The sequence below is a fragment of the Acrocarpospora corrugata genome, from assembly GCF_009687845.1.
Taxonomy (GTDB): domain Bacteria; phylum Actinomycetota; class Actinomycetes; order Streptosporangiales; family Streptosporangiaceae; genus Acrocarpospora; species Acrocarpospora corrugata.
In genome coordinates this window covers 320224-377527 of record NZ_BLAD01000035.1, presented here as the reverse complement: position 1 = coordinate 377527, position 57304 = coordinate 320224, and the positions used below count along the sequence as shown (strand labels likewise).

54 protein-coding genes and 1 pseudogene (2 of these 55 running past the window's edge) are annotated in these 57304 nt (G+C 70.1%); 22 read left to right on the top strand and 33 right to left on the bottom strand.

The window, feature by feature from the left end:
* The 10 genes from Acor_RS01730 to Acor_RS01685 all read right to left on the bottom strand — a co-directional run.
* Positions 1–81, bottom strand: partial view of a S1 family peptidase gene (locus Acor_RS01730; RefSeq protein WP_218034076.1) — the 5' portion only. 1191 nt of this gene lie to the left of the window's left edge; only the first 81 of its 1272 coding nucleotides appear in the window; it begins with the start codon at positions 79–81; its stop codon lies off the left edge, out of view.
* Between the two features lie 118 nt (positions 82–199).
* Positions 200–592, bottom strand: coding sequence for a YybH family protein (locus Acor_RS01725; RefSeq protein ID WP_218034075.1), 393 nt, complete (start codon positions 590–592; stop codon positions 200–202).
* Entirely contained in the window at positions 589–1827 is a 1239-nt protein-coding gene (locus tag Acor_RS01720; protein ID WP_155334681.1) for an amidohydrolase family protein, read from the bottom strand. Before Acor_RS01720 ends, Acor_RS01725 begins: the two co-directional genes overlap by 4 nt.
* Positions 1827–2825 (bottom strand): LLM class flavin-dependent oxidoreductase, encoded by a 999-nt coding sequence (locus Acor_RS01715; RefSeq protein ID WP_155334680.1) that lies wholly within the window; start codon positions 2823–2825, stop codon positions 1827–1829. The genes Acor_RS01720 and Acor_RS01715 overlap by 1 nt, the downstream gene beginning before the upstream one ends.
* Positions 2822–4840, bottom strand: coding sequence for a DUF885 family protein (locus Acor_RS01710; RefSeq protein WP_155334679.1), 2019 nt, complete (start codon positions 4838–4840; stop codon positions 2822–2824). Before Acor_RS01710 ends, Acor_RS01715 begins: the two co-directional genes overlap by 4 nt.
* Positions 4837–5823 carry an ABC transporter ATP-binding protein gene (locus Acor_RS01705; RefSeq protein WP_155334678.1) on the bottom strand — a complete coding sequence of 329 codons (987 nt, stop codon included), beginning with the start codon at positions 5821–5823 and terminating at the stop codon, positions 4837–4839. Before Acor_RS01705 ends, Acor_RS01710 begins: the two co-directional genes overlap by 4 nt.
* A complete protein-coding gene (locus Acor_RS01700; protein ID WP_155334677.1) occupies positions 5820–6794 on the bottom strand; it encodes an ABC transporter ATP-binding protein in 975 nt (324 codons plus the stop codon). Before Acor_RS01700 ends, Acor_RS01705 begins: the two co-directional genes overlap by 4 nt.
* A 2-nt stretch (positions 6795–6796) precedes the next feature.
* The gene (locus Acor_RS01695; protein ID WP_155334676.1) at positions 6797–7648 is read right to left on the bottom strand and encodes an ABC transporter permease; all 852 of its coding nucleotides are present in this window, start codon (positions 7646–7648) and stop codon (positions 6797–6799) included.
* The gene (locus Acor_RS01690; RefSeq protein WP_155334675.1) at positions 7645–8730 is read right to left on the bottom strand and encodes an ABC transporter permease; all 1086 of its coding nucleotides are present in this window, start codon (positions 8728–8730) and stop codon (positions 7645–7647) included. The genes Acor_RS01695 and Acor_RS01690 overlap by 4 nt, the downstream gene beginning before the upstream one ends.
* On the bottom strand, positions 8717–10297 hold the full coding sequence (locus tag Acor_RS01685) for an ABC transporter substrate-binding protein (protein WP_155334674.1): 1581 nt from the start codon (positions 10295–10297) through the stop codon (positions 8717–8719). Before Acor_RS01685 ends, Acor_RS01690 begins: the two co-directional genes overlap by 14 nt.
* A 268-nt stretch (positions 10298–10565) precedes the next feature.
* Here Acor_RS01685 and Acor_RS01680 point away from each other — a divergent pair, with 268 nt between their 5' ends.
* The 3 genes from Acor_RS01680 to Acor_RS01670 are packed head-to-tail and all read left to right on the top strand — an operon-like array spanning position 10566 to position 12501.
* The gene (locus tag Acor_RS01680; RefSeq protein WP_155334673.1) at positions 10566–11102 is read left to right on the top strand and encodes a cupin domain-containing protein; all 537 of its coding nucleotides are present in this window, start codon (positions 10566–10568) and stop codon (positions 11100–11102) included.
* A gap of 28 nt (positions 11103–11130) precedes the next feature.
* A complete protein-coding gene (locus tag Acor_RS01675) occupies positions 11131–11457 on the top strand; it encodes a TIGR04076 family protein (RefSeq protein ID WP_155334672.1) in 327 nt (108 codons plus the stop codon).
* Between the two features lie 21 nt (positions 11458–11478).
* Positions 11479–12501: an LLM class flavin-dependent oxidoreductase gene (locus Acor_RS01670; protein ID WP_218034074.1), complete on the top strand. Its 1023-nt coding sequence runs from the start codon at positions 11479–11481 to the stop codon at positions 12499–12501.
* On the opposite strand, the gene Acor_RS01665 is transcribed toward Acor_RS01670, so the two are convergent.
* Positions 12488–12934, bottom strand: a complete 447-nt coding sequence (locus Acor_RS01665; RefSeq protein ID WP_155334671.1) for an Lrp/AsnC family transcriptional regulator — start codon at positions 12932–12934, stop codon at positions 12488–12490. The genes Acor_RS01670 and Acor_RS01665 overlap by 14 nt on opposite strands.
* A 158-nt stretch (positions 12935–13092) precedes the next feature.
* Here Acor_RS01665 and Acor_RS01660 point away from each other — a divergent pair, with 158 nt between their 5' ends.
* The 13 genes from Acor_RS01660 to Acor_RS01600 all read left to right on the top strand — a co-directional run bounded on the left by Acor_RS01660 (position 13093) and on the right by Acor_RS01600 (position 25663).
* A complete protein-coding gene (locus Acor_RS01660; protein WP_155334670.1) occupies positions 13093–13986 on the top strand; it encodes a tryptophan 2,3-dioxygenase in 894 nt (297 codons plus the stop codon).
* An 11-nt stretch (positions 13987–13997) separates the two neighbouring features.
* Positions 13998–15275, top strand: a complete 1278-nt coding sequence (gene kynU, locus Acor_RS01655) for a kynureninase (protein WP_155334669.1) — start codon at positions 13998–14000, stop codon at positions 15273–15275.
* Positions 15272–16594, top strand: a complete 1323-nt coding sequence (locus Acor_RS01650; protein ID WP_155334668.1) for an FAD-dependent oxidoreductase — start codon at positions 15272–15274, stop codon at positions 16592–16594. The genes kynU and Acor_RS01650 overlap by 4 nt, the downstream gene beginning before the upstream one ends.
* Entirely contained in the window at positions 16591–18096 is a 1506-nt protein-coding gene (locus Acor_RS01645) for a 2-hydroxymuconic semialdehyde dehydrogenase (RefSeq protein WP_246238342.1), read from the top strand. Before Acor_RS01650 ends, Acor_RS01645 begins: the two co-directional genes overlap by 4 nt.
* On the top strand, positions 18093–18893 hold the full coding sequence (locus tag Acor_RS01640) for a 2-keto-4-pentenoate hydratase (RefSeq protein WP_155334667.1): 801 nt from the start codon (positions 18093–18095) through the stop codon (positions 18891–18893). The genes Acor_RS01645 and Acor_RS01640 overlap by 4 nt, the downstream gene beginning before the upstream one ends.
* Positions 18890–19801 carry an acetaldehyde dehydrogenase (acetylating) gene (locus Acor_RS01635; protein WP_155334666.1) on the top strand — a complete coding sequence of 304 codons (912 nt, stop codon included), beginning with the start codon at positions 18890–18892 and terminating at the stop codon, positions 19799–19801. The genes Acor_RS01640 and Acor_RS01635 overlap by 4 nt, the downstream gene beginning before the upstream one ends.
* Positions 19798–20811, top strand: a complete 1014-nt coding sequence (gene dmpG / locus Acor_RS01630; RefSeq protein ID WP_155334665.1) for a 4-hydroxy-2-oxovalerate aldolase — start codon at positions 19798–19800, stop codon at positions 20809–20811. The genes Acor_RS01635 and dmpG overlap by 4 nt, the downstream gene beginning before the upstream one ends.
* Before the next feature lie 201 nt (positions 20812–21012).
* Positions 21013–21798: a 2-keto-4-pentenoate hydratase gene (locus Acor_RS01625; protein ID WP_246238341.1), complete on the top strand. Its 786-nt coding sequence runs from the start codon at positions 21013–21015 to the stop codon at positions 21796–21798.
* Entirely contained in the window at positions 21795–22319 is a 525-nt protein-coding gene (locus Acor_RS01620; RefSeq protein ID WP_246238340.1) for a RidA family protein, read from the top strand. Before Acor_RS01625 ends, Acor_RS01620 begins: the two co-directional genes overlap by 4 nt.
* The gene (locus Acor_RS01615) at positions 22316–22840 is read left to right on the top strand and encodes a 3-hydroxyanthranilate 3,4-dioxygenase (protein ID WP_155334664.1); all 525 of its coding nucleotides are present in this window, start codon (positions 22316–22318) and stop codon (positions 22838–22840) included. Before Acor_RS01620 ends, Acor_RS01615 begins: the two co-directional genes overlap by 4 nt.
* Positions 22840–23850 (top strand): amidohydrolase family protein, encoded by a 1011-nt coding sequence (locus Acor_RS01610; protein ID WP_155334663.1) that lies wholly within the window; start codon positions 22840–22842, stop codon positions 23848–23850. The genes Acor_RS01615 and Acor_RS01610 overlap by 1 nt, the downstream gene beginning before the upstream one ends.
* Complete coding sequence (locus tag Acor_RS01605; protein WP_218034072.1) at positions 23847–25178, top strand: alpha/beta hydrolase; 1332 nt, start codon at positions 23847–23849, stop codon at positions 25176–25178. The genes Acor_RS01610 and Acor_RS01605 overlap by 4 nt, the downstream gene beginning before the upstream one ends.
* A 203-nt stretch (positions 25179–25381) precedes the next feature.
* Entirely contained in the window at positions 25382–25663 is a 282-nt protein-coding gene (locus Acor_RS01600; RefSeq protein ID WP_155334662.1) for a hypothetical protein, read from the top strand.
* Positions 25664–25790: 127 nt separating this feature from the next.
* On the opposite strand, the gene Acor_RS01595 is transcribed toward Acor_RS01600, so the two are convergent.
* Both Acor_RS01595 and Acor_RS01590 read right to left on the bottom strand, forming a co-directional pair.
* A complete protein-coding gene (locus Acor_RS01595) occupies positions 25791–26060 on the bottom strand; it encodes a hypothetical protein (protein ID WP_155334661.1) in 270 nt (89 codons plus the stop codon).
* A gap of 111 nt (positions 26061–26171) precedes the next feature.
* On the bottom strand, positions 26172–26696 hold the full coding sequence (locus tag Acor_RS01590) for a hypothetical protein (RefSeq protein WP_155334660.1): 525 nt from the start codon (positions 26694–26696) through the stop codon (positions 26172–26174).
* A gap of 427 nt (positions 26697–27123) precedes the next feature.
* Here Acor_RS01590 and Acor_RS46090 point away from each other — a divergent pair.
* Positions 27124–27379 (top strand): annotated as a pseudogene (locus Acor_RS46090) (IS701 family transposase); the annotation flags it as partial.
* Positions 27380–28003: 624 nt separating this feature from the next.
* Here the strand turns inward: Acor_RS46090 and Acor_RS01585 are convergent.
* From Acor_RS01585 to Acor_RS01540, 10 genes are all read right to left on the bottom strand, one after another.
* Positions 28004–28870: an ISAs1 family transposase gene (locus Acor_RS01585; RefSeq protein WP_170316752.1), complete on the bottom strand. Its 867-nt coding sequence runs from the start codon at positions 28868–28870 to the stop codon at positions 28004–28006.
* Entirely contained in the window at positions 28765–29205 is a 441-nt protein-coding gene (locus tag Acor_RS01580) for a transposase family protein (protein ID WP_246238350.1), read from the bottom strand. Before Acor_RS01580 ends, Acor_RS01585 begins: the two co-directional genes overlap by 106 nt.
* A 161-nt stretch (positions 29206–29366) precedes the next feature.
* Positions 29367–31268 carry a DNA helicase RecQ gene (recQ, locus tag Acor_RS01575; RefSeq protein WP_155334722.1) on the bottom strand — a complete coding sequence of 634 codons (1902 nt, stop codon included), beginning with the start codon at positions 31266–31268 and terminating at the stop codon, positions 29367–29369.
* Between the two features lie 330 nt (positions 31269–31598).
* Positions 31599–33614 (bottom strand): bifunctional aldolase/short-chain dehydrogenase, encoded by a 2016-nt coding sequence (locus Acor_RS01570; RefSeq protein WP_155334657.1) that lies wholly within the window; start codon positions 33612–33614, stop codon positions 31599–31601.
* 450 nt (positions 33615–34064) lie between these two features.
* Positions 34065–35213, bottom strand: coding sequence for an L-rhamnose isomerase (rhaI, locus tag Acor_RS01565; RefSeq protein ID WP_155334656.1), 1149 nt, complete (start codon positions 35211–35213; stop codon positions 34065–34067).
* Between the two features lie 13 nt (positions 35214–35226).
* The gene (locus Acor_RS01560; protein WP_155334655.1) at positions 35227–35544 is read right to left on the bottom strand and encodes an L-rhamnose mutarotase; all 318 of its coding nucleotides are present in this window, start codon (positions 35542–35544) and stop codon (positions 35227–35229) included.
* Positions 35545–35553: 9 nt separating this feature from the next.
* A complete protein-coding gene (gene rhaS / locus Acor_RS01555) occupies positions 35554–36621 on the bottom strand; it encodes a rhamnose ABC transporter substrate-binding protein (RefSeq protein WP_246238339.1) in 1068 nt (355 codons plus the stop codon).
* Between the two features lie 5 nt (positions 36622–36626).
* Positions 36627–37622 (bottom strand): ABC transporter permease, encoded by a 996-nt coding sequence (locus Acor_RS01550; RefSeq protein WP_155334653.1) that lies wholly within the window; start codon positions 37620–37622, stop codon positions 36627–36629.
* Entirely contained in the window at positions 37612–38652 is a 1041-nt protein-coding gene (locus Acor_RS01545) for an ABC transporter permease (protein ID WP_155334652.1), read from the bottom strand. Before Acor_RS01545 ends, Acor_RS01550 begins: the two co-directional genes overlap by 11 nt.
* Positions 38649–40160, bottom strand: a complete 1512-nt coding sequence (locus tag Acor_RS01540) for a sugar ABC transporter ATP-binding protein (RefSeq protein ID WP_155334651.1) — start codon at positions 40158–40160, stop codon at positions 38649–38651. The genes Acor_RS01545 and Acor_RS01540 overlap by 4 nt, the downstream gene beginning before the upstream one ends.
* Positions 40161–40334: 174 nt before the next feature.
* On the opposite strand from Acor_RS01540, the gene Acor_RS01535 reads away from it, so the two are divergent.
* Positions 40335–41318 carry a LacI family DNA-binding transcriptional regulator gene (locus tag Acor_RS01535; protein ID WP_308805616.1) on the top strand — a complete coding sequence of 328 codons (984 nt, stop codon included), beginning with the start codon at positions 40335–40337 and terminating at the stop codon, positions 41316–41318.
* 44 nt (positions 41319–41362) lie between these two features.
* Positions 41363–42718: a rhamnulokinase gene (locus tag Acor_RS01530; RefSeq protein WP_246238349.1), complete on the top strand. Its 1356-nt coding sequence runs from the start codon at positions 41363–41365 to the stop codon at positions 42716–42718.
* A 67-nt stretch (positions 42719–42785) separates the two neighbouring features.
* Here the strand turns inward: Acor_RS01530 and iolD are convergent, their stop codons facing one another.
* The 8 genes from iolD to Acor_RS01490 form a co-directional block, all read right to left on the bottom strand.
* The gene (iolD, locus tag Acor_RS01525; RefSeq protein WP_155334648.1) at positions 42786–44588 is read right to left on the bottom strand and encodes a 3D-(3,5/4)-trihydroxycyclohexane-1,2-dione acylhydrolase (decyclizing); all 1803 of its coding nucleotides are present in this window, start codon (positions 44586–44588) and stop codon (positions 42786–42788) included.
* A complete protein-coding gene (gene iolB, locus Acor_RS01520) occupies positions 44585–45397 on the bottom strand; it encodes a 5-deoxy-glucuronate isomerase (protein WP_155334647.1) in 813 nt (270 codons plus the stop codon). Before iolB ends, iolD begins: the two co-directional genes overlap by 4 nt.
* A complete protein-coding gene (locus tag Acor_RS01515) occupies positions 45394–46275 on the bottom strand; it encodes a Cgl0159 family (beta/alpha)8-fold protein (protein WP_155334646.1) in 882 nt (293 codons plus the stop codon). Before Acor_RS01515 ends, iolB begins: the two co-directional genes overlap by 4 nt.
* Positions 46268–47212, bottom strand: a complete 945-nt coding sequence (gene iolC, locus Acor_RS01510) for a 5-dehydro-2-deoxygluconokinase (RefSeq protein WP_218034070.1) — start codon at positions 47210–47212, stop codon at positions 46268–46270. The genes Acor_RS01515 and iolC overlap by 8 nt, the downstream gene beginning before the upstream one ends.
* 304 nt (positions 47213–47516) lie before the next feature.
* On the bottom strand, positions 47517–48344 hold the full coding sequence (locus Acor_RS01505) for a sugar phosphate isomerase/epimerase family protein (RefSeq protein ID WP_218034069.1): 828 nt from the start codon (positions 48342–48344) through the stop codon (positions 47517–47519).
* A gap of 64 nt (positions 48345–48408) precedes the next feature.
* Positions 48409–49380 (bottom strand): Gfo/Idh/MocA family protein, encoded by a 972-nt coding sequence (locus tag Acor_RS01500; RefSeq protein WP_155334645.1) that lies wholly within the window; start codon positions 49378–49380, stop codon positions 48409–48411.
* Between the two features lie 83 nt (positions 49381–49463).
* Positions 49464–50939 (bottom strand): RCC1 domain-containing protein, encoded by a 1476-nt coding sequence (locus tag Acor_RS01495; protein ID WP_155334644.1) that lies wholly within the window; start codon positions 50937–50939, stop codon positions 49464–49466.
* A gap of 202 nt (positions 50940–51141) precedes the next feature.
* Positions 51142–51747, bottom strand: a complete 606-nt coding sequence (locus Acor_RS01490) for an HAD family hydrolase (RefSeq protein ID WP_170316751.1) — start codon at positions 51745–51747, stop codon at positions 51142–51144.
* A gap of 167 nt (positions 51748–51914) precedes the next feature.
* On the opposite strand from Acor_RS01490, the gene Acor_RS01485 reads away from it, so the two are divergent.
* Positions 51915–52910 carry a hypothetical protein gene (locus Acor_RS01485; protein WP_155334642.1) on the top strand — a complete coding sequence of 332 codons (996 nt, stop codon included), beginning with the start codon at positions 51915–51917 and terminating at the stop codon, positions 52908–52910.
* An 11-nt stretch (positions 52911–52921) separates the two neighbouring features.
* Here Acor_RS01485 and Acor_RS01480 read toward each other — a convergent pair whose 3' ends face one another.
* Positions 52922–55153, bottom strand: coding sequence for a terpene synthase family protein (locus Acor_RS01480; protein WP_155334641.1), 2232 nt, complete (start codon positions 55151–55153; stop codon positions 52922–52924).
* A gap of 278 nt (positions 55154–55431) precedes the next feature.
* On the opposite strand from Acor_RS01480, the gene Acor_RS01475 reads away from it, so the two are divergent.
* Positions 55432–55965 carry a TIGR03086 family metal-binding protein gene (locus Acor_RS01475; RefSeq protein ID WP_246238338.1) on the top strand — a complete coding sequence of 178 codons (534 nt, stop codon included), beginning with the start codon at positions 55432–55434 and terminating at the stop codon, positions 55963–55965.
* Complete coding sequence (locus Acor_RS01470; RefSeq protein WP_155334639.1) at positions 55958–56953, top strand: protein kinase family protein; 996 nt, start codon at positions 55958–55960, stop codon at positions 56951–56953. Before Acor_RS01475 ends, Acor_RS01470 begins: the two co-directional genes overlap by 8 nt.
* 7 nt (positions 56954–56960) lie before the next feature.
* On the opposite strand, the gene Acor_RS01465 is transcribed toward Acor_RS01470, so the two are convergent.
* Positions 56961–57304, bottom strand: partial view of an RICIN domain-containing protein gene (locus Acor_RS01465; RefSeq protein WP_155334638.1) — the 3' portion only. 1819 nt of this gene lie beyond the right edge of the window; the window shows 344 of its 2163 coding nt (coding positions 1820–2163); the start codon falls outside the window, past its right edge; it ends in the stop codon at positions 56961–56963.

Below are 57304 nucleotides of genomic sequence, written 5' to 3'. Positions count from 1 at the left end.
GGACGCGGCCCGCGCGGTCGCCGAAGGCATGACGAACGCGACGGCGAGTGCCGCGGCGCTGGTCAACACGGTTAGTCTCACGACTGGTCCTCTGGGGGGTAGGGGACGGACGAGGCGTGAGAGCGCTCTCAGGAAAGAGACTTTGCATTTATGACAGGCGAAGTCAATACAGTCAGCCAACCCTTGTGAGGCCGGGCGGTCAGTCCTGGTCCCGCCGGAGTAGTTCGGCGTGGTGGTGGACGATGAGCCAGCCGTGCGCCGAACGCCGCAGCACGTCGGTGACGCGGGTGTGCTCGGGTTCGCCGCCTGGCGGGACGGCGACCAGGACGTAGCGGGCCACAGCGGTGTCGTCCCAGACGTCGACGCGCATTTCCCGGGCCGCCAGTGCGGCCAGGGCCGGGCGGGCGCCGGCGGCGTCCCGGCTCGCCCGGTAGGCGTCGAGGTCGGCGCGGCTGCGCAGCGGGCCCGGCAGGTGGGTCTCCCAGGTGGTCACGTCGGGGTGCAGGTGGCTGTCGAAACGGGGCTGGTCGCCGGCGAGGAAGGCGTCGTACAGGTCGTCGATGGCCGCCGCGACGGCCTCTCTGCCGGTCATGGCGCGTTCCATCCTGCCTGGTCGTCGCGGACGATCCGGCCGCCGGACATCACCCAGCGCACGCCCCGGAAGGCCGAGGCCGTCGCGAGGGGGTCGCCGTCCATGGCGATGAGGTCGGCGTACTTGCCGGGTTCGACGGTGCCCAGGTCGGCTTCCGCGCCGAGCCAGCGCACGGGGCCGAGGGTGCCGGCGTGGAGGGCGCGGGCCGGGCCGAGGCCCGACTCGGACATGTGCTCCAGTTCCCGCACCGAGGCGTTGGTGCCCTCGAACGGCCAGAACGGGGGCATGTCGCTCCCCAGCAGCACCTCCACCCCCGCGGCGAGGGCCATCGCGTAGCTCTCCAGGTGGCGCGGGCCCGCGCCGAGGGAGCGCCGCTGCATCCACTCCGGCACGCCCAGTTCGTCGAAGAACTCCTTGCAGCGGGTGACCAGCAGGGTCGGCACCAGCGCGGTGCCCCGCTCCGCCATCAGGGCGGTCACCTCGGGGGTGAGCTGGTAGCCGTGCTCGACGCAGTCCAGCCCCAGCTCGACGGCCTCGGCGATGACGGGCGCGGGCCCGGCGTGCGCGGTGACCTTGCGGCCCCAGGCGTGCGCGGTCTCGATCGCGGCGGCCAGTTCGTCGGCGAACAGCTGCCGGGTGTGGATCGACTCGTGCTCGCCGGCGATGCCGCCGGAGATCATCACCTTGATCAGGTCGGCTCCGGCCTTGACCTGGTCGCGCACGCCGCGCCGGAATCCGTCGGCGCCGTCGCATTCCAGGGTGTCCGTGCCCTCGTGGCCGTGGCCACCGGTGCAGACCAGCGCCCGCCCGGCGGTGAAGATCCGGGGGCCGGCGGCCTGCCCGGAGGTGATGGCGCGGCGCAGCGCGAAGTCTGCGTGGTCCTTCTCGGCGACGCAGCGGACGGTGGTCACGCCGCAGTGCAGGGTGCGCCGCGCGCCGTCGGCCATGTAGTGGGCCAGCTCGTACGGGCTCAGCCCCTTGACGGCGTCGCCGCCCCGGCCCGGCAGGGACAGGGACAGGTGGGTGTGCATGTTGACCAGCCCCGGCGTCAGGTACGCGCCGGCCAGGTCGACCTGCCGGCAGTCACCTGCCTCCGCGAGCACCTCGGCGGCGGGCCCCACCGCGGCGATGCGATCGCCGCGCACCCACACCGCCGCGCCGGGCAGCGGGGGAACACCCGCCAGGGCCCGGCCGTCGACCACCGTGCACCCGGTCAGCACGATCTCGGATTCCATCAGCGTGTCTCCCGTCCGGCCAGAGCCGGCAGCACCTCGGTGCCGAGCATGTCCACCGCCTCGCGCAGGTCCGGGCCGAGTGGCGGCCCGAACGAGAGGTGGGTGGCCCCCGCCGCCCGCAGCGACCGGCACCGCGCGACCACCTCGGTTACGCTGCCGGTGATGCCCAGCGCCAGCATCCGCTCGTCGACCAGCCTGGCGGCGGCGTCGAGGCCGTCGCGCTCCAGCACGGCGGTCACCGGCGCGAAGTCCTCGACCGCGAGCCCGGCCCTGGTCAGCAGGTACGGCGCGAAGGAAGGACCGTAGTAGGCGATCTTGGCGGCCATGGCCAGCCTGGCCTCGGCCACGTCGTCGCCCACCGACACCCAGAAGCAGGCCGGGATGTCGAGTTCGTCCGGCGAACGCCCGGCCTCCTCGGTGCCGCGCAGCACCTGCGCCCTGGCGGCGGTGAAGTGCTCGGGCGGGTAGAGCAGCGGCAGGACGCCGTCGGCCAGCCGTCCCGCCAGCGCCTGCATCTTCGGGCTCATGGCGCCGACGTACACGGGCACCGGCCGGACCGGCGGGACGCGGAGCTGCGACAGCGGCCCGAACCAGTCGGGCAGCGTGCCGCGGACGTCGCCGCCCAGCAGGGCGCGGGCCACGGTGACCGTCTCCGCCGTCTTGGCCAGCGGGCCTGGCCGGTCGATCCCGGCCCAGGCGAGGAACTCGGCGGAGCCGGCGGCGATCCCGAGCAGGAACCGGCCGCCGGTCGCCTCCTGCATGGTCGCCGCCATCATGGCGATCTCGGAGACGTGCATGGAGTACGGGTTCATGATCCCGACGCCGAGCTTGATCCGCTCAGTCTTGGCGGCGAGCACACCGAGCAGCACCGGGGCCGACCGCAGGAACAGGTCGTTGGACACCCACAGCTGGTCGAAGCCGTACCGTTCGGCCCGCTGGGCCACATCGACCAGGGTCGCGACGTCGAGGTCGTTGTTCACCCGCAGGGAGTACGTCATCCGCCGACCTCCTCGGAGACGGAGCCCTGCGCGGGGTCGGTGTACTCCTCGATCCGGACGACCCGGCCGTCCCTGACCTCTACTCGCATCATCGCGTCGACCGCCATTCCCGCGCCCGTGGCTCGCTCCCGGCCCCGGTAGACGCACCGCTGCACGTAGCCGTCGGGCAGCGGGTCGATCCGGACGTCGGTGGCGTGGAAGCCGTCGTAGTGCTCCCCGATGCGGCGGACGGCGTCGAGGCTCTCCGCCCTGTCCCGCGCCACGCCGTCGTAGTTGTGCCACACGCGGACGTCGTCGGCGTAGAGCAGGCCGAGCCGCGCCACGTCCCCTGAGGTGATGGCGTCCAGGAGTTCCGCGCCGAAGCGGCGCATGTCCACCCCGGCCCCCGCGAGTTCGTCGGCCCGCAGCAGGTCGCCCGGGTCGCCGAGCAGTTGCAGCCGCTGCACGGCCAGCGGCACGTTGCCGTCGGCCCACAGCGCGTCGTGGAAGGCCCGCAGGTCGAAGCCGTCCCGGTCGCGGCGCGCCGCGTCCGCCAGCAGGCGCAGCACCTGCGCCTTGCCGACCTGGTACGACAGGCCCTGCCCCGGCGCGGACGCGAAGAAGGCGGCTTCCTCCCTGGCGGTCTCCAGGTCGACGGGCACGAGTTCACGCAGCATCCGCGCGGCGCCGTCGATGTCGATCTCGCCGAGCGCCAGCCGGATGTCCACCTCGACCCGGATCGCGCGCAGCCGCATGAAGTTGTAGACGATGGCGCGGGTCAGCGGCGCGTCCGCGAACAGCCCGGCCTGGAGTGTCATCTCCTCGTTGTAGAAGGCGATGCCCTCGTTGGGCACCGAGTCGTAGAACTGCCGGTGCGCCGGATCCGGGTGCCGCCAGGTGAGCGCCAGCTGCTGGTAGTGCACGCCCTCGTGGATGATCCCGGCCCGGGGGTCGGCGGCGTTGGCCCGGTAGAAGTACGGCAGCTCCTGCCCCGGCGGGGGCACGTAGCTGATGCCGTCCTGGTCGAGCCGGTGCTCGTCGGTGAGGTCGTCGGTGACGCCCAGCCAGCGCAGCGGCTCCAGGTGGTCGGGCAGCGGCAGATTGCGGTAGTGCCGGAGCGTGTCCGGCTGGGAGAGCAGCCCGCGCTCCTCGTAGAACGCGCGCACCTCCAGTTCGGCCGCCCGCTCGGCGACGCTCTGGTCCTGCGCGGAAGCGGGCGGGGGCGGCCACTCGGGCGGCCCTGACCTGGCGGATTCGAAGAGCTCGAACGCCTCGGCGCGGTCGCGCTCCCTGGCGGACAGGGCGAGGAGTTCGGCGGTGGACCAGGGCAGCAGGGCGACCCGGTGGAGGAAGAAGGCGAACGCCTCCGGTCCGACCGGCCGGTGCGGGGCGAAGGTGGGCAGCCGGTCGGTCAGCCAGGACCGCCAGTCGGCGAGGGCCCGCGCCGCGTCGGCGGCGGCCGTCACCGCGGCTGTTCCCCAGTCCCCGTCGAGCAGCGGCGCGAGCCTGGCGATCGCGGTCTGGAGCTGTTCGGGGGCAGACACGCTGTCCCGCAGCGCGAGTTCGGCGAACTCGCGGGTGGCGGTGTCGGCGAGGTTGTCCCTGGCGGTATCCAGAGTCGCGGGAATCCAACTCAGCCGTCCGACCAGGTCCGCGCTGCGAGCCGGGCCGAAGGGGCCGGGCGGGAGCAGCGCGTCGAAGATGTGGCCGACGGTCTGGTCGAGGTAGAACCAGGGGTCGCGCCGCCAGCTGGCGACGATCTCCAGCTCCCACCGCACCCGGGCGGTGGCCGAGCCGAGCAGCCGGCGAGCGACCTCGACCTCGGTGCCCTGCGACGGGGCGACGGCGCGCAGCGCGTCCTCGACCCCGGCCAGGAAGCGCAGGTCGGCCGCGACGGCGGCGGCGTCCCAGGCCGGTCGCCAGCCGTCCGGGCGGGCCACCCTCGGGATGTCGTCGCGGGTGCGCGGGAGCGTGGCCAGCCGCCAGGTCCAGAACCGCTCGGTCAGCTCGGTGAGTACCGACTCGGCGTCGGTCATGTCGCGTCCTTCCGTCGAGTGGCCAGCGGCCGGACCGGCTCGCCGGGGGTCTGCAGCACGCACGCGACCGACCGGCCGCCGCGCAGGGCGACGAGCGGCGGGTCGTCGCGGGAACACTCAGGCAGGGCCAGCGGGCAGCGCGGGTGGAAGCGGCAGCCGCCCGGGGGCCGCGCCGGGTCGGGGACGTCGCCCGGCAGTTCGACCGGCAGCACGCCCGCGCCGTCGGCCCGGGGCACCGCCGAGATGAGCGCCCGCGTGTAGGGGTGGGCGGGCGAGGACCAGAGCTCCCGGGTGGGGCCGACCTCGACGACGCGGCCCAGGTACATGACCGCCGTCCGGTCGGCGATCTGCCGGACCACCGACAGGTCGTGCGAGATGAACACCAGGCCCATGTCGAGTTCGCGGACCAGATCCACCAGCAGGTTGGCGACGGACGCCTGCGCGGACGCGTCGAGGGCGCTGATCGGCTCGTCGGCGACGATGCAGCTCGGCTCGGCGGCGAGCGTGCGGGCGATGGCGATGCGCTGGCGCTGGCCGCCGCTGAACTCGTGCGGGTAGCGCCGGGCGGCGTCCGCCGGCAGGCCGACGCGTTCGAGCAGTTCACCGGCCTTGCGCAGGGCCTCCGGCCGGGAGGTTCCGCCGAGGAGGTAGCCGTCGCCGACCTGGTCGCCGACATACCTGCGCGGGTTGAGCGAGGCGTACGGGTCCTGGAAGACCATCTGCAGCCCGCGCATGCCGGGGTCACGGCGGCGGCGGCCCAGCGGGACCACCGGGCGGCCGTCGAAGCGGATCTCCCCCGCGGCGGGCTGCAACCCCACCACCGCGCGGCCCAGCGTGGACTTGCCGCAGCCGGACTCGCCGACCAGGCCGAGGATCTCGCCGCGCGCCAGGCTCAGGTCCGCGCCGTCCACGGCGCGCAGCGCGGGCGCGCCGCGCCGGTGGTAGTCCACCGAGACTCCGGTCGCCTCCAGCAGGGCGGTCATGCGTCACCTTCCAGCGGGTCGGGCGGGCAGGCCGCGGCGTGCCCGGGTCCGACGAGGACCGGGGCCGGGCGTCCGGTCCGGCAGTCCGGGACGGCGTACCCGCAGCGGGGGTGGAACGGGCAGCCGGCGGGCACCTCGCCGAGGGACGGCGGGCTGCCCGGGATCGGCCGGAGCGTCGCCGCCCCGCCCTCCGGGTGCGGCAGCGCGTCGAGCAGGCCCCGGGTGTACGGATGCCGGGGCCGGGTCAGGACGCGCTCGCGGGGGCCGACCTCCGCGGTGCGCCCGCCGTACATCACGCAGATGCGGTCGGCGACGGCGGACATCACGCCCAGATCGTGGGTGATCACGACGACGGCCAGGTCCCGCTCGGCCCGCAGCCGGTGCAGCAGCCGCAGGATGCCCGCCTGGACGGTGACGTCCAGCGCGGTCGTCGGCTCGTCGGCCAGCAGCAGGCGCGGCTCGCAGGCCAGCGCCACGGCGATCGCGATGCGCTGCCGCATGCCGCCGGAGAACTGGGCGGGATGCGCGCCCAGCGCCCGCTCGGGATCGGGGATCCGGACCGTGTCGAGCAGCTCGACCGCCCGGCCGCGGGCCGCCGACCGGCTCAGCCCGAGGTGGTGGCGCATGTGCTCGGTCAGCTGCGTCTCGATGCTGAGCATCGGGTGCAGGCTGGTCGACGGGTCCTGGGACACCATCGCGATCCGGCGCCCGCGCACGTCACGCAGCTGCCGGGGCCGCATCGCGAGCAGGTCGCGGCCCTCGAACATGGCCCGGCCGCTGGTCCTGGCGGCGTGCGGAAGCAGGCCGAGCAGCGCCATCGCGGTCATCGTCTTGCCGCTGCCGCTCTCCCCCGCGATGCCGAAGATCTCGCCGCTGTCCACCTGGAACGAGAGGCCGTCCACGGCCATCCGCGGACCGCGGCGGGTGGCCAGCCACACGGTGAGGTCCTCGACCTCCAGTAGCGCTCCCATGGTCACCCCCTGATGGCACGCGCGGTACGCGGATCGAGCGCGTCCCGCAGCGTGTCCCCGACGAAGTTGAAGGCCAGTACGACGGTCAGAATGCACAGCCCCGGGAACAGCCCGACCCACCAGCGGTCGAAGTTGGCCGCCCCGGCCGCCACCATGGCGCCCCACTCGGCGGTGGGCGGCTGCGCGCCGAGCCCCAGGAAGGACAGGCCGGACAGCAGCAGCACGGCGTTGCCGACGTCGAGCGCCGCCATCACCAGGACCGGCCCCGCGATGTTGGGCCGCAGGTCCACCAGCATGGTCCGGACCGACGACGAGCCGAGCAGGCGGCTGGCCGCCACGTACTCGGCGTTCCTGGCCGACAGCACCAGGCCGCGCACCAGCCGCGCGTAGGAGGGCCAGGACACCACGACCACCGCCAGGACGGCGTTGCGGAGCTGCGGTCCGAGCGCGGCGGCCACCGCCATCGCCAGGATGATGCCGGGGAAGGCGAACACCAGGTCGGCCAGGCGCATCAGCGCGCCGTCCACCCAGCCGCCGAAGAAGCCCGCGACGGCGCCGACGGCGCAGCCGAGCACCGCGGCGAACGCCACCAGCAGGAAGGCCAGCGGCAACGACACCCGGGAGCCGTAGATCACCCGGCTGAGCACGTCGCGGCCGAGTTCGTCGGTGCCGAACAGGTGCTGCGCGGAGGGTTCCAGCAGCTTCGGCGACAGCTGGTCGAGCGGCCCCTGGGGGGCGAGCAGCGGCGCCAGCAGCGCCACCAGCACCCAGAGCACGATGAAGGCGGCGCCCACCAGGGCGAGCGGCTGCCGCCACGGCGACCGGGCGGCGCGCGGGGAGTCCTTGCGGGTCATGTCAGCCTGATCCTCGGGTCGATGACCCCGTACAGGAGGTCCACGAGCAGGTTGATGAGGATGTAGACGGCGGCGACGACGATGCTGACGCCCATGATGCCGGGCAGGTCCAGGTTGACGGCGCTGCGGTAGGCGTACTGGCCGAGGCCCGGCCAGGAGAAGATGTTCTCCACCAGCACCGCGCCGGACAGCAGGCTGCCGAAGGCGACACCGGCCACCGTGATGATCGCGACCATCGCGGGGCGCAGCACGTGCCGCAGGATGACCACCCGCTCGGGCAGGCCCTTGGCCCTGGCCGCGCGGACGTAGTCGTTGCCGAGGATCTCCAGCACGGAGGCGCGGGTGAAGCGCATCAGCATCCCCACCGTGTAGACGGCCAGCACGAGGGAGGGCAGCACCAGATGCCCGGCCGCCGACGACAGCACGTCCCACTGACCGGCCAGCGCCGCGTCCAACGTGTAGAAGCCGGTGGCGTACGGCGGCGGGCTCATCCCCGGGTCCAGCCGGCCGCCCCCCGGCAGCAGGCCGAACTTGAAGAACAGCAGGTAGAACGCGACGAGCGCGACCCAGAAGGTCGGCATCGACACCCCGCCCAGGCTCACCACCCGGAGCACCTGGTCGGGCCAGCGGTCCCGGTTGACGGCGGCGACGACGCCGAGGGCGACGCCGACCAGCAGCGACAGCACGATCGCGAAGAGGGCGAGTTCGATGGTGGCGGGGACGTACTCGGCGAGGTCCTGCGCGACCGGGCGGTGGCTCTGCTGGGACAGCCCGAAGTTGCCCTGGAGCACGTTGCCGATATAGGTCAGGTACTGCACCGGGACCGGCTGGTCCAGGCCGTACTTGGCCCGGAACGCGGCCACCACCTCCGGGTCGCCGATGGCCCGCTGCCCGAGGTTGGCGGCGGCGGGGTCGCCGGGGACCAGCTGGGTCAGCACGAACGCGACCAGCGTGATCCCGACGCACAGCAGCGCCGCGGCCACCAGCCTGCGGCCGAGGAACCACAGCAGCGGCCCGCCGGGGCGGGCCGGACGACGCCGGCCCGCCCCGGTGGAACCGCGGGGCTGCTTAGCCGAGTTCACGGACGTTGACCAGCCAGAGGGCGTTGGACTGCACGTTCTGCACCGACTTGGCGGCGACCAGGATCTGGGCCGGCTGGATCAGCGGCATGATCGGTCCCGCCTCGTTCATCGAGTGCTGGATGTCCACGTACAGACCGGCCCGCTCGGCGTCGTCGACGGTCGTCGAGGCCTTGGTGCCGAGTTCCTCCAGCGCCGGGGCGGCTCCCTCGGCCCAGCCGGCGCGCAGGCCGACCAGCTGGCCCGGCAGGAAGTTGAGGTAGTTGCTGGGGTCGGGGAAGTCAGGGCCCCACTGCCACAGGCCCATCTCCTCGGTGCCGCCGCGGTAGGTCTCCAGCGCGGCCTGCACCGACGCGGGCGCCAGCTCCACGTTGATGCCGACCTCCTTCAGGTTGGCCTGCACGCGGGCCGCGAGGTCGCCGAAGTTGAGCCCGTTGACCTGGACGTCGCTCGGGTAGCTGAGCTTCACGGTCGGGTTCTGCAGGCCGGACTCGGCCAGCGCGGCCTTGGCCTTGGCGACGTCGCGGACGACCCCGTCGCTGCCCGGCAGGGCGCCGAGGAAGACCGAGGGGACGACGCCGGGCGCCTGGACGGCGCCTTCACCGGCGAGGTCGACGAGGCTCTGGTAGTCGATCCCGTAGCGGACGGCCTCCTGGAACTTCGGGTTCGAGGAGATCTTCGAGATCTCCGGGTTGTCGTTGGTGAACACGAAGAACACGTTCGGCGAGGCGCCGTTGACGGTCTGCAGCTGGTCCAGGCCCTTGGCCTGCTCGGGCGACAGGTCGACCGCGATCTGCGACTCGCCCTTCAGCACGTTGAGGCGCTGCACGTTGGCCTGCACATTGCGGACGACGACCTTGGCGTAGGCCGGCTTCTCGCCCCAGTACTTCTCGTTCACGGTCAGCACGACCTGGGAGGTGGTGCTGTAGCTGTCGAGGATGTACGGCCCGCTGCCCAGGGACTGGGAGTTGAGGAAGCTCTCCGCCGTGTCGGCCTTGTCGGCCCCTTCTGCGTCGCTGGCCCCGTTCTTTTTGGCCACGGCGGAGTTGAGGATGCCGAGCGCGGGGTTGGGCAGGATGAACGGAACGGCCGTGTTCGGCTTCTCGCTGGTGACGACCACGGTGGCCGGGTCAGGGGCGGCGACGGTGAGGCCGTCCATCAGGAAGGACGGGTTGCCCTTCACGTTCTTCACCCGGTTGAGCGAGAACACGACGTCGGCCGAGGTGACGGGCGTGCCGTCGGAGAACTTGGCGTCGGCGCGGAGCTTGAAGGTGAAGGTCTTGGCGTCGGGGGCCGCGGTGTAGGACTCGGCGAGCGCCGGGACCGGCTTGGTCACGTCGCTGCCATTGAAGGTGAGCAGCGTGTCGTAGATCGCCCGGTCGATGAGCAGGCCGGTCGGCTCGAACATGCGGGCGGGGTCGGTGGTCTTGAGCTGGAACGCGGTGTCGATGACGACGGTCTTCCCGCCCGGGGCGCCGGTCGCGGACGGGGTCGAGCCGCCACCGCCACACGCGGCGAGCAGGCTGGTCAGGGTCAGAGCGGCGAGCAAACCGGCAGACCGGATTCTCATGGGGGTCTCCAATGCCGGACTACGGACGTTCGGAACAGCGCGGTGATGTCATGACTCTCCTGTGGTGCGGCGGCGACGTGACCGCGACCCGGACGTGCAGTCTTACTGCACGTTTGACCGGGCACGCTAGGCCGTCGAGCGGGACCGCGTCAATACCCGGGTCGCGCTCGACCTGCTGGTTGACGGCGAACACGCGCACCCCTACGGTGCATGGCACGTGTGTAGTTAACCTGCACGTGACAGAGCGATGGTAGGAAGGACGGCGTGGGTGATCGGAGACCGCTTACACGAGCTGCGCACCGCGCGGGGCATGAGCCTGCGGGTGCTGGCCGAGCAGGCCGGGGTATCCGCGACGCTGCTCAGCCAGATCGAGCGCGGTGTCACCGAGCCCAGCCTGGCGACCCTGCGCCGGCTGGCCGGCGTCTTCGGCGAGTCCATCGCCTCCCTGTTCGAGGATCCGGCCGCCCCTTCGGTGTGGCTCAGCCGCCCCGGCGAGCGGACCACCCTCGGCGCGCCCAACGGGCAGATCCGCTACGAGCGGCTCACCCCCGGCAACGGGCAGCTGGAGGTGCTGCACGCGGTCCTCGCGCCCGGTGAGGTCTCCAGCGAGGAGCTGTGGAGCCACCCGTCGATGGAGTGCGTGTACGTGGTCGGCGGCACGCTGACCGTCGAGTTCGAGCGCGCCACCTACACGGTCGTCGCGGGCGAGAGCATCACCCTCGACTCGACCCGGCCGCACCGCTACCTGAACACCTCCGACGCGCCCGCGGAGATCGTCCTGGCCATCAACCCGCCGACGCCCTGAGCGCCGGTCGCGACGGAAGGAAATCGGCATGGTGGACGACCCCGGCGACATGGAGCTCTACGACCTGCGGGTCAGCGTCGACCGCATCGAGGGCCGGTCGGTCTGCGGAATGAGCACGGGCGACTACTTCGAGCTGACGAACAGCGCCCACCTGACCCTCCCCGAGGGGCAACATTTCTGTGTGTACGCGCTGGCGTCCGTGCTGCCGTTCCTGGCCGCCAAGCAGCGAGACCTGGCTTCGGGAGACTGGCTGGCCCAGGACTCCCACTTCGCCTGCCCCGACCCGGAGGAGCGGCTGATCATGCGGGTGGAACGCACCCGCCGACGCCGGCTCAACTCCGCCGACCTGACCTGACCCACCCGAGGAGAACCTGCCGTGACCGCCGTGGAGATCGGGCTCGGGCTACAGAGCGACAAGCGGCCCGGCGACTACGCGCGGCTGGCGCGCAGCGCCGAGGAACACGGCTTCGACGTGCTGACCGTGTTCGGCGACCTGATGTACCAGCCGCCGATCTTCCCCCTGCTGGAGATGGCCGCCGCCACCGAGCGGGTACGCCTGGGGGTGGCCTGCCTCAACCCGTACTCGATGGCGCCGTACGAGATCGCCGGGCAGGTGGCCGCGCTCGATCTGGCCTCGCGGGGCCGGGCGTACCTGGGACTGGCCAGGGGGACCTGGCTGGACGCGGTCGGCATCGACCAGCGGCAGCCGCTGACCACCCTGGAGGAGGCGGCCGGAGTCGTCTACCGGCTGCTCCGCGGCGACTCCGCGGGATTTCAGGGCAAGGTGTTCCGGCTGGCGCCGGGCACCGCCCTGCGCTACCCGGTGCACCGGCCCGACCCGCCGCTGCTGCTCGGCGCCTGGGGCGCGAAGGGGGCGGCCCTGGCCGGGCGGATCGCCGACGAGATCAAGGTGGGCGGCAGCGCCAACCCGGCCATGGTGGCGGTGATCAGGGACCGGGTGCGGCCGGGCGCGGAGGCCGCGGGCCGGGCCGCCGAGGAGGTCGGGATCGTGCTCGGCGCGGTCACCGTGGTCGACAGCGACGGCGCGGCGGCCAGGGACCGGGCCCGCGCCGAGGTCGCCATGTACCTCGCGGTCGTGGCCGGTCTCGATCCGACCGTCGAGATCCCCGCGGACCTGCTGGCCCGGGTGAAGGAACTGGTCGACGCGGGCCGGCACTCGGCGGCCGGGCGGCTGGTTCCCGACGACCTGCTCGACCTGTTCGCCTTCTCCGGGACGCCGGACCAGGTCGCCGCGCAGGCGCAGGCCCTCATCGACGCCGGGGTCCGCCGGGTCGAGTTCGGCACCCCGCACGGTCTCAGCGACCGGCGCGGAGTGGAACTGCTCGGGTCCGCGGTGCTGCCGGCGCTGCGCCGCGAACCCGCGGCTACGCGGGTGTGACCGGAGGGGTGACGGAGTGCCAGGCGAGCGGGGTGGACAGCACCATCGTGCTCGACGGCTGGCCGTAGGGGGCGAGCCGGTCGATGACGCGCTCGAAGGCGTCCATCGACTGGGCGGCGACCTTGAGGATGCAGCAGGCGTCGCCGGTGATCCGGTGGATCTCCAGCACCTCCGGCCAGTCGGCCACCGCGGGGTCGCGCAGCATGCAGCGGGGGCCGTAGCAGGACATCCGGATGATGGCCAGCACGGGCCAGCCGGTCCTGGGCAGGTCGACGCGGGCGTGGTAGCCGGTGATGACGCCGGTCTCCTCCAGCCGCCGGACCCGCTCGGCCACCGCGGGCGGCGACAGGTGCACCCGGCGGGACAGCTCGCTGTAGGAGAGGCGGGCGTCGTCCTGCAGCTCGCGCAGGAGCGCCCAGTCCAGATGGTCCATGGTTGCCTTCGGTTCGTTAAGTGGTTGGACGTTTTGGCCGCATAACCACAGGCTAATGGCGCATCGTACCGTTAAGTACTCATTCCGGGTCGGCGACCGATTCAGAGAGGATTGAGTCACTCAGGGAACAAACGTCACGCCCATTAGGGAGCCGACTCGTGGATAGCACCGACCGGGGCAGCATCGCGACGGTGCGGCCGTCCAGCGCGCGGGAGCGTGCGGTCAGGGTGGCCGCCAACGCCGGTGAACCCACGCTGGAGTTCGCCGACGGGCTGCCGTACGACGTGTACGTGCACGCCGGCACGCTGCACTCGCTGCAGCAGCCGGTGAGCGAGGACGCCGGCGAGATGTCCTTCCTGATGGTCAGCCAGATCATGGAGCTGTACTTCGGCCTGACCTGCTTCGAACTGCGCGAGGCGCAGCGGCTGCTGCGCGAGGACGACGTGTGGGGCGCGCTCAGCCCGCTGCGGCGCGCGGCGCTGCACGTCGAAGGGCTCAACGCGGCCTGGCGCGGGCTGCGCTGGATGACGCCGGCCGACTTCAACCGGTTCCGGGACCTGCTCGGCGAGGCCTCGGGCTTCCAGTCCGCCATGTACCGGCACCTGGAGTTCCTGCTGGGCCTCAGGAACGCGGCGCTGATCCGTCCCTTCCACCGGCAGCCGGAGGTCCAGGCGGAGCTGCTCGGCACGCTGCGCGCGCCCAGCCTGTGGGACGACGTGATCGCGGTGCTCGCCCGGCACGGCTTCGCCATCCCGCGCGCCGTACTCGTCCGCGACCCGGCCCAGGAGCACGAGCCGCACCCCGCGGTGGAGGCGGCCTGGGTGGAGATCTACCGGGACGACAGCCCCGGCAACCAGCTCAGGATGCTCGGCGAGGCGCTCACCGAGCTCGCCGAAGGGTTCGGCGACTGGCGCTACCAGCACCTCAAGGCGGTGCAGCGGGCCATGGGCGAGAAGCCGGGCAGCGGCGGCTCGGCCGGGGTGACCTGGCTGCGGCGCAGCATGGACCGGGTGGTCTTCCCCGAAATCTGGTCCGCCAGGACCTTCATCTGAGCGGGGCCACGATGACCTTCACCGAAGCCGGCGCGCGGCGGCGCGACGCGGCCGATCCCGGCCACCGCGCGCTCTTCCACATCCCACCGGCGGACGGCGGCCCGCACGACGAGGCCGCCTACCTGGCCGGGAACTCCCTGGGCCTGCAGCCGCGAGCCACCCGGGCCGACCTGCTCGGCGATCTGGACGCCTGGGCCAGGCTCGGCGTCGAGGGGCACCTGGAGGCGGACCGGCCCTGGCTGCCCTACCACGAGTCGCTGACCGGCGGCGCGGCCCGGCTGGTCGGCGCGCTGCCCGCCGAGGTCGTCGTGATGAACTCGCTGACGGTCAACCTGCACCTGCTCATGGTGTCGTTCTACCGGCCCGGGGGCGCGCGGACCCAGATCCTCATCGAGGATTCCGCCTTCCCGTCCGACAGCTACGCGGTGCGCAGCCAGGCGCGCTTCCACGGCCTGGACCCCGACGAGGCGGTGGTACGGCTGCGCCCCCGCCCCGGCGAGGACACGCTGCGCACCGAGGACGTCGTCGACCACCTCGCCCGGGAGGGCGACCGGGTCGCGCTGCTGCTGCTCGGCGGGGTCAACTACCTGACCGGCGAGCTCATGGACATCCCGGCCATCACCCGGGCCGGGCACGCCGCCGGAGCCCTGGTCGGCTGGGATCTCGCGCACGCCGCCGGCAACGTCCCGCTGGCGCTGCACGAGTGGGGGCCCGACTTCGCGGCCTGGTGCTCGTACAAGTACCTGAACTCGGGCCCGGGGGCGCTCGCGGGTGTGTTCGTGCACGAGCGGCACCTCGCCGATCCCGCGGTCCAGCGGTTCGAGGGCTGGTGGAGCACCGACCCGGCGACCCGCTTCGAGATGACGCCGGTCGCCCGTCCCCCGGCCAGCGCCGACGCGTGGCAGGTCTCCAACCCGCCGATCTACGCGATGGGCCCGGTGCGCACCTCGCTGGAGATCTTCGACAGGGTCGGGATGCCCGCGCTGCGGGCCCGCAGCGAACGCCTCACCGGCTACCTGGAACAGCTCCTGGACGAGGTAGTCCCGGCCCGGCCGATCACCGTGGTGACCCCGCGCGACCCGGCCAGGCGGGGCAGCCAGCTGTCGGTGCGGATCGGCACCGGCAGCGCGCACCGGCTGGCGAAGCGGCTGCGCCACGAGTACGGGGTGATCGCCGACGCCAGGGAGCCCGACATCGTGCGGGCCGCGCCGGTGCCGCTCTACTCCAGCTATCACGATTGCTGGCGTTTCGCCGACGCGCTCGCGCGCACCATCGAGGAGGTCCGATGAGTGACCCGGACGAAGTGGCGGTGGTCGGCGCCGGCCTGGCCGGCTGCCTGCTCGCCTGCTTCCTGGCCCGGCGCGGCCTGCCGGTGGCCCTGTACGAGCGCCGCCCCGACCCCCGGACCGGTACGGCGGAGCGGGGACGGTCGATCAACCTCGCCCTGTCCGAGCGCGGGCTCGACGCGCTCCGCCGGGTCGGCCTGGACCGGCAGGTCATGGCGGAGGCGCTGCCCATGCGCGGACGCGTCATCCACCCGGTCAAGGGCGAGCCGGACTTCCAGCCGTACAGCCACGACGGCGCCCGCGCGATCAACTCGATCAGCCGGGGAGCGCTCAACAACGCCCTGCTCGACGCGGCGGCGGCACTACCCGGTGTGCGGATCGCCTTCGGCCATCGGCTGACCGAACTCGATCCGAAGACCGGCGAGATGACGTTCGACACCGAGGGCGGCCCGGTCCGGGCGTGCGCGGCCGTCGTGATCGGCGCCGACGGGGCCGGCTCCGCGGTCCGCGCCCAGCTGCTGGCGCACGGCGGGCTGACCGAGAGCCTCGACGTGCTCGACTACGGCTACAAGGAGCTGACGATCCCGCCGCTGGACGGCGAGTTCGCGCTGGCCCCCGACGCGCTGCACATCTGGCCGAGGGGCACCTCCATGATGATCGCGCTGCCCAACCCGGACCGCTCGTTCACCTGCACACTGTTCTGGCCGACCAGCGGCACCGGCAGCTTCGCCTCGCTCGGCGACCCGGCCGCGATCGAGGGCCACTTCGCCGCCCACTACCCGGACCTGGGGCCGCTCGCCCCCACTCTCGTCGAGGACTACCGGCGCAACCCGGTGGGCACGCTCGGCACCGTACGCTGCCGGCCCTGGCAGGTGAACGGCACGGCGGGGCTGATCGGTGACGCCGCCCACGCGATCGTGCCGTTCTACGGGCAGGGCGCCAACTGCGCCTTCGAGGACGTGGTCGAGCTGGACCGCTGCCTGGCCGAGACCGGCGGCGACTGGACGGCCGCGCTGCCGCTGTTAGAGGCGCGGCGCGCGGACAACACCGAGGCGATCGCCCGGATGGCGCTGGCCAACTTCGTGGAGATGCGCGACAAGGTGGCCTCGCCGATGTTCCAGCTCGGCAAGAAGGCCGAGCACCTGCTGGAACGGGCCCTGCCCGGCCGGTACGTCTCCCGCTACGAGCTGGTCTCGTTCTCGACCGTGCCGTACGCGGAGGTGGCGCGCCGGGTGCGCCGCCAGCACCGGATGCTCGGCGCGGGAGCACTCGCCCTGGCCGTGAGCGCCGCCGCCTTCGTCCTCCTGAGGAGGAACCGATGACGTTGTGGCGGCCTGAGCTGATGGCCGGGCGGCCGGTCGGCGCGACTGGCCTGCTGAACAACTTCGTCGACGGCCGGTTCGTCCCCGGCGAGAAGACGTTCGCCAAGGTCAGCCCGGTCACCGGCGAGACGATCTTCGAAGTGGCCGAGGCGGGCCCCGGCACCGTGGACGCGGCGGTGGACGCCGCCCGCCGGGCGCTGCGCGGCCCCTGGGGCCGGATGAGCGAACAGGAGAGGGCCTCAGTGCTGCGCCGCGTCGCCGACGAGCTGGACCGGCGCTTCGACGACCTGGTGGCCGCCGAGGTGGCGGACACCGGCAAGCCGATCACTCAGGCCAGGACGCTGGACATCCCGCGCGGCGCGGCCAACTTCCGGACCTTCGCGGAGCTGGCCGCCACCGCCCCGACCGAGTCGTTCACCACGGCGACGGCGGGCGGCGGGCGGGCGCTCAACTACGCCGTGCGCAAACCGGTCGGCGTGGTCGCGGTCATCGTGCCGTGGAACCTGCCGCTGCTGCTGCTGACCTGGAAGGTCGCGCCGGCGCTGGCCTGCGGGAACACGGTCGTGGTCAAACCGTCGGAGGAGACCCCGGCGTCGGCGACGCTGCTCGCCGAGGTGATGGCCGCGGCCGGCGTGCCCGACGGGGTGTTCAACCTGGTGCACGGCTTCGGCCCCGGCTCGGCGGGCGAGTTCCTGACCCGGCACCCGGGCGTCGACGCGATCACCTTCACCGGCGAGTCGGCCACCGGCAGCGCGATCATGCGGGCCGCGGCCGACGGCGTCAAGGCGGTCTCGTTCGAGCTGGGCGGCAAGAACGCCGGCCTCGTCTTCGCCGACGCCGACCTGGACGCCGCCGTGGCGGGCTCGGTCCGGTCCGCCTTCACCAACGGCGGCCAGGTGTGCCTGTGCACCGAACGGCTGTACGTCCAGCGGCCGGTGTTCGAGGAGTTCGCCGCGCGGCTGGCGGAGCGGGCCGAGTCGATGGCCTTCGGCTGGCCGTCCGACCCGGCGACCGGCACCATGCCGCTGATCTCCCGGGCGCACCGCGACAAGGTGCTCGGCTACTACGACCTGGCCCGCGCCGAAGGGGCCACGGTGCTCGCCGGCGGCGATGCGCCGGTCTTCGGGGACGCCCGGGACGGCGGGGCGTACGTGCGGCCGACGGTGCTGACCGGTCTCGGGCCTGACGCCCGTACCAACCGGGAGGAGATCTTCGGCCCGGTCTGCCACCTCGCGCCGTTCGACGATGAGGAGGAGGCGTTCGCCCTCGCCAACGACAGCGATTACGGCCTGGCCGCGACGGTGTGGACGCGGGACGTCGGCCGGGCCCACCGGGCGGGGGCCGGGCTGGACGTCGGCATCGTCTGGGTCAACACCTGGTTCCTGCGTGACCTGCGCACCCCCTTCGGCGGCGTGAAAGCCTCCGGCGTCGGCCGCGAGGGCGGCGCGCACTCGCTCGCCTTCTACTCGGAGCTCACCAACGTATGTGTGGATCTGTCATGAACGCCGACATCGAGCGCGCGGCCGAGGTCCTGCGCCACGCCCGCGACACCGCGACTCCGTGCCCTCCCCTCCGCGGCGATCTGCTCCCCGAAGGGGACGTGGACTCCGCCTACGCCGTGCAGCTGGCACAGGTGCGGCGCTGGACGGCGGAGGGGCGGCGGCCGGTCGGCGCCAAGATCGGCCTGACCAACCCGGCCGTGCAGGGGTCCTTCGGCGTCTACCAGCCGGACTTCGGCGTCCTGTTCGCCGACATGGCGGTGAACGACGGCGCGGAGGTCGACCTCGGCCGGCTGCTGCAGCCGCGGGTGGAGGCGGAGATCGCGTTCGTGCTCGGCGCCGGCCTGGACCATGAGCAGGTGACGGTCGTGGACGTGATCCGCGCCACCGACTGCCTGCTGCCGGCGATCGAGATCGTCGACTCGCGGGTGGCCGGGTGGGACATCTCCATCGTGGACACGGTCGCCGACAACGCCTCCAGCGGCCTGTTCGTGCTCGGCACGACGCCCCGGCGGATCGCCGACGTCGACCTGCGGCTGTGCGGGGCGGTCCTCGAACACGCCGGCGAGCCGGTCTCGGTCGGCGCGGGCGCGGCCTGCCTCGGCAATCCGGCGCACGCCGTGGCCTGGCTGGCCGGGACCCTGGCCAGGGCCGGCCGTCCGCTGCGGGCCGGTGACGTGGTGCTGTCCGGGGCGCTCGGGCCGATGGTGCCGGTGACGCCGGGTGGCGCGTACGAGGCGCGCGTCTCCGGCCTCGGGTCGGTCCGGACCTGTTTCGGTACGCGGGAGGGGAAAGCGTGAGCGCCGGTGTGGCGGTGATCGGGTCGGGCAACATCGGCACCGATCTGATGATCAAAGTGTTGCGGCTGTCGAAGACGCTGCGGATGGTGGCCATGGCCGGCATCGATCCCGGCTCCGACGGCCTGGCGCGGGCCCGCCGGCTGGGCGTGGCCACCACGGACCAGGGCGTCGACGGGCTGATCGCGATGCCGGAGTTCGCCGGCGTCGAGGTGGTCTTCGACGCCACCTCGGCCGCCGCCCACCGGCGCAACGACGCGGCGCTGCGCGCCCACGGGAAGACCGTCATCGATCTCACCCCGGCCGCGATCGGGCCGTACGTGGTGCCGCCGGTCAATCTGGACCAGCACCTGGACGAGCCGAACCTCAACATGGTGACGTGCGGCGGGCAGGCCACCGTGCCGATCGTCGCGGCCGTCGGCCGCGTCACCCCGGTGGCGTACGGCGAGATCGTCGCCTCGATCGCCTCCAAGTCGGCGGGGCCGGGCACCCGGGCCAACATCGACGAGTTCACCGAGACCACGGCGCGGGCCATCGAGGTGGTCGGCGGCGCCGGGCGCGGGAAGGCGATCATCGTGCTCAACCCGGCGGATCCGCCGCTGCTCATGCGGGACACCGTCTACTGCCTGTGCCCCGACGCCGGCGCGGACCGGGCGGCCATCGCGCGGTCGGTGGCGGAGATGGCGGCGGCGGTGCGCGCGTACGTGCCCGGCTACCGCCTCAAACAGGAGGTGCAGTTCGACCAGGTCGCCAGCCACGTGCCCGCGCTGGGCGGGCCGTTCGCCGGGCTTCAGGTCTCCGTGTTCCTGGAGGTCTCCGGTGCCGGGCACTACCTGCCCGAGTACGCCGGCAACCTCGACATCATGACCTCGGCGGCGCTGCGCACGGCCGAACGCCTGGTGTCCCGATGAGCGGGCTCTACATCCAGGACGTGACGCTGCGCGACGGCATGCACGCCATCGCGCATCGGTACACCGTCGACCAGGTGAGCCGGATCGCCGCCGCGCTCGACGCCGCGGGCGTGGACGCCATCGAGGTCTCCCACGGCGACGGGCTGGCGGGCTCCAGCGTCAACTACGGGCACGGCGCGGCCGACGACGCGGCGTGGATCGCCGCCGCCGCGGCCGTGCTGACCAACGCGAGGCTGACCACGCTGCTGCTGCCCGGCATCGGCACCATCGCCGACCTCCGGGCCGCCCGCGATCTCGGCGTGACCAGCGTGCGGATCGCCACGCACTGCACCGAGGCCGACATCTCCGCCCAGCACATCTCCTGGGCCCGGGAGAACGGCATGGACGTGTCCGGGTTCCTGATGATGGCCCACATGAACGACCCCGCCGGCCTGGCCGGTCAGGCGAAGCTGATGGAGTCCTACGGCGCGCACTGCGTCTACGTCACCGACTCCGGCGGCAGGCTGCTCTCGCGCGAGGTCGCCGAACGGGTCGACGCCTACCGGCAGGTCCTCGACGAAGGCACCGAGGTCGGCATCCACGCCCACCACAACCTGTCACTCGGCGTCGCCAACAGTGTCACCGCCGTCGAGCACGGCGCCACCCGGGTCGACGCGTCCCTCGCCGGCCAGGGAGCCGGTGCGGGCAACGCCCCGCTGGAGGTCTTCGTCGCGGTCGCCGAACTGCACGGCTGGGAGCATGGCTGCGACGTCTTCGCCCTGATGGACGCCGCGGACGACCTCGTGCGACCACTGCAGGACCGGCCTGTGCGCGTGGACCGGGAGACGCTCTCCCTGGGCTACGCCGGCGTCTACTCCAGCTTCCTCCGCCACGCCGAACGCGCGGCGGCGAAGCACGGGGTGGACGTCCGCGCGATCCTGGTCGAACTGGGCCGCCGCCGAATGGTCGGCGGCCAGGAAGACATGATCGTCGACGTCGCCCTCGACCTCGCAGAAGGCAAGTCCCAATGACCGTAGACATTGCGCCCGACCTCCGACAGGCAATTCTCGGTGATCGTCGAGGTTGCGTCCGACCTCCGGAAGGCAAGTCCCGATCGACGTTGCGCCCGCCTCGTAGAAGGCAAGTCCCGATGAGCGTTGAAATCGCGCTCAACCTCGTAAGAGGCGAGTCCCGATGACCGTTGACGGCGCGCTCGTGGAAGGAAGGTCCCGGTGATCGGAGAAGTGCGGCTCCCCGACGTCGAGCAGCTGGCCGGCCGCCTTTTTGAGGCGGCCGAGGCGGCGACGGCCATCCCGCGGATCGCCGCGGCGGCCGGGCTCGATCCCGCCGCCGCGTACGCCGTCCAGGAGGCGCTCGTCGAACGGCGGCTCACTCGCGGGGAGCGGCTGGTGGGCCTGAAGATGGGGCTGACCAGCCGGGCCAAGATGGCGCAGGTCGGCGTGGACGAGGTGATCTGGGGACGGCTCACCGACGCGATGCGGTTCGACGACGGCGGCTCGGTGGACCTGAGCCGCTACATCCACCCTCGGGTCGAGCCCGAGATCGCCTTCCTGCTGTCCCGCAGCCCGGAGCCGGACGAGCCGGTCGGCGACTTCGCCTCGGCGGTGCGGGCGGTCGCCCCGGCGCTCGAACTGATCGACTCGCGCTACGAGGGTTTCGCGTTCTCGCTGCCCGACGTGATCGCCGACAACACCTCGGCGGCCGGTTTCGTCGTCGGCCCCTGGCGGCCGGTGCCGGCCGGGCTGGACAACCTCGGCGTGCTGCTGGAGGTAGGCGGCCGGGTGACGCAGACGGGCTCGACGGCGGCGATCCTCGGCGACCCGCGCCGCGCCCTCGACGCCGCGGTCCGGCTGGCCGGCCGGCGGGGAGCGCGGCTGGAGGAGGGCTGGGTCGTCCTGGCCGGCGCCGCGACCGCCGCGGTGCCCTTCCGGCCCGGAGATCACGTACGCGCGGTGGTCGAGGGACTCGGCACCGCGTCACTACGGGCACTCCCGTGAGCGAGCCGCAGAGCGTGACGGGTGCTCCCGTAAGTGAGTCGCGGATCGTGACAGGCGCTCCCGCAAGCGAATCGCAGAGCGTCACGGGCGCTTCCCTGAGCGAATCGCGGATTGTGGCGGGCAAGGCGGCTCCGCGCGGGCGTTTCCCGCATGTGAAGGTCGCCGGTGGCTTCGCCTTTGTCTCCGGGACGTCGAGTCGCCGGGCGGACAACACCATCGCGGGCGTGCAGGTCGACGCGCTGGGCACCACCGCGCTGGACATCCGGGTGCAGACCCGGGCGGTGATCGAGAACATCCGCGACATCCTCGCCGCGGTCGGGGCAGGTTTGCCCGACCTGGTGCAGGTGACCACGTATCTGGTGAACATGAATGACTTCGGCGGCTACAACGAGACCTACGCCGAGTATTTCGACGAGGACGGTCCCACCAGGACCACGGTCGCCGTGCACCAACTCCCCCATCCCCATCTGCTGATCGAAATACAGGCCGTGGCCTTGCTGCCGGAAGGAGTCAGGAAATGAGCGATACCGCGGAGCCGGTGAGCTTTCCCGGCTGGATCGAGGAGAACGGGCACCTGCTCAAGCCTCCGGTGAACAACAAGGAGATGTTCCCGGGCGGGGCCGACTTCATCGTCCAGGTGGTGGGCGGCCCCAACCAGCGCACCGACTTCCACGTCGACCCGTACGAGGAGTACTTCTACCAGGTCAAAGGGAATATGCACGTCAACCTGATGACGCCGGGCGGACCGCAGACCGTACACATCCGGGAGGGCCAGATGTGGGTGCTGCCCCGCGGTGTGCCGCACTCGCCGCAGCGGCCCGAGGCCGGCTCGATCGGGATGGTGCTCGAACGGATCCGCGAGGAGGGAACCCTGGAGAAGTTCCAGTGGTACTGCCTCAGCTGCGGCAACCTGCTCCACGAGGTGGAACTCCAGGTGCGGGACATCGTGACCGACCTGCCGCCGGTGTTCCAGGCGTTCTACGCCGACGAGAACGCCCGCACCTGCGCCGGCTGCGGCGCGCTCCACCCGGGCAAGGGCTGATGTCCACACCGGTCGTCGACGTGCACACCCACGTCGTGCCGAAGGGCTGGCCGGACCTGTCCGCCCGGTGCGGCGGCTCCGGCTGGCCCCGGCTGCGCGTGGACTCGGAACGCCACGCCATGATCATGGTCGGCGAGACCGAGTTCCGCCCGGTCGGCGCCGAATGCTGGGACGCCGACACCCGGCTGACCGACATGGACGCGGACGGCATCGACATCCAGGTGGTGTCCCCCACGCCGGTGTTCTTCTCCTACGAACGCCCGGCCGCCCAGGCGATCAAGGTGGCGCGCATCTTCAACGACCTCACCCTTGAGGTGACCGCGGGCGGCGGCGACCGGCTGGTGCCGTTCTGCCAGGTACCGCTGCAGGACCCCGACGCGGCCTGCGCCGAACTGGACCGATGCCTGGCCGCCGGCCACGCGGGCGTCGAAATCGGCAACCACGTCGGCGACCGCGATCTCGACGACGCGGGCATCGTGACGTTCCTCCAGCACTGCGCAGAAGTCGGCGCCCCGGTCTTCGTGCACCCATGGGACATGCCCGGCGGGCCTCGGCTGGACCGCTGGATGGCGCGCTGGCTGACCGGCATGCCGGCCGAGACCCACCTGTCCATCCTGGCGCTCATCCTCGGCGGCGTACTGGACCGCGTGCCGCTCTCACTGCGCCTGTGCTTCGCCCACGGCGGGGGCAGCTTCCCGTTCTGGCTCGGCCGCGCGGACAACGCCTGGCACCACCGCGGCGACCTGGTACGGGGCCGATCCTCCGCTCCCCCAAGCCACTACGTCGACCGCTTCTCCGTCGACACCGTGGTGTTCGACCCGGCGGCGCTGCGACTGCTGGTGAACACGATGGGCGAGGACCAGGTACTCCTCGGCAGCGACTACCCCTATCCGCTAGGCGAACGCCCCGCCGGACAGGTAGTACGCACGGCTGACTTCCTGACCCCCGCACAGCGCACCAAACTCCTGTCCGGCAACGCGCTCCGCTTCCTCGGCAGAGAGAACCGATGACACCGATGCCCACACCGCACGTCCCGGCGGCGACCAACTCCGCCCACGTCCCGGCGGTGGCCGACCCCGGCCTGGTAGCCGACCCCGCACACACCCCGTTGACCAGCTCCGCGCACATCCCGGTCGCGGCCGACCCCCGCCTGGCAACTGACCCCGCCCACGTCCCGCTCGCAGCCGACCCCCGCCTGGTAACCGACCCCGCACACATCCCGGCCGTGGCCGACCCGTTGACCAGCTCCGCGCACGTCCTGGTTGTGGCCGGCCCCGGGCTGGTAGCCGACCCCTCTCTCCTCCGGCAGGTCGGCGAGGCCGAATGGGAACAGCTGGGCGTTCCCGGCCGTCTGGTGACGGTCACCTGCGCGGGCGAGTTCGGCGAGGTGCTCCATGAGGCGGGCCGGGACCGGTCCTGCGCGATCGTGGCGTTGCCCGGGCCGGACGCGGGCGTCCGCGCGCTGTTGTCCCGTCCCGGCCCCCAGACCGTCTGGTATGACATGGCCGACGTCGGACCAGTCGCTTTCGCCGCGGGATCGTCGCATCTGTCCGGCCGGGGCCTCTGGGGATTGACCTGGGCGATCCGGCACGCCGTACACCGCCTGCGGCATCCCGCGCGCCGCATCGCTTACGGCCAGGACGCCGAACAGTGGGGCGAACTTCGACTGCCCCCGGACCACGACGGCCACGCGCTGCCGGTGGCGGTTCTGGTGCACGGCGGGTACTGGCGGTCGATCTGGGCGGCCGACCTGATGGACGCGCTCGCCATCGACCTGGCCCGCCGCGGTTACGCCGCGTGGAATCTCGAATACCGCCGCCCCGACCGGCACGGCTGGCAGGCCACCACCGAGGACGTCGCGGCCGGAATCGCCGCGCTGACGGCCGTCGCCGACGTCCCCCTCGACCTCGATCGGGTCGCGGTGATCGGCCACTCGGCCGGCGGCCAGCTCGCCCTGCGCGCCGCGGCCGACGGCCCCGGGATCGCGCTCGCCGTCTCGCTGGCCGGAGTCGTCGACCTCACCGAAGGAGAACGGCGGCGGGTCGGCACGGGCGCCGTCCCTCTCGCCCTCGGCGGCACCCGGGCCGACCTTCCCGAGGTGTACGCGTCCGCCGATCCGATGAGCAGGCTCCCGGCAGGCGTACCGCAGATCATCGTGCAGGGATGCGAGGACGATCTCGACCTGATCGACTTCAACCGGCGCTACGTCGCGAAGGCCCACCTGACCGGCGACGACGTGACCCACGTCGAACAGGCGGGAGACCATTTCGCGGTCATCGACCCAGCCTCGGACATCTGGCACGCCACCGCCGCCCAGCTGGATCGGCGGCTCCGCTGACCGGTTCTGCCGACGAAGCCGCCCGGCGACGCTCCTACAACCAGTCGATTGAATACCGCTTGCCCGATGCGCCCCAAGAGGCCGGATGGAGGCTGCCTGTGATCAGTGCCGCCCCGGGCCGTACGAGCCCTTGGGAGAGCGAACCATGAGCGAGCCCCGCGGTCCCGCCCGACGGCGAGGATCGGCCGACATGGTTTGCCCGATTGATCCGGATGCTGGAGACCTCGGCGGCGGTCGTCGCCGCGCTGGCGACGCTGGTCGCCGGGGGCAACGCGCTGCTCAAGGAGCTGGTGGGGGACGACCCGCGCGCGGCCACGGCCGCCACTGCCACCGAGCCCGATGACCGCCCCAACGGACGATTACCTCCGATGGATTTACCACTTGGCGTGCATGCGGAATCAAACACCGTCTGCTTGCGCGTTTCGGCAGCTGGCCACGCCGGACAAGACCCAACATTCTGGGCGAACCCACATATCAGACCATAAAAGTCATGGTTAGGTGCGGAGTCGCGCTCGGGCACGCGATCGCAGCCACGGTGCAGAATCGCGCTCAAGCGTGTGATCACAAGAAGCCGTGCCGGTACTACATTCGTAGATTCACGGGCGTGCCGTGTCAGCGCGCACAGGTCGCCCCAGATCTCTCGATGCCGTCCACGCCTACGGCGTACACCGCCGCGATGGTGAGCTCGGCGAGCGGCGCGACGACCACCGCGAAGAACGACGCGGTGACGCCGAGGCTGAGCACCGGGCGGAACCAGCCGGGCAGCCCGATCACCGCCAGTTCGTCCAGCGGGCTGCCACTGGTGCCGAGATCGCCGAGCGGCTTGTATCCAGCCACCTGGCTGTAGGCGGCGAAGACGTACAGAAGGCCGACGCCCGCCACGCTCCATGATCGCCCTCGGGACGGCCTTGAACGGGTGGGGACCGCCACTTCACGTTCTACGAGCTCGGGGATAGGCTCCATCGACCCCACGCGCCGCATTCAGGGCGTTGATCAGACCTTGGCGCACATCGCGTACGGCTGCGCAGCGACGTCGGTGGTATTGGGGTTGGTCACCTGCACTCTCCAGCCTTCCTGGGCGGTTGGTCGGGAGGTGTCGACGAAGAATGCCCCACCCTGCACCGAAACCCACCCACCACCCGTGACAACCTCCCCCGCCTGGCAGGAGGCGATTCCTGCGATGGTGGTCTTGGGCGCGACTGTGAAAGCCGGGCCACTTCGCTGGGTGATCTTGCCGAGGCCGTCGCTCCGCTCACCCTTATCACCCTTGGGGCCCCGGGGGCCTTCAGGGCCGCGCGGCCCCGACACGCCTGTCGCGTTTCCCTCGCGGTCCCATGCGATCGACTTCCAGCCCTTACGGCACTTGGCCCCGAGGGCCAGCCGTAACGCACCGTCCGACGGTCGGTAACACGCCTTGATCGTCGCGGGTGACGACGTGGACGACGCCTGCGCCGCGGTGGACACCAGAATCACCGCTCCTACGCCCGCCGCGGCCAGTACGATCCGCCTTGCGCTCATGTGTTCTTCTCCTTCAGGACCCGCCGGAATTCCGGCCAGCCATGCTGGCCGGGCGCGTCGCCCAAGCGGGTGGTGCCGACGACGTCGCATAGGTCGATGGTAAAAAACGCCCGGATTCCGCTGCTAGTACAAGATCTGTACTGACTTATGGCCCTGCTATTGAAGGGTGACCAGCCTGGTCGCACTAGTTTCTCGCATGGGCAGTTCTGCCTTGTCGCCAAGGCGTTTGGAACTGCTTGACGAGCGTTGGACGCTCCTCATCGTCCGCGAGTTGGCCACCGGAAGCTGGCACTTCAACGAGCTGCGCCGGAGTCCTGCGGTTGTCCCCTTCCCTGCTGTGCCGGGCGTGGGCGACCCTCATCTGGTCCCTCATCGACAGCCTCCGGCTCGTCGAGGCCGATCGCGCCCTCCGCGACGCGCTGGACTTACCGCGATCAGGGAACTGATCCGCATCGCCGGGATGCGCTGGAAGATCGAGGAGAACAACGAGCAGGGCAAAGACTGCTCGGCCCGACCCGGTACCAGGTCCGCGAGTGGACGCCGGGGCATCGCGATGTCACCACCGTGATGCTCGCGCTGGCCTTCTCGCTGTCACCCGCGCCCGTCTGACCGGCATTGACGCCCCCGCCGCGCGTGAGGACAAGCAGGGAAAAGGGATGGCGCTCCGGGTACCTTCGGGGTAAGTCCTCCCCGTCTTATCCATCCTTCTCTGGCCGAGATCCGCCGGGGTCCTGGCCCGGCTGTTCCTCCCTGCGGCATGTCTGGTCGAGCACGTCCTGACCTGGTCCAACTTCCTTAGGCAGCACCGGACACGAGCGCTGACCAGCCATTACCGAAGACCTGGAGACCCGCCGCCTTGCGATCTACGAAGGCCCGGGGTCGTGGCCGAGGGCAACCGCGTCGTGCACGATCAGGTCCTCCACCTGGTCCAAATGCCCGCGCACCTCGGCGTTGCTCTGCGCCAATGTAGTACCGGGTACCGGATTTTTGGGGTCCGATCTATTCGTCGAGGTATTCTCCACTCTTGCTTCCACCGCTTGATACCACCCGGGGGTCCTGGGCGAGCTTCGCTTACCATCCCACGACGTCGTCGCTTCACCCGTTGGGCGACTCCCCTGGAATGTGGGCCGTGAAATCCTACAGCCGGACAAAAGGAATTGCTCTGACCTGGATTCCACGAGATCGGACACACTTTTGGTCGCCACCGACAGGAGTCCAACCTAAACCGTGTGCTCTTCTCGGTAGCGCGTGGGGTGGTCTCGATTAGCAGGGCTGAATGCGTTCTCACATCGTGAGACCGAGGGCGATCAGTGAGTGTTCGAAGTTGTCGCGTGCCCAGCGGGTTCCGTCGGCGATGTTGGTGAAGTTGAGCAGGCGTAACGCGCCGATCGCGTAGCTGCGCATGGTCGACAGAATTGATGGGGCCGAGGCGGTGCGGACTCGGTAGTGATCCTCCCGGAACACCACGTCATGCACATAATGATCTCTGTTTCGATGGACCACTCGCCACGGATCAGTTGCGCGAGTCGCCGGGGACCGGCCAGGGCCGCGGGCAGGTTGGTGACACCCAGGACCGCCACGCTCGACAGAGGCTTCCAGGCCAGGTCATAGACGTGGCGTTCGACGAGGTAGACCTGCCTGACATGCGGGAACCGTGTCCCGGACGGGGCGGGCCCGACCTGGATGGTGCGGATTTCGATCCGGCCGTGGCCCCGGTCGTAGGTTGTCCAGCCGATCGGGATCTCGTGCCAGGCCAAGGCGTCGAGCTGGTCGAACAGGCCGGGCTGGTTGCCCCCGACGGGGAAGAGGTAGTAGGCGTCACGGCTGTGGAGGTAGCGGGCGTGAGCACGTTGCGTGTGCATCATGTCCGCGCCGATGACCATGCTGGTGAGGCTGGGAAGTTGGTCCAGCAACGGCCGGAAAGCCTTGATCTCGTTGGTTTTCGACCCGACGTCGAGGTGGGCGACGGTGAGGCCGTCCAGGGCGAGGTGAGCGCCGAGCCGATGCCGGGCCGCGGTGTCATGAGTGGCGGTGCCGCGCTGGGTCTTCCCGTCCACGATCAAGGGGATCAGCTCGTCGGGATCGTCGTAGAGGCCGGCCAGCTGGGCGGCTCGGTGAGCGGCGTAGGCGGCGTCGAGGTGTGCGGCCTTGACCTGCGCGATCGTGCGGCACACGGTGTCGGGACGCGGGGCTTGGCAGTGGCCGGTCCGCTGATCACGCCGGGCTCCGAGTTGTTCAGGACCGGTTGCGGTGCTTTCCGGATCCAGTGCCGGATCGCCGCGTAGGAGACGGCGCCGGACACGATCGCCGCTTGGACCAGCGCCAGGATGACGACCAGGGAGTGCCGTCGCCCACGCGGGTCACGGGGATCGGGGATCTGCGCCCAGACCTGGCGAAGATCGGTCAGATCCATCTTCGGCCCGTTGTCGGCAGCCGAGTCTTCATGCTGGTCGGCGTCACTGACGATGGTGGTGATGGCGGACAGGACGGGCGGCATGGCAGACTGCACGGACAACGAGACCCCGTTGATCGGATTTGGTGTGGTAACCGCCGTTCTATGGGGTCTTGTTGCATGTCAGGGCTGCGCCACGCCGTACGCGATCCACCTGTGACCCGCAGAACCGGCACTCACCGTCTCAACATCCGAGAATGCTGTCGGCCCTGTCTCGATTAGAGCTGGTCCGGTTCTGTGGGTTCGGTGTTTGGGTCGGATTGTTGAGGGTGGAGGACGTCGAGGACCTGCTGGCCGTATTTGGCGAGTTTGTTTTCGCCGATGCCGCTTATTTGGCCCAACTCGGATAGCGAGGCTGGGGTGCGGGTGGCGATTTCGCGGAGGGTGGCGTCGTGGAAAATGATGTAGGCGGGGAGGCCCTGTTCTTTGGCGATGGTGGCGCGCCAGGTCCGGAGGTCTTCGAAGGTGGCGCTCTCGGTCTCGGAGAGGTCGGTGGCCTGGAGGCGGGCGGCGGTGGCCTTCGGGTCGGACTTGGAGGTGGAGCGGGCGGGTTTGGTGCGTTCGGGTTCGCGGCGGAGGAGGACCTGATGGTTGCCGCGGAGGACGTCGGCGCTGGCGTCGGTGAGGACCAAGGTGCCGTAGTCTCCCTCGACGGTGAGGAGGCTCTGGGCCAGGAGCTGGCGGACTACGCCGCGCCATTCGGATTCGCGGAGTTCGGTGCCGATGCCGAAGACGGTGAGGGAGGCGTGGTCGTGCTGGAGGACCTTGTCGGTTTTGCGGCCCAGCAGGATGTCGACGATCTGGCCGGCGCCGAACTTCTGGCGGCGTTCGCGCTGGAGGCGCAGGACGGTGGAGAGGAGTTTCTGGGCGGGGATGGTGCCGTCCCAGGACTCGGGTGGGGTGATGCAGGTGTCGCAGTTGCCGCAGGGGGCGCTTTTCTGGCCGAAATAGTCGAGGAGGCGGACGCGGCGGCAGTCGATGGTCTCGCAGAGGGCGAGCATGGCTTCGAGGTGGGTGCCGAGACGGCGGCGGTGGGTGTCGTCGCCTTCGGAGGTTTCGATGAGGCGGCGCTGCTGGACCACGTCCTGAAGACCGTAGGCGAGCCAGGCGGTGGAGGGCTGGCCGTCACGGCCGGCGCGGCCGGTTTCCTGGTAGTAGCCCTCGACGGATTTGGGCAGGTCGAGGTGGGCGACGAAGCGGACGTCGGGTTTGTCGATGCCCATGCCGAAGGCGATCGTGGCGACCATGATCAGGCCGTCTTCACGGAGGAAGCGGGACTGGTTGGCGGCCCGGGTCCGGGCGTCCAGGCCCGCGTGGTACGGCAGCGCGGGGATGTCGTTCTGGGTGAGGAATTCGGCGATCTTGTCGACCGAGGCCCTGGACAGGCAGTAGATAATGCCCGCGTCTCCGGCGTGTTCGTTGCGCAGGAGGCTCAGGAGCTGGCGCCTGGGCTCGTTCTTCGGCGCGATGCGGTACTGAATGTTCGGGCGGTCGAAGCTCGCGACAAAGTGGCGGGCGTTCTCCAGGTTCAGGCGGGCGGCGATCTCGGCGTGGGTCGCGGGGGTGGCCGTGGCGGTCAGCGCGACCCGGGGCACGGTGGGCCAGCGTTCGTGCAGGGTGGACAGGGCCAGGTAATCGGGCCGGAAATCGTGCCCCCACTGGGCGACGCAGTGGGCTTCGTCGATGGCGAAAAGGGAGATCTTCCCGCGGTCGAGCAGCCGTAGCGTGGCGTCGACCCGGAGGCGTTCCGGCGCCAGGTAGAGCAGGTCGATCTCACCGGCGGCGAAGCAGGCTTCGACGGCCTGGCGCTCGTCGATCCCCTGGGTCGAGTTGAGGAACCCGGCTCGCACGCCGAGTGCCGTCAGCGCGTCGACCTGGTCCTGCATGAGCGCGATGAGAGGCGAGATCACCACTCCGACGCCGTCTCTGACCAGCGCCGGAATCTGGTAGCACAGGGACTTGCCGCCGCCGGTCGGCATCAGCACGAGGGCGTCCCCACCGGCTACGACATGCTCGATGATCTCCTGTTGTCCCTCCCGGAAGGAGTCGTAGCCGAAGATTTTTCGCAGCACATGGGTGGCGGCGCTCGCCGTGGGATCCGACGCCTCGGCGTCGTCCATCGGCCCGCCCTCGGGGGGAAGCACCCGCCCACCCTACGAGACCGCAACGCCACCCGGATCCAACCTGTGGATAACCATCGCACTGCTTTCTCGATCACCGGCGAGGCCGGCGACGCCAGGTGGACGCATCGCCGGGTTGATCACCGTTATCCGGCGCCGTTCACGCAGGTGATGGTTGGCGCCATACCGGCGCCAAGGAGGCGCGCTCCACATGGTTCCAGCCTCGCAGGCCGCGACGATGACGATGTCCGCGAGGGAGGCAGCGGAGGAATGCCACGGATCCTCCGGCCTGCGCCAGGAGATGAAGGACGTGGCGGCCGGCACAGGATCTCAACGGAGGAAGGCCGCGGCGATTCCGGCGTCTACGGGGATGTGGAGGCCGGTGGTGTGGGTGAGTTGGGTGAGGAGGTAGACGGCCTGGGCTACGTGTTCTGGGAGGACTTCCTTCTTGAGGAGGGTTCGCTGGGCGTAGTACTCGCCCAGGCGTTCTTCGGGGACGCCGTAGACGGCCGCGCGGTTGGCGCCCCAGCCGGCGGCGAAGATGCCGGAGCCGCGGACCACGCCGTCGGGGTTGACGCCGTTGACGCGGATGGAGTGTTCTCCGAGTTCGGCGGCGAGGAGGCGTACCTGGTGGGCCTGGTCGGCTTTGGCGGCGCCGTACGCGAGGTTGCTGGGGCCGGCGAACACGGCGTTCTTGGAGGAGATGTAGACGATGTCGCCGCCCATGGCTTGGGTGATCATGACGCGGGCGGTTTCGCGGGAGACGAGGAAGGAACCCCGGGGCATCACCCGGTGCTGGAGGTCCCAGTCGGCGGCGGTGGTGTCCAGGAGGGAGCTGGACAGGGAGAGGCCGGCGTTGTTGACCACCAGGTCGATGCCGCCGAAGGCGAGGACGGCCGTACTGACGGCGGTGCGGATCTGATCCTCCGAGGTCACGTCGACGGGGACGGCGACGGCGGATTCGCCGAGTTCGGCGGCGAGTTTCTCGGCGGCGGCCAGGTCGCGGTCGGCGATGACGACGCAGGCGCCCTCGGCGGAGAGGCGGCGGGCGGTGGCGGCGCCGATGCCGGAGCCGCCGCCGGTGACGAAGGCGATTCTGGTGGCGAGCGGCCGGGGCGGGGGTATCCGGCGGAGTTTGGCCTCTTCGAGGTCCCAGTATTCGATCCGGAACTTCTCCGACTCCTCGATCGGGGCGTAGGAGGAGACGGATTCGGCGCCGCGCATGACGTTGACGGCGTTGAGGTAGAACTCGCCGGCGACGCGGGCGGTCTGCTTGTCGCGGCCGAAGGAGAACATGCCGACGCCGGGGATCAGGACGATGGCGGGGTCCGCGCCGCGCATCGCCGGGGAGTCCGGGGTCGCGTAGCGGTGGTAGTAGGCGGCGTAGTCGTCCCGGTAGGAGGCGTGCAGCTCGCGCAGGCGGGCGATCGCGTCGTCGAGAGGTGCGTCGGGGGGCAGGTCCAGGACCAGGGGGGAGACCTTGGTCCGGAGGAAGTGGTCGGGGCAGGAGGTGCCCAGGGCGGCCAGGCGCGGGTGTTCCGCGCGGGACAGGAAGTCGAGGACCTCGGAACTGTCGGTGTAGTGGCCTACCATCGAGGCGTCGGTGCTGGCCAGGCCTCTGACCAGCGGGAACAACGCGGCCGCGCGTTCGCGTCTGGCCGCGTCGGGGAGGGGGTCGAAGAGCGTGGGACCGAAGGGTTCGGGTCTGCCGTGCTGGGTCAGATATGTGCTGGCGGTCTGGATGATCTCCAGGGAGTGGTTCTCGCACTCGGCGGACGTGTCGCCCCAGGCCGTGATGCCGTGGCCGCCGAGGATGACGCCGATAACCTCGGGGTTGTCGCGGCGTACGGCGGCGATGTCCAGCCCGAGCTGGAATCCGGGGCGTCGCCACGGCACCCAGACCACCCGGTTACCGAAGATCGCCCGAGTCAGGGCTGGGCCGTCGGCGGCGGCCGCGATGGCGATCCCCGCGTCGGGATGCAGGTGATCGATGTGCGCGGCGTCCACCAGCCCGTGCATCGCCGTGTCGATCGACGGGGCCGCCCCGCCGAGACCGTGCCGGCAGAAGTCGAAGGCGCCGACCATCTCGTCCTCACGCTCGACCCCGGGATACACCCCGGCCAGCGCCCGGAGCCGATCGAGCCGCAGCACGGCCAGCCCGGCTTCCGTCAGCGTCCCCAGGTCGCCCCCTGACCCTTTGACCCACATCAACTCGACGTCGCCGCCGGTGACGGGATCAACCGCCTCCCCCTTGGCGGAGACGTTCCCCCCGGCGTAGTTCGTATTGCGTGGGTCCGCCCCCAGCGCGTGGGCTCGTCCAAGCAATTCCTCGACGACAAGGTCCATCACATTTCCTCACTGCTCATCAAATAGATGACATCACGCACATGTCCGCCTGTGCGCAAATGAGTGGCACCGACCTGAGGGCCCGATCTCTTTTCGCGGTGTGCACCAGGTCCGCCTGTGCGCGGATGAGTGGCACCGACCCCACTCATCCGCGCACCGGAGGATCTGCTCGCCGATCTCCAGGCGCATCCCGCTCATCCACGCATGGCGTCCAGCCCCTCGGCGATGTGCTCCACCTCGGCGCGCCACCGGCGCGGCTCCGCGCGGGCCGCCGGGTGCAGAAGGCCCCTGTGCCTCTGCTCGCAGATCTCCCGGCACCCCCGCCCATCCGCGCGCAAGAAGATCAGGCACGCATGATCTACGCCTTTTCGTCCCACCCATCCGCGCGCAAGAAGATCAAGCACGCAAGATCTACGCCTTCCCGCGCTACCCAGACCGCGGGAAAGAGGGTCAGGCACCCCAGCCCGCCTGAGCTCCCCCCACCCGCTCCGCGACTATCTTCTCCGCGTAGCCGGAGGCCGCGTACGCCTTCATGGGGTCGGGGGCGAGGGACATCTCCTCCCGAAGTTCACCCAGAAGGGGACGGACATCTGTGTTGTAAGCGTCCATCAGGACGGCGTTGGCACCGAGCACGTCACCCGAGGACTGCGCGTCGCCGAGGGCGGCCCGGTCCACCAGGAGGGCCTTCGCGGTGGCTTCCTGGACGTTCATGACCGACCGGATCTGGCCGGGGATCTTGGGTTCGATGTTGTGGCACTGGTCGAGCATGAAGGCGACATCTGGCCCGTACCCGCCCCCGCGGATCACCTCGTACATGATCCGGAAGAGCTGGAACGGGTCGGCGGCGCCGACCATCAGGTCGTCGTCGGCGTAGAAGCGGGAGTTGAAGTCGAAGCCGCCCAGTTTCCCCTCGCGGAGCAAGAACGCGACGATGAACTCGATGTTGGTTCCGGGGGCGTGGTGCCCGGTGTCCACGACGACCTGGGCCTGCGGGCCGAGACGGAGGCAGTGGGCATAAGCGGTCCCCCAGTCGGGAACGTCGGTGACGTAGAAGGCGGGCTCGAAGAGCTTGTATTCGAGCAGGAACCGCTGCGACGGCCCAAGCCGCGCATACACCTCGGAAAGCGCGTCGGCGAGCCGATCCTGGCGGGCCCGGATGTCGTCCTGGCCGGGGTAGTTGATGCCGTCGGAGAACCACAGTTTGAGCGTGCCGGAGCCGGTCGCGTCCATGATGTCGACACATTCGAGCAGATGCCCGATCGCTTTGCGGCGGACCCCCGCGTCGGGGTGGGTGACGCTGCCGAGCATGTAGTCGTCGTCCTGGAACACGTTGGAGTTGATCGCGCCGATGCCCACGCCGACGTCGCGGGCGTGCCGCGCCAGGTCGGCGTAGTCGTCGACGCGATCCCACGGGATGTGCAGGGCGACCGTGGGCGCGACGCCGGTGAACCGGTGCACCTGCGCCGCGTCGGCAAGCTTCTCGTACGGATCGCGCGGCACCCCACGCTGGGCGAACACCTTGAACCGGGTGCCCGAATTCCCAAAAGCCCACGACGGCGTCTCAATGTGCTGAGCTCGCAGGAGAGCCTTAACGTCCACAGTCGTCCCCGATTCAGTCAAGGTGGAACACCTCGGTCAGTGGTCGCATGTCCTCGTCGGGCCGCCCGTCGAGTGCTTCGAAGTAGGGCGCCATCTCGGCCTGCCAGCGGGCGTTGACCTCGGTGGCCGCCATCCCCGCGCGGGCCCGCGCGAAGTCGTCGGTCTCCAGGTAGCCGACCAGCAGGCCGTCGTCGCGGAGGAAGAGCGAGTAGTTTCGCCAGCCGGTGGCCCGGAGCGCGTCGAGCATCTCGGGCCACACGGTGGCGTGGCGCCGCCGGTATTCGGCCAGCTGTTCCGGCCGCACCTTCAGCAGGAAGCAGACGCGTTCCATCGCCGGCCGTCAGAAGTCGAAGTCGTCGATGTTGTCCTTGGTGAACACGGTCGGTTTGCCGAGCAGGACTTCGCCCTTGGCGCCGACGGTGTATTCGCCGAGTTTGCCGGCCTTGAACGTGTCGCCTTCTGCGCCGGTGATCTGGCCGGAGGCGAGCGCGGCGGCGGCGTAGCAGGCGAGGTAGCCGAGGTCGCCTGGGCTCCACAGCTCGAAGCCGTCGATGGTGCCGTCCTTGACGAATTTGCGCAGCTGGTTGGGGGTGCCGAGGCCGGTCAGCTTGACCTTGCCCTTGAACTTGGAGTCGGACAGGTAGCGGGCGGCGGCGGCGATGCCGACGGTGGTCGGGGAGATGATGCCGGCCAGGTCGGGGTAGGCGCGGAGCAGTCCCTGCGTCTCGGTGAAGGACTTCTGGTCCTCGTCGTTGCCGTAGGCGACCTTGACCAGTTCCATGTCCTTGTATTCGGGTTTGGTCAGCTCGTCCTTCATGAACTCGATCCAGGTGTTCTGGTTGGTCGCGTTCGGGGTGGCCGACAGGATGGCGATCTTGCCCTTGTGGCCGATCTGCTCGGCGAGGAGCTGGACTTCGGTGCGGCCGAGGTCTTCGGCGCTCGCCTGGTTGACGAACAGGTCGCGGCCTTCCGGCGCGGTGTCGGAGTCGTAGCTGACGACCTTGATCCCGGCGTCCTTGGCCTGCTTGAGCGCGGGCACGACGGCGTTGGGGTCGTTGGCGGAGATGACGATGGCGTCCTGTTTCTGCTGGATCAGGGTGTTGATGTAGGAGACCTGGGAGGAGGCGCTGGCCTCGGACGGCCCGACTTCCTTGCCTTCGCCGCCGAACTCCTTGGCGGCTTCGATGCCGCCGGCGTCAGCGATCGTGAAATAGGGGTTGTTGACCTGCTTGGGAAGGAACGCGATCTTCAATCCGGCTTTGAGGGGGGCGTTCGGGTCCGCGGCCGCCGAGGAGGCGGGCGCGGCGGCCGACGCGGACGCCTGCTGGGCCACATCGTCCCTGGTTGTCCCGCCGCAGGCGCTGGCCAGCAGGGCGAGACCGGCGAAGAGCGCAATGGGACGCCACATCGTTGTCATAGTGCCGATTTCCCTTCGAGTGAACCTTCGAGTGGAGGTGAGGTACGGCGCCGCCAGACCGCCCCGAGATTCGGCGCCAGCACGGACGCGACGAGCAGCAGGCCCGTCACGAAATTGAGGACTTCGTTGGCCACGTCGGCCAGGATGAGCGCGTTGCGCACCACGCCGAGGAGCAGCACCGCCGCCAGCACGCCGGGCAGGGTGCCACGCCCGCCGAAGATCGACACGCCGCCGAGCAGGACGGCCGCGATCACGGCCAGTTCGAGGCCGCCGCCGTTGTCGGCCCGGGCGGAGGCGTACCGGAAGGTGAAGACGAGGGAGGCGAGCGCGGCCATCGCGCCGGAGGCGACGAACAGCCAGAACCGGATGCGTTTGACCCGGATTCCGGCGAAGTAGGCGGCTTCCTCGTTGGAGCCGAGGGCGACGATGGCGCGGCCGAGGGCGGTGGCGTGCAGGATCACCACGAACAGCACGGCGAGCACCGCGACCAGCAGGGTCACCACCGGGATCGGGCCGAGCGTGGCCGTGGCCAGGCTGGTGTAGGCGGGCGGCAGATCGGCCACGGCCTGGTCGCCGAGGATCACGTAGGCCAGGCCGCGATAGAGGGCGAAGGTGCCGATCGTGACGGCCAGCGACGGCAGGCCGAGCCTGGTCACCAGGAAGCCGTTGAGTGCGCCGCACAGCGCCCCGGCGACCAGGCAGATCGGCATGATCGCCTCGATCGGCAGCCCCGCGTTCCACAGCCACCCGAGCACCGCGCAGGACAGCCCGAGCGTGGAGGCCACCGACAGGTCGATCTCGGCGGCGACGATGACCAGGGTCATGGTGAGCGCCATCAGGGCGATCTCGGTCACGTCCAGCAGCAGGAACGACACGTTGGAGCTGTTGGCGAACCCGTCCACCCCGAGCGACGCCCAGGTCGTCACCGCGACGAGCAGGATCAGGATGAGGCCTTCCCACCGGCGCAGCAGGGAGAAACGGTCAGCGGGCATCGCGGTACCTCCTTCGGCGGAGCGCGGCGGCCACGCGCAGCGCGAGGAGCCGGTCCAGGACGATGGCGGCGATGATCAGCGCCCCGTTGATGGCGGTCTGGGCGAGTGCGTCCACCCGGAGCACGGCCAGCGCGCTGCTGATGCCGGTGAGCAGCAGGGCGCCGAGGGCCGCGCCGTACACGGTGCCGCTGCCGCCGAAGATGGCCACGCCCCCGACGACGACGGCGGCGATGACGTCGAGTTCCTTGCCGGTGGCCGCGGCGGCGTCGACGGTGCCGAATCTGGCCGCCCACATGGCGCCGGCCAGTCCGGCCAGGGCGCCGCTGGCGACGAAGGCGGTGATGACGCGTTTCCGTACCGGAATTCCGGCCAGTACGGCTGCCGCCGGGTTGGACCCGATCGCGTACAGTTCGCGGCCGGAGCGCAGGTTGCGCAGCATCCAGCCGACCGCCAGCAGCACCGCGATCGCGGCCAGCGCGAGCAGCGGAACGCCCAGCACCGGCCGGGAGCCGAGGGACAGGAACGAGTCGGGCATGTCGGCCGCGTTGACCTGCCTGCCGCCCGCCCAGGCGTAATCGATGCCGCGGAAGGCGTACAACGTGCCCAGAGTGGCGACCAGGGCTGGCACTTTGGCGGCTCCGACGAGCAGGCCGTTGATCGCGCCGCAGGCCGCGCCGAGCAGGACGCATCCGGCGATGACCACCACGATCGGCAGGCCGGGATTGTCGGCGAGGACGAGCGCGCCCCCGAACGCCGACAGTCCGACCACCGAACTGACCGACAGATCCACATTCCTGGTGATCACCACGAGGGTCTGGCCGACCGCCAGCATCGCGATGATGGCGGAGTTGAGCAGGATGTCGCGCAGGCTGTCCAGCCCCAGGAACTCCGGATTGACCGCTCCGGTCACGCCGAACAGCACGGCCAGCGCGACCACGATGCCGAGTTCGCGGACCCGGGCCACCCGTTCGACGAGCCCCCGGCCGCTGTCGCGGAGGGTGGCTCCCGGGCGTTTGGCGGTGATGGTCACGCTCCTCCCCCTCCGATGCCGGTGGCCGCGGCCATGACCGTCTCCTCGGTCGCCGTCCCGCGCGGGATCTCCGCGACCAGGCGTCCTTCGCGCATGACCAGCACCCGGTCCGCCATGCCGAGCACCTCGGGCAGTTCTGAGGAGATCATCAGCACCGCGATCCCGCCGACGGCCAGTTCGGACAGCAGCCGGTGCACCTCGGCTTTCGTGGCGACGTCGATCCCCCGCGTCGGTTCGTCCACGATGAGCACGGACGGCTGCCTGGCCAGCCACTTCGCCAAAACGACCTTCTGCTGGTTGCCGCCGGAGAGCACGTCCACGGCGTCGGCGAGGCTGCGGTGCCTGAGCTGGAGCCGCTGCGCCCAGTCGGCGGCCCGGACGCGTTCGGCGGCGCGGGAGATCAGCGGGCCGTGCCGTACTTCGGCGAGACCGGCCAGGGCGATGTTGCGCTCGATCGACAGTTCCATGACCAGTCCCTGCTGGCGGCGGTCCTCCGGGACCAGGGCCAGGCCGAGGGCCATCGAGGCGGCCGGGCTGCCGGGGCGCAGGGCGCGTCCGCCGACCTGGACGGAGCCGGCGTCCCAGCGGTCGACGCCGAAGACCGCGCGGGCGACCTCGCTGCGGCCCGCGCCGACCAGGCCGGCCAGGGCGACGATCTCGCCGCGCCGGACCTCGAAGGAGACGTCGGTGAAGACGCCTTCGCGGGTCAGCCGCCGCACCTGGAGCGCCACCTCGCCGGGGACGGCGTCCTGTTTGGGGAAGAGCGCGCCGAGTTCCCGGCCGACCATGCGCCGGACCAGGTCGTCGGGAATGATGTCGGCGATCCGGTCGTCGGCGACGTGGCCGCCGTCGCGGAGCGTGGTGACCCGCTGGCAGAGGTCGAAGATCTCGTCGAGCCGGTGCGAGATGAACAGCACCGCGCAGCCCTGCTCGCGCAGCGAGCGCGCCACCCCGAACAGGCGGGTGACCTCGTTGCCGGAGAGCGCGGCGGTCGGCTCGTCCATGATCAGCACGCGCGCGTCCCGGGACAGCGCCTTCGCGATCTCGACCAGCTGCTGGTCGGCGATGGACAGGCCGCGCGCGGGCTGCTCGGGGTCGAGCGGCACGCCGAGCCGGGTGAACAGGGCTGCGGCCTGGGCGCGCATGGCCCGCCGATCGATCCGGCCCAGCCTGCCGCGCGGCTGGCGGCCCATGAAGATGTTCTCGGCCACCGTCAGGTCGGGGAAGAGCGTCGGCTCCTGGTAGATCACCGCCACCCCGGCGGCCTGTGCGTCGGCGGGGCCGTGGAACTCGACGGGCTCGCCGTCCAGCAGGAGCCGGCCCGCGTCCGGCCGGTGCACGCCGGAGAGGATCTTCACCAGGGTGGATTTGCCGGCGCCGTTCTCGCCCGCCAGCGCGAGGGCCTCTCCCGCGATCAACGACAGGGAGACCTCACGCAGCGCGCGTACCGCGCCGAAGGACTTGCTGACCTCTCGGAGCGCCAGCACGGGCGGCGGCGAGTCGGCCATGCACCCTCCCGACGTAGAAAAACGTTTCAAAGTTGTGGGGAGAGTAGGTCACTGTTTCGGGACCGTCAATAGCCGATGAACGTGCCATTTCCCCGGCCACAACCCACCTCACCAGGGGCCGTTCTTGCCTGAAGTACGGTTATTACGTTTTAATCAACCCTTATGCAGAGCCCCGTGGGCATCAGGGACGTCGCCCAGCGCGCCGGCGTGTCGCCGGGCACCGTCTCGAACGTGCTCAACCGGCCGGAGAAGGTGTCGGCGGAGACCAGGGCCAAGGTCGAGGCGGCCGTCCGGGAGCTCGGATTCGTCCGGCACGGTTCCGCGTCGACCCTGCGGGCCGGGCACAGCAAGACCATCGGCCTGTCGGTGATCGACATCGGCAACCCGTTCTTCACCGATGTCACCGCGGGGGTCGAGGAGGTCGCCAGCGAGCTCGGGTACGCGGTGATTCTCTGCAATTCGGCGGGTTCGCGGACGAAGGAGGAGCGCAACCTGCTGGTGCTGGCCGAGCAGCGGGTGCGCGGCGTGCTGATCACCCCGTCGGACGAGGATCCGACCCGGCTGGACCGGCTGCGCGAGCGCGGCATCAGCGTGGTCCTGGTCGACCATCCCGCGCACCGCCCCGACCAGTGCTCGGTCGCGGTCAACGACATCGTCGGCGGCACCACTGCCGTCAATCACCTGCGCGCCGGCGGCGCGACCTCGATCGGGTACGTCACCGGCCCGCTCACCATCCGCCAGTGCATCGACCGCCGGACCGGGGCCGAGCGCGCGCTGGGCGGGGCGGTGCCGCTGCGGGTGACCGAGATGCCCGCGATGACGCCCCGGGCCGGGCAGGAGGCGGCGGCCAAGATGATCGCGGAGGGAGAGCTGCCGGACGCGATCTTCTGTGCGAACGATTTACTGGCCCTGGGCGTGCTGCGCGGGCTGATGCACGCGGGTATCCGGGTGCCGGAGGACGTGGCGCTGATCGGCTATGACGACATCGATTTCGTGGCCGCGTCGGCGGTGTCGCTGAGCTCGATCCGGCAGCCGACGCATCAGCTGGGACGGGTGGCGACGGAGTTGCTTCTGGATGAATGCGACCATCCGGGCACGCACGCGCATCAGCAGATCATGTTCCAGCCGGAGCTGGTGGTCCGGGAGTCCACCCGGTGAGCCGGTTCGCGGCCGTCGACCTGGGCGCGTCCAGCGGCCGGGTCATGGTCGGCGAGCTCGGTGACGGCCTGAGCCTGACCGAAACACACCGATTCGCGAACGGGCCGGTGCGCGTGCACGACACGCTGCACTGGGACATTCTCGGTCTGCACCGCGAGATCCTGTACGGCTTGCGCCTGGCGGGACCCGCGCGTTCGATCGGAATCGACTCCTGGGCCATCGACTACGGCCTGATCGACGCCCGGGGGGCACTGATCGGAAACCCGGTGCACTACCGGGACGCCAGGACCACCGGCGTGCGGGAACGGGTGCTCGCCGACATCGGATCTGCGGATATGTACGACATATCCGGATTGCAGTTTCTGCCGTTCAACACGGTCTACCAGTTGCTGGCCGATCAGCTGGCGGATGCCGAGACGATGCTGCTCATTCCCGACCTGCTGAGTTACTGGCTCACGGGTGAGATCGGGGCCGAGCTGACCAACGCGTCGACCACCGGGCTGCTGGACGTACGGACTCAGAACTGGGCGTATCCGCTGATGGATCGGCTTGGGCTGCCGCCGGGGCTTCTGCCGCCTTTGCGGGTGCCGGGGGATTCCGAGCGGCTTCGTCCGGAGGTGGCCGAGGACATCGGGTGGGCGGGTACGGTGACGGCGGTCGCGTCACACGACACGGCGTCAGCCGTAGCCGCGGTTCCTACGACATATCCGGATTTTGCGTATATCTCGTGTGGGACGTGGTCGCTGGCGGGGGTGGAGTTGCGGGTGCCCGTGCTCACGGCGGAGAGCCGCGAGGCCGGGTTCACGAACGAAGCGGGGATAGACGGGACTGTGCGGTATCTGCGGAATGTCATGGGGTTGTGGCTGCTGCAGGAGTCGCTGCGGGCCTGGGGTCAGCCAGAGCTGGGGCCACTGCTCGCCGCCGCCGCGCAGGCTCCCCCGTTCGCCGCGCTCGTGAACCCCGATACGCCGATATTTCTCCCGCCGGGCGATATGCCCGCCCGGATTGCGGCGGAGTGCCGCCGGACCGGCCAGGAACCGCCCGGGGATCTGCCGGGTTTCGTGAGATGTGTGCTGGAGAGCCTGGCCCTCGGGCATCGAATGGCGATACGTCAGGCGATCGAGCTCTCCGGGCAGCGGGTGAACACTATTCACCTGGTCGGGGGTGGCAGCCGGAACGCGCTGCTGTGCCAGCTGACCGCCGACGCGTGCGGGCTGCCCGTGGTGGCGGGCCCGACCGAGGCCACCGCGCTCGGCAACGTCCTCGTTCAGGCGCGAGCGGCCGGCGAGATCGGCGGCCTGCCCGAAATGCGAGCCCTGGTGGCGGCGACGCAGAACCTGACTTACTACGAACCGCGCGGCGAGGACTGGGCCGAGGCCGAAGCGCGCATCCACCGATAGCCGCGCTGCACCCGGGTTCTCACAGGTAGCCGCGCTGCTCATGGCTAGTCGCGCTGCACCCGGATTCTCACAGGTAGTCGCGCTGCTCCCGCTTGGCCGCCTCGTATCGTCTTCTCGCCGCGCGGGACTCCGGGTTCTCGGCGACCTCCGCGACCGGCACATCCCACCAAGCGCTTGCCTCCGCACCGGACCCGGGCTCAGGCCGGACATAGACGACGGTCGTGCGGTTCGCCTCCCTGGCCTTGGCCAGCGCGGAGACCAGTTCATCGCGATCACCCGCGCGCAGAACATCCGCCCCCAAACTGGCCGCGTTGGCCGCCAGATCGACCGGAAGCGGCTCCCCGTCCAGCCCGCCGGAAGGCCCGCGCATCCGGTAGGACGTCCCCAGGCGCTGCGCCCCCACCGCCTCGGAAAGCCCCCCAATCGACGCGAACCCCTGGTTGTCGACCAGCACCACGACAAGCTTCACACCCTCCTGGACCGAGGTCGCGATCTCCTGCGCCATCATCAGGTACGACCCGTCCCCCACCAGCACGAACACCTCACGCTCCGGCGCGGCCAGCTTCACCCCCAGACCGCCCGCGATCTCGTAGCCCATGCACGAGTACCCGTACTCGACGTGATACGAGTGCGGCCCGGCCGCCCGCCACTGCCGATGCAGATCTCCGGGCATCGACCCGGCCGCGTTGACGACGACGCCGTCCTCCCCCGCCGCGTCGTTCACCACGTCCAGCACCACCGCCTGCGTGAACCCCGTCAGCACGGCACGCTCAGGACGCTCGAACCCCCACGAAGCACGCCAGCCATCCGGGCGAAGCTCTCGAAGCGCCTCCCGCGCGTCCGCGACCAGCATCGTGCCCGCGTGCTTGGCGGCGTCGAAGGCGGCCACGTTCACGTTCAGGAACCTGGCCTGGCCGAACAGCGTCCGGGAGGCGGTGGTGAAGTCGCTGTAGCGGGTGCCGATGCCGACGACCAGGTCGGCTTCGCGCGCGAGGGCGTTGGCGGCGGCCGTTCCGGTGTGGCCGATCGCGCCCACGTTGCACGGGTGGTCGTGGCGCAGGGATCCCTTGCCCGCCTGGGTTTCGGCGACGGGGATCCCGTACCGGCCAGCGAAATCGGCGAGTTCGGCGCAGGCCCCGCTGTAGATCACCCCGCCGCCCGCGACGATGAGCGGTCGCCGCGAACCTCTGAGCAGGCCGAGCGCCCGTTCCAGTGCGGCCGGTTCCGGCACCGGCCGGGCGACATGCCAGACACGCCGGGCGAACAGCTCCTCCGGCCAGTCCCACGCCTCCGCCTGCACGTCCTGCGGCAGCGCGAGCGTGACCGCGCCCGTCTCGGCCGGATCGGTGAGCACTCGCATCGCCGCCAGCAGCGCCGACGGCAGCTGCTCGGGCCGGTTGATCCGGTCGAAGAACCGCGACACCGGACGAAGGGTGTCGTTGACGGTCACATCGTACGAACGCGGGTCCTCCAGTTCCTGCAGCACCGGATTGGCGACCCTGGTCGCGAACACGTCCCCCGGCAGCAGCAGCACCGGAATGCGGTTGATCGTGGCCAGAGCCGCGCCCGTGACCAGATTGGTGGCGCCGGGCCCGATCGAGGTCGTGCACGCCAACGTGGACAGCCGATCCAAAGTCCGCGCATACCCAACCGCCGTATGCACCATGGCCTGCTCGTTCCGGGCCAGATAGTACGGCAACACGTCGCCGGTCCCCGCCCCCCGCTCGGCCAGCGCCTGCCCGATCCCCGCGACATTCCCGTGCCCGAAAATCCCGAACACGCCCGCGATCAGGCGGCGCTCCACCCCGTCCCGCTCGGACCACTGATTCGCCAGGAATCGCAGGAGCGCCTGCGCCACGGTGAGTCTCATCGAGCCGCCTTCGTCATCGGAACCCGCGGATCCACGGCCTGATCGGCCCACGACGCCCGGATCCAGGCATGCCGCGGATCATCACAGCACACCATCGACCGCTCGTCGGCGGGACCGGCCAGAACATTCAGGTAGTACAGGTCATACCCGGGCGCGGCCATCGAAGGCCCGTGATACCCGTGCGGAACGAGCACCACATCCCCGGCCGACACCTCGGCCAGCACCTCGTGCGTGCCGTAGACCCGCTGATACCCAGGCCCGCCCTCGAAGTAGTAGATCTCCTCCAGAACCGCCTCACGCTCGGACAGTTCGTCGTGCTTGTGCGGCGGGTACGACGACCAGTTGCCCTCGGGCGTCAGCACCTCGACAGCCAGCAGCCGGTCGCAGGCGAACGCGTCCGGCGCGCAGAAATTGTTCACCTGACGGCTGGCCTGTCCAGAGCCGCGGATTTCGACGGGAACGTCGGCGGCGGGGCCGTACCGGACCGGGAAACGGCGGGTGGCCCGAGCGGACGGCAACGCGACCCGGCCGGTCCCGGTGATCGTGACCTTGGCACCGATCGGGACATAAACGAAGTCGCTGACCGCCGCGAACACCGACTCCCGCCCGTGCAGCGAAACGCTCACCCCGTCCGCGACCACGTCGAAGGAACCCGAAAGCGGCAGGACCAGCATCTCCTCCTCGCCGGTCTCGAACTCCACCGGGCCGTCGGCGATCCGCAGCCCGCAATAGGTCCACCCGGCGGACTCCGGCGTGATCTCCACCGCCCACTGCCCCGCCCCGGCCGTACCGAACGGAATATGCGTCATGACCCCTCCAGCAGGGACACCGCCGTGTCGACCGCGGCGGCCACATCGTCGTCCGGCGGGTAGAGCAGCGCCCGCCCCACCACCAGCCCCCGCACCTGCGGCAGCCGCAGCGCCTTGCGCCACGACGCGTACACCTCGTCGGGTGCGTGCACCGGATCCCCGCCCAGCAGCAGCGTCGGCATGGTGGTCGCCGCCAGGATCTGCTCCATATGCGGCACCACCGGCAGCTTCAACCAGGTATGCGCCGACGTCGCGCCGAGCGCCTGACCCACCGAGATCGCCCGGATCATCCCGTCCGGCGACAGATCATGCTGCACCGCGCCGTCCACCAGCCGCGACCAGAACGGCTCGACCATCGCCATCAGCCCCCGCCCGGCCAGCTCGGTGACCGCCCGCGCGCAACTCTCCAAAGTGTCCGCGGTGGCCCGATCGTCCACCCCGATCCGGCAGAGCATCTTCCCGCCGTCGAACCCCATCCGGGCGATCGCCTCCGCCGTGTACGCCGTGAACCGGTCGTCGAACTCGAACACGCTGCCCTGCAGCCCGCCCCGGTTCATCGAGCCGATCACGATCTTGTCGTCCAGCAGCCCGAGCAGCAGCAGATCCTCGATCACGTCCGGCGTGCCGAGTACCCCGTCCACGCCCGGCCTGGACAGCGCGGTCGCCAGCCGATCGAGCAGGTCGGCCCGGCTGGCCATCGCCATCGGCCGCGCCCCCACCCCGATCATCCCCCGGGCCGGATGATCGGCCGCGATGATCAGCAACTGCCTCCCGTCCGGACGCAACGACCGCCGCCGCCGGACGGACGCCAGCTCCGCCAGCCGCTCCGGCTGCCAGGCCCGCAGCTCCAGCAGGTCGCGGTAGTCCTGGTCACGCATGGGCGGCCTCTCCGAGGGCGAACTCGATCTCCGCGACGGTCGGCATGGCCGGCGCGCACGCGAGCCGCCCGGCCACGATGGACCCGGCCGCGTTCGCGTACCTGAGCGTCCTGGCCAGCGGCCACCCCGCCAGCAGCCCATGACAGAGCGCCCCGCCGAACGCGTCCCCCGCCCCCAGCCCGTTGACCACCTCGACCGGCACCGGCGCCACCTCGACCACCTCATCCGAGGTCATCCCCAGCACCCCACCCCCGCCCTGCTTGACCACCGCGATCTCCGCCCCCGCCGCCAGCAGCAACTTCCCGGCCCGGTACGGCTCGCGCGTGCCGGTCGCCACCTCGACCTCGTCGAGATTGCCCACGGCGACGGTCACCTGCCGGAGCGCGTCCCGCACCCGATCCCGGGCCACGTGCAGATCACTCCAGAACATCGGCCGGTAGTCGAGGTCGAGGACGGTGAACCGGCGCCGGTTCCGCGCCTCCCAGGCAGTGTGGTGCGCGTCGAGGGACGGCTGCTGGGACAGTCCGGTCACTGTCCCCCAGAACAGGTCAGCGGCCGCGATCTCCGCGAGGTCCAGTTCGTCCGGGTGGATCTCCAGGTCGGGGGCTTTGGGGAAGCGATAGAAGTAGAGCGGGAAATGATCCGGAGGATGGATCTCGCAGAACGTCACCGGCGTGGGCAAATGAGCGACGGACTTGACGTGCCGATCGTCAACGCCGTATTCGCGGAGCGCATCGTGGACGAACGCCCCGAACGGATCCGCACCCGTCCTGGTGATCACGGCACTCGACCGCCCCAGCCGGGCGGCGGCGACCGCCACATTGGTCGGACTACCCCCCAGATACTTCCCGAAGGTTTCAACTTCGCGAAGCGAGACACCGATCTGAAGGGGATAGATATCCACTCCGACGCGGCCCATCGTCAGCACTTCCGTCACAACCGGCTCCGCAGGTCGAGGGAGGGTTGGCTCGCGGCCCTATTGGTCCGAGCAACGGCGGATTCGTCGGCCTCGGCCTGCATAGTCGACCGAGGCTGGATGGGGATGCGCTCACGACCCGCACTGGTCCGAACGATGACGGATTTGTCGGTCACAGTCGGCTCCGCGGGCCGAAACCGGAGGCAAGTGTGCTCACGACCCGCATCGATCAAAGCGATCACGGACTTGTCGGCCTCAGTCGGCTCCGCGGGCCGAGACCGGATGCCGGTGTGCTCACGACCCGCGTTGACCAGAGCGATCACAGTCATGAAAGACCTCGCAGGTAGGTGAGGCTGGTTTGGACGTTGGTGATCGGGCCGGTGCCTGGGGGTGGGTCGGTGGTGAGGATGACGTCCTGTTCCATGACGTACCAGCCGTTGTAGGCGGCGGCGGTGAGGCTGGTGATGATGCCGGCGATGTCCACGTCGCCCTGGCCTAGGGGGCGATATATGCCGTTCTTTACGGCTTCGGTGTAGCTGAGGGTGCCGGCTTGGACCTGGGTGGCGAGGGAGGTGTCCACGTCTTTGAGGTGGGCGTGGGCGATTCGGTGGGGTTCGTCGCGGGCTAGGTCTAGGGGGTTGGTGCCGCCGATGAGGAGGTGGCCGGTGTCGAGGCAGAGCTTGATGTGACTGCCGCCGAGGACGCGGCGGACTTCGGCAGCGGTTTCGATCATCGTGCCGACGTGTGGGTGGAGGGTGACCGCGCGCGGGAGTTCGGCGGTGATTCGGTCCAGGTTGCCGAGCAGGGTGCGCCAGCCGTCGGCGTCGAGCGCGGGTTTGGCGTCGTAGCCGTCTTCGCCGGTGACGGCGGCGAGCACGACGACCGTCTCCTCCGCGAAATTCCCGACGAGTTCCTTCAGCTCCGGCAGGGGATCATGCCCAGGCCGATGCAGAACAACAGGCACGAAGCCCCCAATAGCCTGCATATCATGATTTTTCAGGATATCGGGTGATAGGAAACCGTCGGGGCCGAGTTCGGTCGCGGTGAGGCCGAGGGTGCGCATCTCGGTGATGACGCGGTCGGGGTCTAGTTGGTAGCCCCAGCCGGGAACCTCGCAGACTCCCCAGGAGATCGGGGCGGCGGCGATCTTCACGCGATCACCTCGGCCAGCGGGACCGGACGGGCTTCGCCCCTGGAGTCGGCGGCCTCAGCGATCTTCACGACATCACCTCGGCCAGCCGGACCGCGCGGGCTTCGCTTCTGGAGAGGTCGGCGGCCTCGGCGATGTAGAGAGCGGCCAGGGCGTCGTCCACCGAGCAGGGGCTTTCGCCTGATTCCCGGACAGCCGTGAGGAAGGCGATCAGCTCGGCTTTGTAGGCGGCTTCGAATCTGCTCTGGAAGCCTGGCCAGGGGTCGCCTGACGGGAGAAGCCCTTCTGTGCTGATTAGGGGTACCCGGGGATCCAGGCCGATGGCCCAGGTGGCGGTGGTTCCGGCGAGTTCCATCCGCACGTCGTACCCGCCGCCGTTGTAGCGGGAACCCTGCAGAGTGGCGAGCGTGCCGTCGTCCATCGTCAGCACCGCCGCACTGTTATCGACATCGCCGTACTTAGCGAAGAACCCAGCACCCCGATTGGACCCGATCGCATAAACCGTCTCCACCTCCCGCCCGGTGACCCACCGAAGGGCATCGAAGTCATGGATATGGCAATCCCGAAATATCCCCCCAGACTTGGCGATGTACGCAGCCGGCGGCGGCGCCGGATCGCCGGTGATCATGTGCACCCGATCCAGCCGCCCCAACTCCCCCTTGAGCAACGCCTCCCTCGCCGCCAGATACCCCGCGTCAAAACGCCGCTGGAACCCGATATGCACCAGCACGCCACTCCGCCGCACCGCCTCCAGCACCTTCAGCGTCTCCGGCACATCCGGCGCCGCCGGTTTCTCGCAGAAAGCCGGAACCCCACGCGCGCACGCCTCGATCAGCAGCTCGGCATGCGTCCCGGTGGGCGTCGCGATCACCACCGCGTCGACGTCGAACGGATCCCCCGTCCTGGCACCGAGCGCGACCGCCATACGGTCGGCCAGTTCTCCGTTCTCATCATGGACGACCAGATCCTCGACCAGCCCGGCCAGCGTCCCCGCATGAAACGCACCGATCCTGCCAAGACCCAGCAAACCCACACGCATGACGAAACTCCTTGTCCGGGGGCTTTCAGTTCTAATTCAACCCCCGGAAAGGAGTCAATAGTTTGTCATGACATATAGACGTATCAACCAGCAGGCCCGTCCGGTGCCGGCGGCGGGCTGTCGGCGAGGGTCAGCGTGTAGGTGGCGGATACCTGCTTCAGCGGGAACGCGCTGGTGCCAGTGACGGCGATGGTGTAGGGCCCGGTCTCCAGGCTCACGCCGCTCAGCGTGAGCTGCGCCGATTCGCCCGATGACACGATGGGCGGGGAGAAGGTCGCCTTGATTCCCGGCGGCAACCCGGTGGCCTTGAGCGTCACCGACCCCCGGTAACTCCCGACGGAGGCGATCGACACCCAGGTATTGGCCTGAGCGCCGGCCGGAGCGAGGCCCGAAGGGAGGACCAGGGTTCCGGCCGCCGGATTCAGCTTCACCTGGAACAGCGGGCTGTCCGTGCGCAAGGCCAGCATGTGACCCCCCACACCACTGGACGCGAGTGCGACAGTGCCGCCCGGCAAGGCGGTGATCTCCGTCGGCGCCCTCATCTCCGTCGGGAGATCGCCGATACCCAGAATGCCGAGCGCATTGACTCCCCAGGAGTACGCCCGGCTGTCGTCAGTCAGCGCGAGAGCCGACCGGCGCGCAGCACTGATCTGGGTTACCCGCGCGATCTGCAGCTTGGCCGGAGCCCCTGCATTCCCCACCGGCGAGTGGATGCCCAACTGGCCGCGCACGTTCGAACCCCACGTGCGCAGAGTGCCGTCGCTGAGCAGGACCATGACGAAATCCCCGCCCGCCTCAAGATCGGCGACGCCTGAGATCGGACCTGCGACGTAGCCCGGCGACAACCGGATCTCCCCGGCGTCGGCATTGCCCAGCTGCCGCTCAGCATTGCTGCCCCAGCCGGATACGGTCCCGTCGCGCCGGAGCGCCAGACTGAAAACATCTCCGGCAGCCACATCGACGACGTCGGCCAAACCCGGAACCATGGTCGGGAACGCGGAGTATGGGGCGGTGCCGTAGCCGAGCTCGCCGACCAGGTTCGACCCCCAACTCCACACCGTGCCGTCGGAACGCCGGGCCAGGACATGGGCGAGGGACACATCGATCTGGGCGATCTCCCCGAGGCTGGGGATTCGCGTCGGCGTGGATCGCCCAGCGTCGACCGAGCCCAGACCAAGCCGTCCGGACGTGTTGACGCCCCAGGAGTACACCCGCCCGTGGGAATCCAGCGCCACGCTGAACACGGAACCGGCCCTCACTTCGACGATGTCGGTCAGCCCGGGTACAGGGGCCGGTTCCGTACGGGAAACATCGGTGCCGTCGCCCAGCTGGCCGGAGTTGTTGGCGCCCCAGGACCACACCCTCCCGTCCTTGGCGAGCGCCACGCTGTGGTTGGTTCCCGTGGAGGCGTCCACAAAGTCGAGCCCGCCGGGCACCGGCACGGGGAGCGGCAGCACGGCGGGCCCGGCAGTGACCTGTCCGGCGCTGTTGGAGCCCCACCCCATCAGCTGGGTCGGCACGTCGGGCGTCGTTCCGTGGGCCGGTCCCGCGGGCGGCATGACGACACTTGTGGCGACAACGAGCAGCGCTGATCCCCAGCGAAGGACGCGTCGAGAGCTCAAAGTTCACCCCTCCTGGCGTGGTTCGCACGGGAGTGCGTGCTCCCATCTCAGCGACTCGCCGGAGCGCCCACCAGGACCAGTGCCCACGCAGAAGAGGCGAGTAGTGGCCCACTGCTCCGACCACGCCGATTGGTGGTCCTCAGCGCTCCCGCAGCAGCCGGGCGAGATCCTCGTCGAGCCGCCCGGCGTCCGTGAATACCAGCGCCCGCATGCCGACCGCCTCGGCGGCGGTCACGTTCGGGGGCCGGTCGTCGACGAAGACGCAGTCTCCGGCGGCTGCGCCGAGCGAGGCCAGAACCGCCGTGTAGATCTCGGGGCTGGGCTTGGAGGTGGCCATTCTGCTGCTGAAGAAGCGATGTTCCAGGTCGGCCATCCACGGGAGGTCTTCGAGGGCGTCGGCCAGTTCGTGCGGGGCGTTGGACAGCAGGGCCAGACCCAGGCCCCGGCTTTTCAGGCGTGCGATCAGCTCCACGGTGGCCAGGTCGGGGGTGAGCCAGCTGGTGATGTCGAGCCGGATGAGCTCCTCGGTCGTCTCGGCCGGGAAGTCGGCTTCCAGCGTCTTCGCCACGGCCGACCAGAAGTCGCCGGCGGTCATCAGCCCCCGGTCGTACGGGTCTCGATGGTCCCAGTAGGCCGCCCAGAAGCGGCCGGACTCGACCCCGGCGACGGCGACCATGCCATCCCGGGCGGACTGCGGCTGATGCCGCCCTATTACTCCGGCGAAATCAAAGATAATCCAGCGCATAGACCGGCAATTATGCCGACCGGACGATGGCACGTCCAGGCGAGAATCCGACGAATACCCCCCGTTGAGTACGTCACCGGTTAACATGGGCAGTCGGCAATGGGGGCACGGGGGTTGTGGTGCGGGAAATCCGTGATGCGGTCGAATTCAAGAACATCCGGCGAATTATGTCCGCCAATTCAGCGGACCTCATCAGGGCATCACTGGCGCTGCCACGGGCGGATCCCACGATTCCGCTGCTCACCCGGCCGGGCTGGATCCCGGCGGCTCCGATTCCGCTGGACGATGTCCCGCTCGAATGGCGGCAACATCCGGACGCGGATCGCGCGGAAGAAGCGCGGTCCTGGCTGACCCACTATTGGCCCGGATCGACTTATTCGGAAATGGTGAGGAATCTGGAGCGGCCCTCACATTTCTTTAACGGCCTGTCGTATCGGCTGGTCGAGGCGGACCCGGTGCTGACGTTCACGGCGACGCGCTACTGGGACCAGTTCGACACCGGCGAGGCCCTGCAGTTCGAAGCGGCCAAGGAGTGGCACCGCTCGGGCACGATCGAGGGCCCCTACCGCCGCTGGCTGGCGGACCCCTTCGACCTGTCCCGCCGGTACGCGATCCCCGGCGTCAACGCGCTGACCATCCGCAACGCCGATACACCGACATTTCAGCTCATGAACCGGCGGCGGGTGGCCGTGGCGATGGGCACGACCCACGTCGTCCCGGCAGGAGACTTCCAGCCCTCCCAGGACTACGACCCCCGCCCAGACCAGGAACTCCGGCTCCGCAACACCATGATCCGCGAATACGCGGAGGAACTACTCGGCGCACACGAGGATCGGACCACCCCCGTGGACATCACCCGGGACGCCCCACATGCGGCGATCTACCAGACGTTCGCCTCAGGAGCCGCCTCCGCCTGGTATCTCGGCATCGGCCTCTCCCCGCTGACCTGGAAACCAGAGATCCTCATCGCCTGCGTCTTCGACGTCCCCGCCTTCGACCAGCTCTTCGCCGGCATATCCACCGAAACCGCGGAAGGCGAACTCCTGAACGACCTCCCCTTCGAGGAGGAGACCATCCGCCACTACGCGACCTCCCCCAGCACCCTCCCCGCCGCGCAAGCCTGCCTCACCCTCGCCTGGGACCACCGGAAACTGATCACCTGAACAACCGGCCACTATCCGGGCACTCTGGCCGCCGGAAGATGCGCGCGCAGAGCCGAGGTCCCCAGACCGGTGGGCAGATGGTCGGGAATGGACCGGGGAGCGTTGTGCACCCGTTCGAGTTCCGCTTCGGTGTAGCGCACGCAGCGCAGGTGCCATTCGAGGATGCCCGACATCCACTCCTTGAGGTCGTCCGCCTGCCGGGTGAGGGCGGCCTTCGCCTCGGCTGACAGGTCGGACCGGCTGTCCAGCAGGGCGGGCAGTTCGTGGTCGGCCAGATACTCGAACTGGCTCATCCGCGCGGTCATCAGATTGGCGACCACGTCGCGGGCCGTGACGCGGTCCACGTCGAGGAACTTCTCCACGACCAGGACGATGTTGTGGACCTCGCCCTCGTACTGCATCTCCTTCTGGTAGGAGAACAGGTCGTTGGTGAAGGTGGCGTAGTCCATCGCGGCCGTCTCCAGTTCGCGGAGCACCCGGGACTGGTAGATCTCCTGCGGGATCACGTCCATCGTGGCCATTTTGGCGAGCGCGCTGGTCATCTCCGAGCCGAAGGTGCTGCGGCGCATCTCGACGTAGTCGATCGGATCGGGGATCCGGTGCTGGGCCTGGTTGACCAGTTCCCATTCCCAGCTGTCGAGCATCTTTTCCACGGCGACGCGGAACAGCTGCCGGCTCCGCAGGTTCATCGGCCCCGCCGTACGCCGCCAGAGGTCCTGGAGGCCGCGTTCGACCGGATTGGCGGGAATCGGCATGAGCTCGTCGTCGTCGATCGGCATGAACTGGCGGAGCCGCTCACCGAGGAGCCGGGCCCCGACGAGATCGCGGGAGGCTCCGAACACCACCGGGTAGTAGTCGTCCCCGTAGGTCCCCCAGGCCAGCCAGTCGCTGGACAGATCGAGCTGCTCGGGGCTCGCGTCCGCGTTGATCATCGCGGCGCAGTGCGCGAAGTCGAAGCCGATGAACCGCCGCTCGTCCCAGAGCCCGCCGGCCTCGACCCCGGGCGTGGAGTCGAAGAAGCCCATCTCCCTGGCCCACCCGACCGCGTTCCGCCGGGCCGCCGCCAGATGCGGGCTGGTCCTGACCGCATACGGCATGTGGAAGTCCGGCAGCGGAAGATGCCCGACCGGCTGGAACGGCACGTGCGAGTGCTGCCTGACCCGCTGCCGCAGCCCCAGTTTCCCGGGTGTGAGCAGCTGCCGCAGGCTCTCGGTGCCCAGCCCGGTCGGCCCGGACGGCAGCCCTTCGGGCACCGCGCCCTCGTTCATGTACCGGCTGGACCGCGCATGCCACTCGTGCCCCCCGGACTGCCAGTCCTGCAGGCCCTTCGCGTAGGCCCCGACGGCGGCCTGCTCGTGCGGCGGGACGCCGTGCCGGAGCATCAGGCCGGGCACCTCGATGAGCGCGGTGTTCTCGAACTGCTGGAGCCGGGAGGTGAGCAGGTCGTTGACGAGTTCGGCGGCCTCCTGGGTGGTGCAGTCGAAGAACCGCTCGAAGACCAGCACCGCGTTGGAGTTCTCGCCCTCCTCCTGGACCTCGCGCTGGTAGGAGAACAGGTCGTTGCGCAGGTGCACGGCGTCGGAGAAGGTGTCGGTGAGCACGGTGATCGGCCGTTCTCCGGCGAGCGCCTCGGGGATCTCGGCGGAGACGTACTCCACCAGGTTGGCGGACCAGGGCGCGCCGCCGACGCGGCGGCGCATCTGCACATACTCGATGGGGTTGGCGATCCGCCCGCGGTCGATGTTCTCCAGTTCCCACATCGACTCGACCATCAGGTTGTGCGTGCTGACGATGAACCGCTCCCGCCAGCCGTCCGACATGGCCGGTACGGTGCGCTCCCACAGATCCTTGAGACCCGCTTCGGCCGGATTCGTCACCTCCGGCGGGGTGTCGGACATGAACAGCTCAAGCCGGTCGAGGTACACCTGCGCGCCCACCAGGTCGCGGGAGTGCTTGAACTCCTCCAGGAAGTGGTCGTCGAAGAAGAACACCCACACATACCAGTCGGTGATCAGGTCGAGGGCCGGCCCGTCGCAGTCCGGGTGGGTGTAGCCGCACATGAGCGCGTAGTCCATCCTGGCCAGCGCGGTCTCGTCCCAGACCACCCCGCCGCCGGGTTTCGGCGCGTCCAGCATGCCCATCTCCTTGGCCCAGGCCATGCTGTGCACGCGGGAACGTTCCACGTGCGTGTTGAGCCTGGCCGGATACGGCATGTAGAAGTCGGGCAGAGTGAACGCCTGCATCGAAAGATCCCCCAGTCTGATCCCCGGACCACACGTACTCGCGGTGACGACCCTTGCACCCAATGTGCATCCCGCGCAACCTCCGGACCCCAACCCGCAGGACACATCCGTGTACCACGCGCCCCGGCAGCCCCAAACCCAATTAATACGGCATAAAACGCCATATATACGTAGAAATCTCCCTGAGGTTTGTCCATGTATATGGCTATTGCGAGGTTCTGGGGAAGACATCTGGGGAGGGGTTTGATATGGATACTCCAGAACTTCACCAACGCGCGATGGCCGGATTCGAGGAACGCGTCCACGCCGTCGGCGAGGACCAGTGGCGCCTCAGCACGCCCTGTTCCGACTGGAATGTGCGCATGCTGGTGAACCACATCACGGGCGAGAACATGTGGACGGCTCCGCTGATGGCCGGGCAGACCATCGCCGACATGGGCGACGCCTTCGACGGCGATCTGCTCGGCTCCGACCCGGTCAAGGCGTTCGACGCCGCCGCCGAGCAGGCCGTCATGGCCATGCACGAACCGGGCGCGATGGACCGCACCGTGCACCTGTCCTTCGGCGACGTCCCCGGCTCCGAGTACGCCGCCCAGCTCTTCGCCGACATCCTGATCCACAGCTGGGACCTGGCCAGGGCCGCCCACGGCGACGAACGCCTCGATCCGGAACTCGTGGCCGCCTGCGCGGCCTGGTTCGCGGACGAGGAAAACCTCTACCGGGACGCCGGGCTGATCGCGCCGCGAGTGGGCGTGCCGGCGGACGCCGACCAGCAGACCCGGCTCCTGGCGGCGTTCGGCCGCGATGCCTGAGGTCGCCGCCTCGATCGAGGAGCTGGTCAAGGGCGCCACCGCCCGGGAGCCGATGAGCAGGCGGCCCGGTTCGATGTCGGGGTCCAACTTCGAGCGCGTCGTGATCGACGAGGGCCATTACGTGCTCAAGTACCTGTCCTGGGACCTGGACTGGATCACCCGGGCGACCTCCGACGTCAGCTGCCGGGTGCTGAACCTGTGGCGCACGGGCGTGCTGGCCCGGCTGCCGAAGGAGATCGACCACACCATCGTCGGCGTGGCCCACGAGGGCAACCTCACCGCGCTGCTGATGCGGGACGTCTCGGCCTGCCTGGTCCCGCCCGGGGACGCCGAACTGCCGGCTGAGCAGCACGCGGCCTTCCTCCACCACATGGCGGCGCTGCACGCGGCCTTCCTGGGCCTGGCGCAGGAGGACCAGCTCGGGCTGATGCCCCCGGGTTCCCGGTGCAAGGCGTTCTCCCCCGCCAGCGCCCGCCACGAGGCCGAATCCCGGCACGCCGATCCGGTGCCCCGCCAGATCCCCGGCGGCTGGCAGGCCCTCCAGGAGGCGGCCCCGGAAGCGGCCGGGTACGCGCTGGCGCTGGCCGCCGACCCGGAACCGCTGGCCGACGCGCTCGCGGACACCCCGGTCACGCTGGTGCACGGCGACTGGCGGACCGGCAATCTCGGCTCCCACCCGGACGGCCGGACGATCCTGCTGGACTGGGCCTGGCCGGGGCGGGACGGGCCGTGCGTGGACCTGGCCCGCTACCTGGCGGTGAACTGCGACCGGCTGCCCGAACCCAAGGAGTCGGCGATCGAGCGGTACCGGGACGCGTTGGAACTGCACGGCGTACCAACGAAAAGCTGGTGGAAACGACAGCTGGAACTGGCCTTGCTGGGAGGGTTCGTCCAGCTTGGCTGGTCGAAATGTGGGGACGAATTGGGATGGTGGGTGGAGCGCACCCTGCCCGCCGCGCGAGGGTTGCTCGGGCGGCGGGCAGGGTGAGATCAGGTCAGGGGTAGTTGACCCAGTTCGCGACGTTGGTGGATGAATTCGAGGGTCCACCGGTCGTGTTGATGATGTTCCGGATCGTCCCGACACCGCCGAGCGACACGGTCACCATGTTGTGGAACCGCACGCCAGGCGTGTTCGGGACCTCGAAGGCCCGGGCCGCGATCACGCCGGGATTGACGTTGAAGTAGCAGTAACTCCCCAGACCCCACGCTTCGTGGCTGGTGACGGTGTTGGCCACCTTGTACGCCGCGTAGCCCTGCGTGCTGCCGTTCATCCAGGCGGCCTGGTTGGGCGGGTCGTAGGGCATCTCGTTCTGGTAGAAGTAGGTCCGCCCGCCGTTCC

Coding starts and splice junctions, on each gene's coding strand:
- Acor_RS01725 (WP_218034075.1), bottom strand. CDS start 592: ATGACCGGCAGAGAGGCCGTCGCGGCGGCCATCGACGACCTGTACGAC.
- Acor_RS01720 (WP_155334681.1), bottom strand. CDS start 1,827: ATGGAATCCGAGATCGTGCTGACCGGGTGCACGGTGGTCGACGGCCGG.
- Acor_RS01715 (WP_155334680.1), bottom strand. CDS start 2,825: ATGACGTACTCCCTGCGGGTGAACAACGACCTCGACGTCGCGACCCTG.
- Acor_RS01710 (WP_155334679.1), bottom strand. CDS start 4,840: ATGACCGACGCCGAGTCGGTACTCACCGAGCTGACCGAGCGGTTCTGG.
- Acor_RS01705 (WP_155334678.1), bottom strand. CDS start 5,823: ATGACCGCCCTGCTGGAGGCGACCGGAGTCTCGGTGGACTACCACCGG.
- Acor_RS01700 (WP_155334677.1), bottom strand. CDS start 6,794: ATGGGAGCGCTACTGGAGGTCGAGGACCTCACCGTGTGGCTGGCCACC.
- Acor_RS01695 (WP_155334676.1), bottom strand. CDS start 7,648: ATGACCCGCAAGGACTCCCCGCGCGCCGCCCGGTCGCCGTGGCGGCAG.
- Acor_RS01685 (WP_155334674.1), bottom strand. CDS start 10,297: ATGAGAATCCGGTCTGCCGGTTTGCTCGCCGCTCTGACCCTGACCAGC.
- Acor_RS01675 (WP_155334672.1), top strand. CDS start 11,131: ATGGTGGACGACCCCGGCGACATGGAGCTCTACGACCTGCGGGTCAGC.
- Acor_RS01665 (WP_155334671.1), bottom strand. CDS start 12,934: ATGGACCATCTGGACTGGGCGCTCCTGCGCGAGCTGCAGGACGACGCC.
- kynU (WP_155334669.1), top strand. CDS start 13,998: ATGACCTTCACCGAAGCCGGCGCGCGGCGGCGCGACGCGGCCGATCCC.
- Acor_RS01650 (WP_155334668.1), top strand. CDS start 15,272: ATGAGTGACCCGGACGAAGTGGCGGTGGTCGGCGCCGGCCTGGCCGGC.
- Acor_RS01645 (WP_246238342.1), top strand. CDS start 16,591: ATGACGTTGTGGCGGCCTGAGCTGATGGCCGGGCGGCCGGTCGGCGCG.
- Acor_RS01640 (WP_155334667.1), top strand. CDS start 18,093: ATGAACGCCGACATCGAGCGCGCGGCCGAGGTCCTGCGCCACGCCCGC.
- dmpG (WP_155334665.1), top strand. CDS start 19,798: ATGAGCGGGCTCTACATCCAGGACGTGACGCTGCGCGACGGCATGCAC.
- Acor_RS01615 (WP_155334664.1), top strand. CDS start 22,316: ATGAGCGATACCGCGGAGCCGGTGAGCTTTCCCGGCTGGATCGAGGAG.
- Acor_RS01610 (WP_155334663.1), top strand. CDS start 22,840: ATGTCCACACCGGTCGTCGACGTGCACACCCACGTCGTGCCGAAGGGC.
- Acor_RS01605 (WP_218034072.1), top strand. CDS start 23,847: ATGACACCGATGCCCACACCGCACGTCCCGGCGGCGACCAACTCCGCC.
- Acor_RS01590 (WP_155334660.1), bottom strand. CDS start 26,696: ATGAGCGCAAGGCGGATCGTACTGGCCGCGGCGGGCGTAGGAGCGGTG.
- recQ (WP_155334722.1), bottom strand. CDS start 31,268: ATGGACGACGCCGAGGCGTCGGATCCCACGGCGAGCGCCGCCACCCAT.
- Acor_RS01570 (WP_155334657.1), bottom strand. CDS start 33,614: ATGGACCTTGTCGTCGAGGAATTGCTTGGACGAGCCCACGCGCTGGGG.
- Acor_RS01560 (WP_155334655.1), bottom strand. CDS start 35,544: ATGGAACGCGTCTGCTTCCTGCTGAAGGTGCGGCCGGAACAGCTGGCC.
- rhaS (WP_246238339.1), bottom strand. CDS start 36,621: ATGTGGCGTCCCATTGCGCTCTTCGCCGGTCTCGCCCTGCTGGCCAGC.
- Acor_RS01550 (WP_155334653.1), bottom strand. CDS start 37,622: ATGCCCGCTGACCGTTTCTCCCTGCTGCGCCGGTGGGAAGGCCTCATC.
- Acor_RS01540 (WP_155334651.1), bottom strand. CDS start 40,160: ATGGCCGACTCGCCGCCGCCCGTGCTGGCGCTCCGAGAGGTCAGCAAG.
- Acor_RS01530 (WP_246238349.1), top strand. CDS start 41,363: ATGGTCGGCGAGCTCGGTGACGGCCTGAGCCTGACCGAAACACACCGA.
- iolD (WP_155334648.1), bottom strand. CDS start 44,588: ATGAGACTCACCGTGGCGCAGGCGCTCCTGCGATTCCTGGCGAATCAG.
- iolB (WP_155334647.1), bottom strand. CDS start 45,397: ATGACGCATATTCCGTTCGGTACGGCCGGGGCGGGGCAGTGGGCGGTG.
- Acor_RS01515 (WP_155334646.1), bottom strand. CDS start 46,275: ATGCGTGACCAGGACTACCGCGACCTGCTGGAGCTGCGGGCCTGGCAG.
- Acor_RS01500 (WP_155334645.1), bottom strand. CDS start 49,380: ATGCGTGTGGGTTTGCTGGGTCTTGGCAGGATCGGTGCGTTTCATGCG.
- Acor_RS01495 (WP_155334644.1), bottom strand. CDS start 50,939: ATGCCGCCCGCGGGACCGGCCCACGGAACGACGCCCGACGTGCCGACC.
- Acor_RS01490 (WP_170316751.1), bottom strand. CDS start 51,747: ATGCGCTGGATTATCTTTGATTTCGCCGGAGTAATAGGGCGGCATCAG.
- Acor_RS01485 (WP_155334642.1), top strand. CDS start 51,915: ATGTCCGCCAATTCAGCGGACCTCATCAGGGCATCACTGGCGCTGCCA.
- Acor_RS01480 (WP_155334641.1), bottom strand. CDS start 55,153: ATGCAGGCGTTCACTCTGCCCGACTTCTACATGCCGTATCCGGCCAGG.
- Acor_RS01475 (WP_246238338.1), top strand. CDS start 55,432: ATGGCCGGATTCGAGGAACGCGTCCACGCCGTCGGCGAGGACCAGTGG.
- Acor_RS01470 (WP_155334639.1), top strand. CDS start 55,958: ATGCCTGAGGTCGCCGCCTCGATCGAGGAGCTGGTCAAGGGCGCCACC.